Annotated in this window: 49 protein-coding genes, 2 tRNA genes and 1 pseudogene; 19 read left to right on the top strand and 33 right to left on the bottom strand. The window is 69.0% G+C overall.

From position 1 onward, the window contains the following. Positions 1-33: 33 nt before the first annotated feature. The gene (locus E3O42_RS17880; protein ID WP_166787869.1) at positions 34-2,265 is read left to right on the top strand and encodes an Ig-like domain-containing protein; all 2,232 of its coding nucleotides are present in this window, start codon (positions 34-36) and stop codon (positions 2,263-2,265) included. Between the two features lie 24 nt (positions 2,266-2,289). Here the strand turns inward: E3O42_RS17880 and E3O42_RS02025 are convergent. The 9 genes from E3O42_RS02025 to E3O42_RS01985 all read right to left on the bottom strand — a co-directional run bounded on the left by E3O42_RS02025 (position 2,290) and on the right by E3O42_RS01985 (position 10,601). Further along, positions 2,290-2,366, bottom strand: a tRNA-Leu gene (locus tag E3O42_RS02025). Positions 2,367-2,430: 64 nt separating this feature from the next. Then, positions 2,431-3,885: an NAD(P)/FAD-dependent oxidoreductase gene (locus tag E3O42_RS02020; RefSeq protein ID WP_134452274.1), complete on the bottom strand. Its 1,455-nt coding sequence runs from the start codon at positions 3,883-3,885 to the stop codon at positions 2,431-2,433. Between the two features lie 39 nt (positions 3,886-3,924). Continuing rightward, positions 3,925-5,244 carry a S8 family peptidase gene (locus E3O42_RS02015; RefSeq protein WP_134452273.1) on the bottom strand — a complete coding sequence of 440 codons (1,320 nt, stop codon included), beginning with the start codon at positions 5,242-5,244 and terminating at the stop codon, positions 3,925-3,927. After that, entirely contained in the window at positions 5,199-5,735 is a 537-nt protein-coding gene (locus tag E3O42_RS02010) for a DUF501 domain-containing protein (RefSeq protein ID WP_134452272.1), read from the bottom strand. Before E3O42_RS02010 ends, E3O42_RS02015 begins: the two co-directional genes overlap by 46 nt. Then, positions 5,732-6,280 (bottom strand): FtsB family cell division protein, encoded by a 549-nt coding sequence (locus E3O42_RS02005; RefSeq protein WP_134452271.1) that lies wholly within the window; start codon positions 6,278-6,280, stop codon positions 5,732-5,734. Before E3O42_RS02005 ends, E3O42_RS02010 begins: the two co-directional genes overlap by 4 nt. Positions 6,281-6,508: 228 nt before the next feature. Continuing rightward, entirely contained in the window at positions 6,509-7,789 is a 1,281-nt protein-coding gene (gene eno / locus E3O42_RS02000; RefSeq protein ID WP_134452270.1) for a phosphopyruvate hydratase, read from the bottom strand. Positions 7,790-7,949: 160 nt separating this feature from the next. Continuing rightward, positions 7,950-9,203: a histidine--tRNA ligase gene (hisS, locus tag E3O42_RS01995; RefSeq protein ID WP_134452269.1), complete on the bottom strand. Its 1,254-nt coding sequence runs from the start codon at positions 9,201-9,203 to the stop codon at positions 7,950-7,952. Positions 9,204-9,258: 55 nt separating this feature from the next. After that, on the bottom strand, positions 9,259-9,792 hold the full coding sequence (locus tag E3O42_RS01990) for a ferritin (protein WP_134452268.1): 534 nt from the start codon (positions 9,790-9,792) through the stop codon (positions 9,259-9,261). Positions 9,793-9,836: 44 nt separating this feature from the next. Beyond that, the gene (locus E3O42_RS01985; protein WP_134452267.1) at positions 9,837-10,601 is read right to left on the bottom strand and encodes a nucleoside triphosphate pyrophosphohydrolase; all 765 of its coding nucleotides are present in this window, start codon (positions 10,599-10,601) and stop codon (positions 9,837-9,839) included. Positions 10,602-10,760: 159 nt separating this feature from the next. Between E3O42_RS01985 and E3O42_RS01980 the strand changes: the two genes are divergently transcribed. Then, on the top strand, positions 10,761-11,969 hold the full coding sequence (locus E3O42_RS01980) for a Na+/H+ antiporter NhaA (RefSeq protein ID WP_134452266.1): 1,209 nt from the start codon (positions 10,761-10,763) through the stop codon (positions 11,967-11,969). Here the strand turns inward: E3O42_RS01980 and mfd are convergent. Genes mfd through E3O42_RS01965 form a run of 3 tightly spaced genes read right to left on the bottom strand, consistent with a single transcriptional unit; the run spans position 11,896 to position 16,825 of the window. Next, complete coding sequence (gene mfd / locus E3O42_RS01975; RefSeq protein ID WP_134452265.1) at positions 11,896-15,531, bottom strand: transcription-repair coupling factor; 3,636 nt, start codon at positions 15,529-15,531, stop codon at positions 11,896-11,898. The two genes, E3O42_RS01980 and mfd, sit on opposite strands and share 74 nt — an antisense overlap. Positions 15,532-15,576: 45 nt before the next feature. Beyond that, positions 15,577-16,164, bottom strand: coding sequence for an aminoacyl-tRNA hydrolase (gene pth / locus E3O42_RS01970; protein ID WP_134452264.1), 588 nt, complete (start codon positions 16,162-16,164; stop codon positions 15,577-15,579). 46 nt (positions 16,165-16,210) lie between these two features. Then, positions 16,211-16,825 (bottom strand): 50S ribosomal protein L25/general stress protein Ctc, encoded by a 615-nt coding sequence (locus E3O42_RS01965; protein WP_134452263.1) that lies wholly within the window; start codon positions 16,823-16,825, stop codon positions 16,211-16,213. A 217-nt stretch (positions 16,826-17,042) separates the two neighbouring features. Between E3O42_RS01965 and E3O42_RS01960 the strand changes: the two genes are divergently transcribed. Next, positions 17,043-17,756, top strand: coding sequence for a FadR/GntR family transcriptional regulator (locus E3O42_RS01960; protein ID WP_134452262.1), 714 nt, complete (start codon positions 17,043-17,045; stop codon positions 17,754-17,756). 120 nt (positions 17,757-17,876) lie between these two features. Then, the gene (gndA, locus tag E3O42_RS01955; RefSeq protein WP_241984574.1) at positions 17,877-19,280 is read left to right on the top strand and encodes an NADP-dependent phosphogluconate dehydrogenase; all 1,404 of its coding nucleotides are present in this window, start codon (positions 17,877-17,879) and stop codon (positions 19,278-19,280) included. Between the two features lie 114 nt (positions 19,281-19,394). On the opposite strand, the gene E3O42_RS01950 is transcribed toward gndA, so the two are convergent. Then, positions 19,395-20,351, bottom strand: coding sequence for a type IV toxin-antitoxin system AbiEi family antitoxin domain-containing protein (locus tag E3O42_RS01950; RefSeq protein WP_134452260.1), 957 nt, complete (start codon positions 20,349-20,351; stop codon positions 19,395-19,397). A gap of 180 nt (positions 20,352-20,531) precedes the next feature. Continuing rightward, the gene (locus E3O42_RS01945; protein ID WP_134452259.1) at positions 20,532-21,809 is read right to left on the bottom strand and encodes an APC family permease; all 1,278 of its coding nucleotides are present in this window, start codon (positions 21,807-21,809) and stop codon (positions 20,532-20,534) included. A gap of 89 nt (positions 21,810-21,898) precedes the next feature. On the opposite strand from E3O42_RS01945, the gene E3O42_RS01940 reads away from it, so the two are divergent. Continuing rightward, on the top strand, positions 21,899-22,261 hold the full coding sequence (locus E3O42_RS01940; protein ID WP_134452258.1) for a hypothetical protein: 363 nt from the start codon (positions 21,899-21,901) through the stop codon (positions 22,259-22,261). Positions 22,262-22,295: 34 nt separating this feature from the next. Continuing rightward, positions 22,296-22,595 carry a DUF1905 domain-containing protein gene (locus tag E3O42_RS01935; protein WP_134452257.1) on the top strand — a complete coding sequence of 100 codons (300 nt, stop codon included), beginning with the start codon at positions 22,296-22,298 and terminating at the stop codon, positions 22,593-22,595. A 57-nt stretch (positions 22,596-22,652) separates the two neighbouring features. On the opposite strand, the gene E3O42_RS01930 is transcribed toward E3O42_RS01935, so the two are convergent. The 3 genes from E3O42_RS01930 to E3O42_RS01920 all read right to left on the bottom strand — a co-directional run bounded on the left by E3O42_RS01930 (position 22,653) and on the right by E3O42_RS01920 (position 25,162). Further along, a complete protein-coding gene (locus E3O42_RS01930) occupies positions 22,653-23,630 on the bottom strand; it encodes a ribose-phosphate diphosphokinase (protein ID WP_134452256.1) in 978 nt (325 codons plus the stop codon). Further along, positions 23,631-25,058 (bottom strand): bifunctional UDP-N-acetylglucosamine diphosphorylase/glucosamine-1-phosphate N-acetyltransferase GlmU, encoded by a 1,428-nt coding sequence (glmU, locus tag E3O42_RS01925; protein ID WP_134452255.1) that lies wholly within the window; start codon positions 25,056-25,058, stop codon positions 23,631-23,633. Between the two features lie 32 nt (positions 25,059-25,090). Next, positions 25,091-25,162: transfer RNA gene (locus tag E3O42_RS01920), tRNA-Gln, on the bottom strand. Positions 25,163-25,266: 104 nt separating this feature from the next. Here E3O42_RS01920 and E3O42_RS01915 point away from each other — a divergent pair. Continuing rightward, positions 25,267-25,758, top strand: a complete 492-nt coding sequence (locus tag E3O42_RS01915; protein WP_134452254.1) for a MarR family winged helix-turn-helix transcriptional regulator — start codon at positions 25,267-25,269, stop codon at positions 25,756-25,758. A 3-nt stretch (positions 25,759-25,761) separates the two neighbouring features. On the opposite strand, the gene E3O42_RS01910 is transcribed toward E3O42_RS01915, so the two are convergent. The 9 genes from E3O42_RS01910 to rsmI all read right to left on the bottom strand — a co-directional run bounded on the left by E3O42_RS01910 (position 25,762) and on the right by rsmI (position 35,909). Then, a complete protein-coding gene (locus E3O42_RS01910) occupies positions 25,762-26,421 on the bottom strand; it encodes a methionine ABC transporter permease (RefSeq protein WP_174844206.1) in 660 nt (219 codons plus the stop codon). 2 nt (positions 26,422-26,423) lie between these two features. Next, the gene (locus E3O42_RS01905) at positions 26,424-27,464 is read right to left on the bottom strand and encodes a methionine ABC transporter ATP-binding protein (RefSeq protein ID WP_134452252.1); all 1,041 of its coding nucleotides are present in this window, start codon (positions 27,462-27,464) and stop codon (positions 26,424-26,426) included. 71 nt (positions 27,465-27,535) lie between these two features. Continuing rightward, on the bottom strand, positions 27,536-28,441 hold the full coding sequence (locus E3O42_RS01900) for a MetQ/NlpA family ABC transporter substrate-binding protein (protein ID WP_241984571.1): 906 nt from the start codon (positions 28,439-28,441) through the stop codon (positions 27,536-27,538). A gap of 297 nt (positions 28,442-28,738) precedes the next feature. Next, on the bottom strand, positions 28,739-30,544 hold the full coding sequence (locus tag E3O42_RS01895; RefSeq protein WP_134452251.1) for an ABC-F family ATP-binding cassette domain-containing protein: 1,806 nt from the start codon (positions 30,542-30,544) through the stop codon (positions 28,739-28,741). Positions 30,545-30,615: 71 nt separating this feature from the next. Beyond that, on the bottom strand, positions 30,616-31,551 hold the full coding sequence (locus E3O42_RS01890) for a 4-(cytidine 5'-diphospho)-2-C-methyl-D-erythritol kinase (RefSeq protein WP_134452250.1): 936 nt from the start codon (positions 31,549-31,551) through the stop codon (positions 30,616-30,618). Between the two features lie 9 nt (positions 31,552-31,560). After that, complete coding sequence (rsmA, locus tag E3O42_RS01885) at positions 31,561-32,433, bottom strand: 16S rRNA (adenine(1518)-N(6)/adenine(1519)-N(6))-dimethyltransferase RsmA (RefSeq protein ID WP_134452249.1); 873 nt, start codon at positions 32,431-32,433, stop codon at positions 31,561-31,563. Next, entirely contained in the window at positions 32,430-33,410 is a 981-nt protein-coding gene (locus E3O42_RS01880) for a TatD family hydrolase (RefSeq protein ID WP_134452248.1), read from the bottom strand. The genes rsmA and E3O42_RS01880 overlap by 4 nt, the downstream gene beginning before the upstream one ends. Further along, positions 33,403-34,965: a methionine--tRNA ligase gene (metG, locus tag E3O42_RS01875; protein WP_134452247.1), complete on the bottom strand. Its 1,563-nt coding sequence runs from the start codon at positions 34,963-34,965 to the stop codon at positions 33,403-33,405. Before metG ends, E3O42_RS01880 begins: the two co-directional genes overlap by 8 nt. 68 nt (positions 34,966-35,033) lie before the next feature. Next, positions 35,034-35,909 (bottom strand): 16S rRNA (cytidine(1402)-2'-O)-methyltransferase, encoded by an 876-nt coding sequence (rsmI, locus tag E3O42_RS01870; protein ID WP_134452246.1) that lies wholly within the window; start codon positions 35,907-35,909, stop codon positions 35,034-35,036. Between the two features lie 18 nt (positions 35,910-35,927). On the opposite strand from rsmI, the gene E3O42_RS01865 reads away from it, so the two are divergent. From E3O42_RS01865 to E3O42_RS01845, 5 genes are all read left to right on the top strand, one after another. Beyond that, complete coding sequence (locus E3O42_RS01865; RefSeq protein WP_241984570.1) at positions 35,928-37,490, top strand: dolichyl-phosphate-mannose--protein mannosyltransferase; 1,563 nt, start codon at positions 35,928-35,930, stop codon at positions 37,488-37,490. A gap of 190 nt (positions 37,491-37,680) precedes the next feature. Next, the gene (locus tag E3O42_RS01860; protein ID WP_134452244.1) at positions 37,681-38,781 is read left to right on the top strand and encodes a fatty acid desaturase family protein; all 1,101 of its coding nucleotides are present in this window, start codon (positions 37,681-37,683) and stop codon (positions 38,779-38,781) included. A gap of 35 nt (positions 38,782-38,816) precedes the next feature. Continuing rightward, the gene (locus tag E3O42_RS01855) at positions 38,817-39,818 is read left to right on the top strand and encodes a YeiH family protein (protein WP_241984569.1); all 1,002 of its coding nucleotides are present in this window, start codon (positions 38,817-38,819) and stop codon (positions 39,816-39,818) included. Between the two features lie 64 nt (positions 39,819-39,882). Beyond that, entirely contained in the window at positions 39,883-41,184 is a 1,302-nt protein-coding gene (locus E3O42_RS01850) for an O-acetylhomoserine aminocarboxypropyltransferase/cysteine synthase family protein (RefSeq protein WP_134452242.1), read from the top strand. Continuing rightward, positions 41,181-41,771 carry a CoA-binding protein gene (locus E3O42_RS01845; RefSeq protein ID WP_241984568.1) on the top strand — a complete coding sequence of 197 codons (591 nt, stop codon included), beginning with the start codon at positions 41,181-41,183 and terminating at the stop codon, positions 41,769-41,771. The genes E3O42_RS01850 and E3O42_RS01845 overlap by 4 nt, the downstream gene beginning before the upstream one ends. Before the next feature lie 19 nt (positions 41,772-41,790). Here the strand turns inward: E3O42_RS01845 and E3O42_RS17875 are convergent, their stop codons facing one another. After that, positions 41,791-41,958 (bottom strand): hypothetical protein, encoded by a 168-nt coding sequence (locus E3O42_RS17875; RefSeq protein WP_166787868.1) that lies wholly within the window; start codon positions 41,956-41,958, stop codon positions 41,791-41,793. Here E3O42_RS17875 and E3O42_RS18260 point away from each other — a divergent pair. From E3O42_RS18260 to E3O42_RS01830, 4 genes are all read left to right on the top strand, one after another. Continuing rightward, a complete protein-coding gene (locus E3O42_RS18260; RefSeq protein ID WP_198414038.1) occupies positions 41,936-42,202 on the top strand; it encodes a hypothetical protein in 267 nt (88 codons plus the stop codon). The genes E3O42_RS17875 and E3O42_RS18260 overlap by 23 nt on opposite strands. Beyond that, a complete protein-coding gene (locus tag E3O42_RS18255) occupies positions 42,169-42,582 on the top strand; it encodes a helix-turn-helix transcriptional regulator (RefSeq protein WP_198414037.1) in 414 nt (137 codons plus the stop codon). Before E3O42_RS18260 ends, E3O42_RS18255 begins: the two co-directional genes overlap by 34 nt. 22 nt (positions 42,583-42,604) lie before the next feature. Continuing rightward, complete coding sequence (locus E3O42_RS01835; RefSeq protein ID WP_134452241.1) at positions 42,605-43,984, top strand: L-serine ammonia-lyase; 1,380 nt, start codon at positions 42,605-42,607, stop codon at positions 43,982-43,984. Between the two features lie 384 nt (positions 43,985-44,368). Continuing rightward, positions 44,369-44,809 carry a LysM peptidoglycan-binding domain-containing protein gene (locus E3O42_RS01830; protein ID WP_134452240.1) on the top strand — a complete coding sequence of 147 codons (441 nt, stop codon included), beginning with the start codon at positions 44,369-44,371 and terminating at the stop codon, positions 44,807-44,809. A gap of 54 nt (positions 44,810-44,863) precedes the next feature. Here the strand turns inward: E3O42_RS01830 and E3O42_RS01825 are convergent, their stop codons facing one another. The 6 genes from E3O42_RS01825 to E3O42_RS01800 form a co-directional block, all read right to left on the bottom strand. Beyond that, the gene (locus tag E3O42_RS01825; RefSeq protein ID WP_134452239.1) at positions 44,864-46,048 is read right to left on the bottom strand and encodes a Gfo/Idh/MocA family protein; all 1,185 of its coding nucleotides are present in this window, start codon (positions 46,046-46,048) and stop codon (positions 44,864-44,866) included. A 147-nt stretch (positions 46,049-46,195) separates the two neighbouring features. Then, on the bottom strand, positions 46,196-46,678 hold the full coding sequence (locus tag E3O42_RS01820; RefSeq protein WP_134452238.1) for an Lrp/AsnC family transcriptional regulator: 483 nt from the start codon (positions 46,676-46,678) through the stop codon (positions 46,196-46,198). Between the two features lie 21 nt (positions 46,679-46,699). Beyond that, a complete protein-coding gene (locus E3O42_RS01815) occupies positions 46,700-49,213 on the bottom strand; it encodes a DEAD/DEAH box helicase (RefSeq protein ID WP_134452237.1) in 2,514 nt (837 codons plus the stop codon). Between the two features lie 30 nt (positions 49,214-49,243). After that, positions 49,244-51,322 carry a glycosyl hydrolase gene (locus E3O42_RS01810; protein ID WP_134452236.1) on the bottom strand — a complete coding sequence of 693 codons (2,079 nt, stop codon included), beginning with the start codon at positions 51,320-51,322 and terminating at the stop codon, positions 49,244-49,246. Then, complete coding sequence (locus E3O42_RS01805) at positions 51,319-52,050, bottom strand: efflux RND transporter periplasmic adaptor subunit (RefSeq protein WP_134452235.1); 732 nt, start codon at positions 52,048-52,050, stop codon at positions 51,319-51,321. Before E3O42_RS01805 ends, E3O42_RS01810 begins: the two co-directional genes overlap by 4 nt. Then, on the bottom strand, positions 52,050-53,762 hold the full coding sequence (locus E3O42_RS01800; protein WP_241984567.1) for a glycosyltransferase family 2 protein: 1,713 nt from the start codon (positions 53,760-53,762) through the stop codon (positions 52,050-52,052). The genes E3O42_RS01805 and E3O42_RS01800 overlap by 1 nt, the downstream gene beginning before the upstream one ends. A 485-nt stretch (positions 53,763-54,247) precedes the next feature. On the opposite strand from E3O42_RS01800, the gene E3O42_RS01795 reads away from it, so the two are divergent. The 3 genes and pseudogenes from E3O42_RS01795 to E3O42_RS01780 all read left to right on the top strand — a co-directional run. After that, positions 54,248-55,852 carry a molybdopterin-dependent oxidoreductase gene (locus tag E3O42_RS01795; RefSeq protein WP_134452234.1) on the top strand — a complete coding sequence of 535 codons (1,605 nt, stop codon included), beginning with the start codon at positions 54,248-54,250 and terminating at the stop codon, positions 55,850-55,852. A 14-nt stretch (positions 55,853-55,866) separates the two neighbouring features. Next, entirely contained in the window at positions 55,867-56,232 is a 366-nt protein-coding gene (locus tag E3O42_RS01790) for a TraR/DksA family transcriptional regulator (protein ID WP_241984566.1), read from the top strand. 588 nt (positions 56,233-56,820) lie between these two features. Then, positions 56,821-57,120, top strand: a pseudogene (locus E3O42_RS01780) (hypothetical protein); the annotation flags it as partial.

Here is a 57,120-nt window from a genome sequence, read left to right as displayed (position 1 = left end):
CGAACCGGTCGGGGCCTTCGGCGACCCACGGGGATGCGCGTAGCACCGTTGGGCATCCTCCTCGCCGCCCTCCTCGGTGCCGTGATCATCGGTCCGCTCGCCGGCGCGGCCACGCCGGCTTCGGCGGCCGGCACCGCCCCGATGGCCTCGGCGATCGTCACCGAGACGGCACCTGCTCCCCCGACCGAACCCGCGCCCACCGAAACCGGCACCCCAGACACCTCCCCGTCACCATCTGAATCGCTGGCGCCGTCGGAGGCGCCGGCACCGTCGGAATCGCCCGCGCCGGCTCCCGCCGCGCCCACCATCGACAGCCCGGGCGCCAACGCCTTCGTGGCCGGGAGCACCACCGTCACCGGCACCCGCGACCCCGGGCAGGAGATCACGTTGTTCTCCCCCACCGGCGGCGCTCCGCTCTGCGTCGTCACCATCGACGGCTCGTCTACCTGGCAGTGCCAGGGGGTGGCGTTGCCCAGCGGGCCCGCCGTCGGCTTGCAGGCCGTGGTGACCGGGAATTCCAGCCTCGCGGCTGCCCACACCGTGCGGGTGCTCCAGCCCCCAACGGTAACGGGCGGCTCGACCGGCCAGGCCTCCTCGAACGGTATCGTCCGCGGCACCGGCTACCCCGGCGCCATGGTCACCGCCACCCTCGCCGCCGGAGCGAGCTGCTCATTCACCGTCGACGCATCCGGGGCGTGGGCCTGCCAGATGCAGGGCGCCGTGCTGAGCGGGGCAGAGCAGATCACCGCCTCCCAGCAGACCCCGTTCAGCGCACCGGAGTCGTCGAGGGCGAGCGAGCCGGTCAGCCTGACCTTCGACGTCGACGCCCCGGCCGCTCCCGTCGTAGTGAATCCCGTCGCCGATGCCACCCTGGCGACCGCCGCGGGGCCGTTCTACGGGCAGGGCGAGAACGGGGCCACCGTCACGGTCTTCGCCGGTGCCTACTCGGTCTGCAGCGCCGTCGTGTCCGGCGGCACCTGGTCGTGCACAGGGTCGGGCGTCGCGAACGGCGCGTACAACCTGCGCGCTGTGCAGCAGGATGCCGCCGGCAACGTGAGCGCCGGCAGCCCCGCGGTCCGGGTGACCTTCGGTTCCGTGGCTCCGACGCCGATAGCGACACCGACAGGGGCACCGACGCCGACGGCCGCCCCGCCCGTGGTGCCTGCCCCCACGGCGACGGCACAGCCGACCCCTTCGGCGACGCCGGGCAGCGCCTCACCCACCCCGCTTCCGGCCGTCCCGGAGGACGGCGACGAACAGGCCGGAGCCGCCCCGCCAGAGCTGACCGTGCCGGGCGGCTGGAACGACCCCACCCAGTTCAGCACCGCGGTGATCCCGCCCTGGACGGTGGAGCAGTTCCCGTGGCTGCAGGCGGCGATGCTCACCCTGGGCGCCCTGCTGCTGCTCGTCGTTCCCGCCCGGCTGCTGGCCGGCACCGTCACCAGGGCCCGAAACGGTCGACCTGTCTTTCGCGGCCACCGGCTCGCCGGCCGCAACCGCGCCGGTGAGGAATTCGACGTCGCCCCGACCCTGCTGGTCAACCGGTGGGTCGTGTACGGGGGCACCGTCGCCGCTGCCGCCGTGTTGGTGCTACTGTCCGGCCCCGTATCCGCCACACCGGCGTACCTCAGGCTCCTGCTGGCCGTGACTCTCGCCCTCGTGGTGGTGAACGCCGTGGCCACCCTGGTGCCGCAGTGGTGGGGGTCCAGGGCACTGCACGTCGACGTGACCACGACGATCCTGCCGCGTTATCTCGCGTTCGTCGCCGTCACCGCGCTCGCCTCCAGGCTGTTCGAGTTGCAGCCGGCCCTGCTCTTCGGCCTGCTGGGCAGCGTCGTCGTGGGCTCAGGGCCCGGCGCGGCCCAACGCGGCCAGCTGGCCGCCATCCGGGCCGGCAGCCTGTTCGGCCTGGGACTGGCCGCCTTGCTCGTCGTCGGCACCCTGCCGGTGGCCGACGGGTTCCTCAGCGCCCTGGCCGCGGAGGTCGCGAACACCGTCGTGCTGGCGTCGATCGGCTCTGCCGTGCTCGTGCTCATCCCGATCGGCAACACCAGCGGACGCAGCATCCTCGCCTGGTCACCGCCGATCTGGGCCGCCCTCACGGTGCCGGCCTTCCTGACCCTGTTCACCCTGCTCTCGCCCATGCTCCCGCGCTGGACGGGCAACGGCACGGCGATGCTGCTGTGGTTCGTGGCGGTCGGCTTCGCTGTCCTCAGCGTGACCGCCTGGGCCTGGCAGCGCTTCGTGCTCCCCACCCGGCGCTAAGAGCGCATCGCGCCGGTTGTTCTCTGGTGCCCCCGCTGGGATTCGAACCCAGACTGTGACGATTTTAAGTCGCCTGCCTCTGCCGGTTGGGCTACGGGGGCACGCCCGGACTAGCCGGGCATCACGAGCGGATGCCGCACCGGGGTGCGGCATCCACCGGTGACTTTACGGTGCTGCGACGGTCTCCGTGCCGGCGTCGGCAGCGGCGACCTCGACGACAGGCTTCTTCACCGAGGGCTTGCGCGGTGCACGCGGGGCCTTGACCGCGGCCGGGGCGACGACGGCGGGTGCGGCTGCCGGCGGCTTCGGACGGGACGCGAACTCCTCGAACACGGCGCGGGGCGTCTGCACGGCCTCGAGCGACACGATGTCGCGACCGAGGAAGAAGTTCAGGACCCAGCCGCCGACGACGCGGATCTTGCGCTCCCAGCTCGGCATCGCCATGCCGTGGTAGCCACGGTGGGCGATCCAGGCCGGGAAACCCTTGAGGGCGAAGTTGCCGGACTGGAATGCGCCGACACCGACTCCGAGGCCGGCGACGGCTCCGAGGTTCTTGTGGTTGTACTCGACCGGGCCCTCGCCGCGGAGGACCGCGACGATGTTCTTTGCCATGAGCTTGCCCTGGCGAACGGCGTGCTGGGCGTTCGGCACGCAGAAACCGCCGACGCCGCCTCCGGAGAGGTCGGGAACCGCAGTGACGTCACCAGCGGCCCAGGCGTCGAGGACGATCTCGTCCTCGGTGCCGACGCGCAGGTCGGCGCGCACGCGCAGACGGCCGCGCTCTTCGACCGGGAGGTCGGTGTTGCGCACGATGCCGGGGTTCGCCATGACGCCGGCGGTCCAGACGATCAGGTCGGTCTCGAAGGTCTCCCCTGTGGAGAGTTCGATCTTGCCGTCGACGGCGGAAGTGAGCTGGGTGTTCAGGTGTACCTCTGCGCCACGCTCGGCGAGGTTCTTGATGACCCACAGCGCGGTGGTCTCGGACACCTCGGGCATGATGCGGCCCATCGCCTCGATGAGGTGGAAGTGGGTGTCTTCGAAGGCGATCTGCGGGTACTTGGTGAGCAGCGAGGTGGCGAAGGAACGCAGTTCGGCGAACACCTCGATGCCGGCGAAGCCGCCTCCGATGACCACGAAGGTCAGCAAGCGGTCGCGCTCGGGACCGGCGGGCAGCTGCGCCGCCTTGTCGAAGTTGGTGAGGACAGTGTCGCGGATCGCGACGGCTTCCTCGATGGTCTTCAAGCCGATGGCCTGGTCAGCGACCCCCGGGATCGGGAAGGTGCGCGACACGGCGCCGGCGGTGACCACGACGATGTCGTAGTCGAAGACCCACGGCTCGCCGACCGGCGGCGTGATGGTGGCCTTCTTCTCCGCGTGGTTCACATTCGTGACCTTCGCGGTGAGCACATTGGTCTTCTTGAGGTGGCGACGGTGGGCCACGACCGAGTGACGCGGATCGATGGATCCTGCGGCCACTTCAGGGAGGAACGGCTGGTAGGTCATGTACGGCAGCGGATCGACCATGGTGACCTCGGCCTCGCCGGGTCGCAGCCACTTCTCAAGCTTCCAGGCGGTATAGAAACCCGCGTAGCCGCCACCGACGATGAGAATTTTGGGCACGATTAGAAGGCCTCCTACAGGGATTGGATGCGCGAAATTTTAGAGCTTGGAACGAATTCGCTTGAAATGCCGCGTGGCCCCAATGCCGAACAGCGTTACTAGGATAGCAAAACCAACCAGCACGGCGAGCGGCACGCTCACATAGGTGAGCGTGAGCGGGCTCGGCAGCCAGCCCGCGGCGCTGTTCTGTTCAGGCAGGGGCGGGTCGGCGTCCGGAACGACGGGTACCGGAGTGTTCGATGTAGTGGGGGTGATCGGCTCGGCATCGGCACGGCGGTGCAGCGTGATCCACTCCTGCAGCAGCTCGGCGGGGGTGGCGGCGGTGGACTTCGGCACGAACGCCGAAACCGCCGCGGCGGCGTCGATCAGACCGTTGCCGTAGATCGGGCTCGGCACGGTGTGCCCGTTGGGGTTCGCGGTCTCGATGACCCGGTTGATCACCTCGGCGGCATCCAGTTTCGGGTAGGCCGACCGCACCAGGGCGACCAGTCCCGAGACGATCGGCGCCGCCGCGCTGGTGCCGTACCACTCCATATAGCCGCCGCCGGGCGCGACGCCGACGAGCTTTTCGCTCGGTGCGGCCACGGCGATGGTGATGCCCTGCGAGGAGGCGTCGAAGCTGGCCTCCTTGGACTGGTCGACACCGGCGACGGTGAGCACGCCGGGAATCGTGGCGGGAGCACCGACTTCGGCGGTTCCGCTGCCCCGGTTGCCGGCGGCAGCGACGACCACGACGTCGTTCTCGAACGCGTACATGAAAGAGTCGTCCCAGCTGGTCGGCCAGTCGAGGGTGTTGCGGGTGAGGGACATATTGATCACGTCGGCGCCGTTGTCCACGGCCCACCGGATGCCCTCGGCGATCTGGTCGTCATTGCTGAGCACGGCATCACTGGTGCCGAAGGCCACCGAGACGGCGAGGATGGACGCCTCTGGCGCCACACCGATCAGGCCGCCGCCGGTGGGCGTGCCGCGGCCGGCGAGGAGCGACGCCACCAGGGTGCCGTGTTCGTTCTCGGCACCGACCGGGGTCTGGCCGTTCGACGAGCCGACGCCGGAGACGTCGGTGCCGCCGACGACGGCGCCGCTGAGCTCGGTGATGCTGCCGTCGACGCCGGTGTCGATGACGGCGACGGTGACGCCGGCTCCCTTGGTGGTGTTCCAGGCCTGGCTGAAGCCGTAGTCGTTCAGCCAGTATTCGAGGTCGCGCACCTGGTCGGCGCGGGCGGCGCGGGCGTCACCGACAACGCCCACGACTGCGACGGCGGCCGAGAGGGTGATCGCAACCCCGGTGAGGATGCGGCGCGCGGCGCCACTCACGCGTCGGCCGGCGGGACCGCCGGCGGAGCGTAATCCAGGCATTCGCACACCTGGGGCGACCAAGCGGCCCGCAGCAGGGCCAGGTCGCCGATGGGGTTGACGCCGGGACCCGCGGCCAGGGCGTGCGCGGCCAGGGCGTGCAGGCACTTCACCCGCACCGGCATGCCGCCGGATGACACTCCGGCCAGCTCGGGGACCACACCGATCATCTCGCGATCGGCCAGGAAGCTCTCGTGCGCGGCCCGGTAGTGCGAGCGCAGGTCTTCGTCGTCGGCGAGCATCTGGTTGTACTCATTCATCACCTGGGTGGCTTCCAGGAACGACAGCGCGGCCGTGGCGGCGGGGTGCGACAGGTAGTACAGGGTGGGAAACGGGGTGCCGTCCTCCAGCCGCGGGGCCGTGGCCACGACGGTGGGCGCGCCGCAGATGCAGCGGGCGGCGATGCCGATCACGTTGCGCGCGGGGCGGCCGAGCTGCGCGGAGACTGCCCTGATGTCGGCCTCGGACGCGGGGTCGAACGGCGGTCGGGTCATTGTGCTGCCTCCTGGGGGGCCAGTGCGGATGTCATCACCGATCGGAAGACCGAGTCGACCCAGTCGACGTCGGTGTCCTGGATGGCGGTGCTGATCGGTGCGGTGTCGGCGGCGCCGTCGACGCTGGCTCCGGTGTCGTTGATCACGAGGAAGCTGATGTCACCGGGCATCACGTAGGAGAGCCGGTCTCGCGCCTGGGTGGTCACGAAGGTGCGGTCGTTCCACCGCTCGCGCTCCGCCTTGAGGTCGTCAACCGAGTCCTGCTGCGCCGCGACGGTATTGCTCAGCTGGTCGATCTGTTTGCGCTGTTCTGCGTAGGTGCGCACGCTGGGCGCGAGCACGACCACAGCGAGCACCAGGAGGCCCATCATCACGAAGGAGAATCCCGACAACCGCAGGCCGCGGAGCCAGCTGCGCACCGCGGTCTCGTCGATGGCGAGCTTGACGGCCCGCTGCTCCGTCGGGCGGGGCTCAACGCCGCGCGCCTGGGAACGGTGCGGCTTGGGTAGCCGGGGCGGGGTCATGCCAGAGCCGGTGAAGGTCACGGTGACTCCCGTCTGGCTCGGCTGCTCGGCTGCTCGGTTGATGCTCGCCGGGGCGCACAAAATGCCCCGGTTCTAGAGTGCCAGATCTTTCGGCCCGCACGGTTCGCCACGGCCCGCCAACACAAATCCTGAGCAAACCCGCAGCCAAGCACCCCAGGGGCCGACAAAAAAGGGCTCCCCGCCCCGGACGATGTCCGGAGGCGGGGAGCCCGTGCTGCTCAGAGGCTATTAGCCCTTGAAACGCGGGAACGCTGCGCGGCCGGCGTAGACCGCGGCCTCGCCGAGCTCTTCTTCGATGCGCAGGAGCTGGTTGTACTTGGCAACGCGCTCGCTGCGGGCCGGGGCACCGGTCTTGATCTGGCCGGCATCCGTGGCGACGGCGAGGTCGGCGATGAAGGTGTCTTCGGTCTCACCGGAGCGGTGGGAGATGACGGTCGTGTAGCCGGCGCGCTGGGCGAGGGACACGGCGTCCATCGTCTCGGTCAGGGTGCCGATCTGGTTGACCTTGATAAGGATGGAGTTCGCGGCACCGATCTCGAGGCCCTTGGCGAGGCGGATCGGGTTGGTGACGAACAGGTCGTCTCCGACGATCTGCACCTTGTCGCCAAGCTGCGCGGTGAGGTGGACGTAGCCGTCCCAGTCCTCTTCCTCGAGCGGGTCTTCGATGGAGACGAGCGGGTAGGCCTCGAGGAGCTCGGCGTAATACGCGACGATCTCGGTGGAGGTGAGTTCCTTGCCCTCGAAGTGGTAGACGCCGTCCTTGAAGAACTCGGTGGCTGCGCAGTCGAGCGCCAGGCCGATGTCAGTGCCGGGCGTGTAGCCGGCCAGCTTGATGGCTTCGACGATGAGGTCGAGCGCCGCACGGTTGCTGGGCAGGTTGGGGGCGAAGCCACCCTCGTCGCCGAGGCCGGTCGCGAGTCCCTTGGACTTCAGCAGGCCCTTGAGGGCGTGGTAGGTCTCAACGCCCCAGCGCAGGCCCTCGCTGAACGAGGAGGCGCCGATCGGGACAACCATGAATTCCTGGATGTCGACGTCGTTGTCGGCGTGCGAGCCACCGTTGATGATGTTCATCATGGGAACGGGCAGGGTGTGCGCGTTCGGGCCGCCGAGGTAGCGGAAGAGGGGCAGGTCGGCCGAGCTGGCGGCGGCCTTGGCGACGGCCAGGCTCACGCCGAGGATGGCGTTCGCGCCGACGCGCTCCTTGTTGACGGTGCCGTCGGTCTCGTTGAGGACCATGTCGATGATGCGCTGGTCGGTGGCGTCGAGGTCTTCGACGGCCGGGCCGAGCTCGTCGGTGACGGAGCCAACGGCCTTGAGCACGCCCTTGCCGAGGTAACGCTTCTTGTCACCGTCGTGCAGCTCGTAGGCCTCGAAGGCGCCGGTCGAGGCGCCTGAGGGAACGGCGGCACGGCTCAGCGTGCCGTCCTCGAGCAAAACCTCGACCTCGACGGTCGGGTTGCCCCGAGAGTCGAGGATTTCGCGTGCAACAACTGCGTCAATAAGAGCCACAACTATCTCCTGTGTCTGTCTGTCTATCGATTTTTGGATTCTAAGTCCGTGTGGATTTTGAGGAAGACGCCGCTGTGTTCCAGTCCGTGGAACAGTCTAGTGATCGGCACGCCGCCGCGCTCAGGACTGAAGTCCCGTTCATCGCGGGATCACCCCGTGTTCAGTCGAAGAGCGATTTGAAGACCAGTCCGGCGGGATCACCAGAGTCGTTGGTCACGAAGGCGAACCGGCCGTAGCCCGCGGCACCGGCCCGTTCGAGCAGCGCCTTGAGGTTTTTCGTGCGCTTTTCCAGCCGCACCCGGAGGCCGGCGGCCACGAGGGCGGTCTTGAGGGCGACGAGGGCGGCCGGGTCGGCATCCTTCTCGTGCACGAGCACGACGGCGGCGGCGGTGTCGTCGTCGGAGCCGGCGAGCAGGTCGACGATGCGTTCGAAACCAATCGAGAAGCCGCAGGCGGGCACGTCGGTGCCGAGGAACCGGCCGATCATGCCGTCGTAGCGGCCGCCGCCGCCCAGCGAGTAGCCCAGGTCGGGGTGCTTGATCTCGAAGATGGTGCCGGTGTAGTAGCCCATCCCACGCACCAGGGTGGGATCGAACTCGAGCGCCACCCCGGGCAGCGCGGCCCGCAGCAGAGAGAGGTCGGCGTAGGCGGCGGCGTCCAGCCAGGCCGGCGTATCCGTGGGGTCTGGCCAGCCGGCGTCGCTGAAGCCCGCGAGGGTGTCGGCCAGGCCGGTGGTGTCGACGCCGAGGCCGCCGAGCTCGGTGACGACGCCGTCGACGCCGATCTTGTCGAGCTTGTCCAGGGTGATCAGCGCGCGTTCGGTGAGGGTGTCGGCCACGCCCCAGGTGGCGAGCATCGCGGTGAGGATGCGGCGGTCGTTGATGCGGATCGAGCAGCCGGACAGGCCCAGGTTGTCCAGGGCGGCGACGGTGGCGGTGATCAGTTCGATCTCGGCGAGCGGGCCCGCCTCGCCGATGATGTCGATGTCGCACTGCACGAACTGGCGGTAGCGGCCCTTCTGCGGGCGTTCGGCGCGCCAGACCGGGGCGATCTGGATGGAGCGGAACACGGTGGGCAGCTCGGCGCGGTGGCTGGCGTAGAACCGGGCCAGCGGCACCGTGAGGTCGAAGCGCAGGCCCAGGTCGGTGAGCGAGAGCAGGTCGTCGGCCTCGGCGGCCGTCACGAGGTCGGCCGGGCCGATTCCGCGCTTGAGTACGGCGAAGCCGAGCTTCTCGTTGTCGCCGCCGAGGCCGGAGTGCAGCCTGGCAGTGTCCTCCATGACGGGCGTCTCGATCTCGTCGAAGCCGTGCACGGCGAAGCTGGAGCGGATGATGCCCAGCGCCCGTTCGCGGGTGGCCTTGTCGGCCGGGAGGAAGTCGCGCATGCCGCGGGGAGGGGTCACTGCTGTTGCCATGCCCCCAATTCTGTCAGGTCGCGCGGCGCCGCCCGGCCGCCCCAGAGTTGGTGCGTCAGAGGGCGCCGCCGGCAGCGCCTGGGGCGTCCGCTTCGACGCCGGCGTCGCCGACCTGCTCGCGGGCGATGAAGTTCTCGATGGCGAAGAGGTCGTCCTTGGCCCGTTTGGCGATGGTCAGCAGGGTCGACATCGAGGCGACCTCCTCGACCTGTTCCTTGAGGAACCAGAGCATGGCCTGCTCACCGAGGGCGTCGCCGTCCTGGCGGGCGGCCTTGAAGAGCGCTTCGATCTGACTGGTGACCTGCTGCTCCTGCGCGAGTGCCAGGGCAATCGGCTCGACGATGTTCGCGAAGCCGTTGATCACGGCGGGGATGCCGGGGATCACGACCTCCAGGCCCCGGTCGAGGCGGTACTGGACGAGCATCATCGCGTGGTTTCGCTCTTCGACCGACTGGCGGTAGAAGTGTGCGGCCAGCTGGGGCAGGTCCTGACTGTCGAACCAGGTGGCGATGGCGATGTACTGCTGCGACGCCCCGAACTCGTTGCCGATTTGCTGGGTCAGAAGCGCGTTGAAAGAAGTTTCGGTCATGCTCAGACGTTACCGGTCGGGGCAGGCGGTGCGCCAGCTTCCGCCTAGGTGCTGGGCAGGCCGATGATACCGGCGTCGGAGGGGTCGTCAGTCTGGTCTTCGTCCTGTTCGGTGAACGAGTCGTCCGGCCCGTCCTGTTCCGCCGCCCGGATCTCGTCCTGCAGGTCGCGGAGCGCCGTGCGCAGGGCCCGCTCGGAGTCGAGCCCCTGGGCCTTGGCCGCCGACACGATCGCCAGCAGGATCGGGCCGAGCTCTGCCTCACTGTCGATGGGCAGCAGGGCCGGCGCATCCGTCTCGAGCAGGCCGATCTTCTGGGCCCGGCCGAGCACCTTGTCGGCCAGTGCCAGCGCCGGCATCCCCTGCGGGATCCCGTCGAGCACACTGGTGCGGTGCGGTTTCTCGGCCGCTTTCACGTCGTCCCAGCTGGCCACGACCTCGTCGAGGCTGCGCTGCCCCACGTCACCGAACACGTGCGGATGCCGGCCGACCATTTTCTGGGTCATCCGCGCCGCCACATCCTGGATGCCGAAGCCCTCTCCGGGCGTCTCGGCGGCGATGCTCGCGTGGAAGACCACCTGGTAGAGCACATCGCCGAGCTCCTCGAGCAGGTCGTCCCGACTGCCGCTCTCGATGGCCTCGATCAGCTCGTGGGTCTCCTCGGTGAGATACTGCACGAGCGACGCGTGGGTCTGCTCGGCGTCCCACGGGCAGCCGCCAGGGGCTCGCAGCCTGGCGACGGTCTCAACGAGCCCCTCAAGGTTGCTGGTCGGTTCGGCGACGGGCGGGGCTGGCTGGGCAGAATCGGTCACACTCCATCGTAGGCCGCCCAGCTAAATCGTAGGCGGCCCGGCTAAGCTGTCAACAGGTGTGCCGGGAAGTCTGGTCGGCGGGCGGCGTGTGCTGCTCTTGACCCACAACCGACCCCGCAGCTCAGCAGTTCAGTAGTTCAGGGGTGGACAGGACACCGAATGACCTTCATCCGATCCGAGCGCTACGCCGCCGGGTTTCTGCTCATCGCCGGAGTCCTCGGCCTGGTGATGGCGAACCTGTCGTTCGGGCCCGCGCTCATCGAGGCCGCGGACACGCACCTCAACACCGGGCTCTTCGGCCTCGACCTGTCCGCCAAGCACTGGATCAGTGACGGCCTGCTCGCGGTGTTCTTCTTCCTCATCGCCATCGAGCTCAAGCGCGAACTGGTGATCGGCGACCTGAACAGCTTCGGCAAGGCCGCGCTGCCGGCCCTCGCCGCGCTTGGCGGAGTGGTCGTTCCGGCGGGCATCTACCTGCTGATCACCCGGGGATCGGGGCTCGCGGCGGGCTGGCCGGTGCCGACGGCCACCGACATCGCCTTCGCCCTGGGAGTGCTGGCGGTGTTCGGACGGGGCATCCCTACTCGGGTGCGGGTGTTCCTGCTGGCGCTGGCGGTGCTCGACGACCTCGTGGCGATCCTGATCATCGCGTTCTTCTTCACCCAGGATCCACAGCTGCAGTACATCGGCTTCGCCGCCATGGCCGCCACCCTGTTCGGCCTCACCAGCCGGCTGCTCAAGCCCCGCGCCGCGTGGGTGCTTGGCCGGAAACCCACCTGGCCGATCGTTCTTATCCTGACGGTGCTGGGCGTGGCCACGTGGTACTTCACCTACCTGTCCGGAGTGCACGCCACCATCGCCGGTGTGATCCTCGGCCTGGTGATGGCCCGGGTGCCCGGCGGTCGCACCCGCCACGTGCTCGAGCCGTACTCCAACGCGGTGATCCTGCCGTTGTTCGCGTTCTCGGCGGCGCTGGTCGCGATCCCGCAGGTGGGCTTGGCCGAACTGAGCCCGGCGTTCTGGGGAATCCTCGTTGCCCTGCCCGTGGGCAAGCTGATCGGGATAACCCTGGCCGGGGCGCTCGGGAGCCTGATATCACGCCGGCCCAGCGGGTCTAAGGCCGGACTGAAGCTCGCCGACATCGTCATGGTGGCGTGCCTGGGCGGCATCGGCTTCACGGTGTCGCTGCTGATGGGTGCGCTCGCCTTCGCGGGCAACATCGAGGTTGTCGACGAGGCCACACTCGCCGTGCTGTTGGGCTCGGGCGTCGCGATCCTGGCCTCGGCCGTCGTGGTCAGTGTGCGGGCACGGCAGTATCGACGGGCCGCGGAAACACTGCATCCAGCAGCGAGCCCGTCCACGCGATAAGCGCGGCATCGGTCGGCGGCTCACCGTTCGGGCGGGGCAGCGGCACGATCATCGACCCGGCCGCGGCCGAGTACTTGGCGCCCGGGTACATCCGTTGCACCCGCACCTGCATCGAATCGGCCAGGTCGACCGGGGCGACGCGCAGGTTGGAGCCCATCGCCACGACCTCGCCGAGGCCGGCCTGCTGGGCGTGCCGGCGCAGCCTGGAAACGGCGATGAGGTTCGTCACGGCCTCGGGCGGTTCGCCGTACCGGTCGGTGAGTTCCTCGAGCACCAGGCCGATCTGGTCGGCGGCGGCCGCGAGCCCGCTGGCGCCGGAGAGCTTCTGGTATGCCTCTAGCCGCAACCGTTCGCTGTCGACGTACTCCTCGGGGATGTGCGCGTCCACGGGCAGCTCGAGCCGCAGTTCGGTCTGGCCCTCCGCGACGTCGCCGCGGAAGGTCGACACGGCCTCGCCTATCATGCGCAGGTACAGGTCGAAACCGACCCCCGCGATGTGGCCGGCCTGCTCGCCGCCGAGCAGGTTGCCGGCACCGCGGATCTCGAGGTCCTTCAGCGCCACCTGCATGCCCGCGCCGAGTTCGTTGTTGGCCGCGATCGTGGCGAGCCTGTCGTGCGCGATCTCGGACAGCGGCTTGTTCTCGTCGTAGAGGAAGTAGGCGTAGGCCCGTTCACGGCCGCGTCCCACCCGGCCGCGCAGCTGGTGCAGCTGGCTGAGGCCGTACTTGTCGGCCCGGTCGATGATGATGGTGTTCGCGTTGGCGATGTCCAGGCCGGTCTCGATGATGGTCGTGGAGACCAGGATGTCGAACTTGTTCTCCCAGAAGTCCACCACCACCTGCTCCAGCTGGGCCTCGGGCAGCTGGCCGTGCGCGACGGCGATGCGTGCTTCGGGTACCAGTTCGGCCAGCTGCGCGGCCACCCGGTTGATACTGGAGACCCGGTTGTGCACGAAGAAGATCTGGCCCTCGCGCAGCAGCTCGCGGCGGATGGCGGCGGCCACCTGGCGGTCGGAGTACGGGCCGACGAAGGTGAGGATCGGGTGCCGGTCCTCTGGCGGGGTGGCCAGGGTCGACATCTCGCGGATGCCGGTGACGGCCATCTCCAGGGTGCGCGGGATGGGCGTGGCGCTCATCGCGAGGATGTCGACGTTGGTCTTGAGCTTCTTGAGCGCGTCCTTGTGCTCAACGCCGAAACGCTGCTCCTCGTCGATGATGACCAGGCCGAGGTCCTTGAAGACGGTGCTCTCCGAGAGCAGCCGGTGGGTGCCGATGACCATGTCGACGGTGCCGCCCTGCATGCCGGCCACGGTTTCGCGGGACTCCTTGTCGGTCTGGAACCGGCTCAGGGCCCGCAGGTGGATCGGGAACCCGGCGAAGCGTTCCTGGAAGGTCTCCATGTGCTGGCGTACGAGCAGGGTGGTGGGTACGAGCATGGCCACCTGCTTGCCGTCCTGGATGGCCTTGAACGCGGCGCGCACGGCGACCTCGGTCTTGCCGAAGCCCACATCGCCGGAGAGCAGCCGGTCCATCGGGATGGGCCGTTCCATGTCGGCCTTGACCTCGTCGATGGTAGTGAGCTGGTCGGGTGTCTCGGCGAACGGGAACGCTTCCTCGAGCTCGCGCTGCCAGGGGGTGTCAGGGCCGAATGCGTGGCCCTTGCTGGCCATCCGCGCGGAGTACAGCTTGACGAGCTCGACGGCGATGTCACGTACCGCCCGGCGGGCCTTGGTCTTGGCGGCCGACCAGTCGCTGCCACCCATCTTCGACAGCGTTGGCGCCTCGCCGCCGACGTAGCGGGAGACCAGGTCGAGCTGGTCGGTGGGCACGTAGAGCTTGTCGCCGCCGTGGCCGCGCTTGGACGGCGCGTACTCGAGGACCAGGTATTCGCGGGTGGTCTTTACCGGGTTGCGGCCGCCGCTGGAGACCTCACGCTGGGTCAGCTCGAGGAACCGGCCGATGCCGTGGGTCTGGTGCACGACGTGGTCGCCGGTCTTCAGTTGCAGCGGATCGACGACGTTCTTGCGCCGGCTGGCCAGCTTCTTGATCTGCCGGGCGTCGTAGCCGACGGTGCGGCCGTAGAACTCGCTCTCGCTGACCAGGGTGAGCCTGGTCTCGGGGATCTCGAAGCCGTGCGCGATGGAGGCCTTGAGCAGGTAGGCGATGCCGGGTTCCGGGTTCGCCGGGAACTCCTCGACGATGCGGGCGGGCAGTTCGGCGCCGGCAAGCACGTCGGCGGCGCGTTCGACCAGGCCGGCGCCCTGCGCGACGACGGCGACGGTCCAGCCCTCCTTGAGCCGGCCGCCCAGGTGCCCGACGGCCCCCTCGACGCTGCCGGCGAAGCTGGGCACGGCGTCGCCCTCGATGCGGATGGTGAGCAATTCGTCGATCTCGCGGTGCTCCGGAAGCACCTCGATGTCGGTGGGGGCGGCCTGGAAGGAGCTCATCGTCCACCAGACCCGTTCGGTGGCGGGGGCGCCGGGCGCGGAGTACCGCACGGCGTCGCGGAGGGTGCCGAGGGTGAGGAAGTCGCCGGAGGCCAGGTCGATGGGGGCCTCGGCGCCGGCAGTGGCGGCGTTCCAGGCGGCGGAGAGAAACTCCCGGTTGGTCTCGGCGAGGCTGATGGCTCGGGAGGCGACCCGCTCCGGGGAGATCACGGCCACGGCGGCCTGGCGGGGCAGGTAGTGGGTGACGGGCACGAGCCGGTCGACGAGGGCGGGCGCGAGGCTCTCCATGCCCTCGACGGGGATGCCCTCTGCCACCTTGGCGAGCAGGCCCGCCAGGCTCGGGAACTCGTGCTGCATCTCCCGGGCGCGCTGGCGCACGGCGGGGCTGAGCAGCAGCTCACGGCTGGGCGGGAGGGTCACCGACTCGACGGGTTCGGGCATCGAACGCTGGTCGGCGACCGCGAAGGCGCGGATCTGCTCGACCTCGTCGCCGAAGAACTCGATGCGGTACGGGTGCGCGGCCATCGGCGGGAACACGTCGAGGATGCCGCCGCGGACGGCGAACTCACCGCGCCGGGTGACCATGTCCACGCGGGCGTATGCCACGCTGACGAGGTCGACGGCGATGGCGGCGAGGTCGTGGCCGCGGCCGCCCGCGGTGAGCTCGAGCGGGTCGTAGTCGGTGAGGTTGTCGGCCACGGGCTGCAGGGCAGCGCGCACCGAGGCCACCACGATGAGGGGACGCCGGGTGGCCGCGTCCTGGGCCTCCCAGTCACGCATCCGCCGCAGGGCGTACAGCCGGCGGCCCACGATCTCGGCGCTGGGGCTGAGCCGCTCGTGCGGCAGGGTCTCCCAGGCGGGGAACTCGACGATCTCAGCGTCGTCGCAGAAGCAGCCCAGGTTCTCCCTCAGCGCCTCGGACTCGCGGCCGGTGGCGGTGATGACCAGCAGCGCCCGGCCCTTGTCCAACCTGTCGCGCTGCTCGAGCAACGCGGCCAACAGGGGGGCGCGGAGGCCCTCGGTGAGCGAGAAGTCGGCGTCACGGGCCGCGCAGGCGAGGGCGGCATCGAACGTGGAGGCACGCGAAAGCGCCGGAATCAAGCCCTGAAGAATCACCGCACAAGTCTACGGGTAGTTTTCCAGGCCCGATCTTCTCGTGCGCTAAGCGGGGGGGGCGTGGAACTTCTGCTGGGCGGCGGTGACACCCTCGGCGGCGATCATCTCTATCGCATCCGCCGCGTCCTCGAGCATGATCCCCAGGGTGGTGCGCTCGGCGCTGGAGAAGTCGTGCAGCACGAAGTCGGCGGCGTTCTGGCGGCCGGGCGGGCGGCCGATGCCCATCCGGATGCGGGTGAACTCTTTGCTGCCGGTGGCGGCGATGATGTCGCGCAGCCCGTTGTGGCCGCCGTGGCCGCCGCCCACCTTGATCTTCAGGGTGTCGAACGGCAGGTCCAGCTCGTCGTGGACGACGATGAGGCGGGAGACGTCGAGGGAGTAGAACCGTAGCAGGGCCGCGACGGGGCCGCCGGAGAGGTTCATGAAGCTGTTCGGCTTGGCCAGGATCAGCTTGGGGCCGCCGGGGAAGCTGCGTCCCTCGGCGACGGCGGAATTCGCCTTGTGGGTCTTGAAATTCGCGCGCAGCCTGTCGGCGAGCACGGCCGTGACCATGTGGCCGACATTGTGGCGGTTACCGGCGTAGCCGGGCCCGGGGTTACCGAGCCCGACTACGAGCCAGAGATTCTCGTCCAGGGGGTTCCTTTACAAAAAGTTTCTGTCCGGTGCTGGAGGGGGGAGACTACTCGGCGGCAGCGTCCTCGGCGGGAGCCTCCTCGGCGGTGGTCTCCTCTTCCTCTTCTTCCTCGGCGGGCAGGTGCACGCCGATGACGACCATCTCGGGGTCGGAGATGAGCGACGCGCCGTCGGGCAGCGTGATCTCGCTGGCGTGGATGAGGGTGCCGTCTTCGAGGCCCTCGACGTCGACGCTCACGCTCTGCGGGATGTTCGTGGCCTCAACCTCGAGCAGCAGGGTCTTGGCGTCGAGGTCGGCGGTGGTGCCGGGGGCGGTCTCACCGGTGACGTGCACGGCGACCTCAACCTGGACCTTCTCACCCTTGCGGATGACGATGAGGTCGAGGTGCTCGATGATCTGGCGGACGGGGTCCTTCTGCACGTCCTTGACCAGGGTCAAGTGGGTGGTTCCTTCGACGTCGAGCTCGAGCACGGCGTTCGCGCGACGCAGCAACAGGCCGATCTCGTGGGCCGGCAGGGCGACGTGCACGGGGTCGGTGCCGTGGCCGTAGATGACGGCGGGGATCTTGCCCAGCACGCGAAGCTTGCGCGCCGCGCCCTTGCCGAAGCTGTTGCGTGCGTCAGCAGAAATCTTGTTGTTGTTGTTCTTGGCCTCGGCCATGGTGTCTCCTTGCGGGCCTCGTGTGCCCGTATTGGTGGTACGGGCACTGGGCCCGCAGTACGGATGCTGGTTCAACTCGAACGCATGTCAGCGTGAGGAAAGGCCTGAGAGGACTTTTCGCCGCGTCGATTACGGATTTCGCTGGTGCCGGTTTCCCGGTAGGCGCGAATCCCTCGCCGAAGTTCAACTCAACAGTCTAGGCGATAAAGTGACGACCATGCCGCCCAGCCTGCACACCCGAGTGACCGAAGACGTCGGCCGGTCCATCGTCGACGGCACGGTTCCGGCGGGAACGGTCCTGCTCTCCGACGAGATCGAGCGCCGGCAGGGCGTGAGTCGGTCGGTCATCAGGGAGGCCATCCGGGTGCTGGGGTCGATGGGGCTCGTCGAGTCGGTCAAACGGGTTGGCATCAGGGTGCTGCCGCCGGCCAGCTGGAACGCCTACGACCCGACCATCATCCGGTGGCGCCTGCTCGGCCCCGGCAAGGGCGAACAGCTGCGCTCACTGACCGAACTGCGCTCCGCCGTGGAACCGATGGCTGCGGAACTGGCCGCTCGGCACGCAGCCGCCTCGGTCTCGGCCGACCTGCTGGACGTGGCCGAGCTGATGCGCACCGCGGGCGACACTGGCGACCTGACCCAGTTCCTGGAGCTGGACATCCGGTTTCACCGCCTGGTGCTGCGGGGTTCCGGCAATGAGATGTTCGCCAAGCTCGACGGAGCCGTCGCTGCGGTCTTGTCCGGTCGCACCGACCTGGGCCTGATGCCGGACCACCCGCACGAGAACACCCTGCAGCTGCACGCCGAGGTCGCCGAGGCGATTTCGGGCGCGCAACCGCAGAAGGCCCGGGAGGCGATGGAGCTGATCATGCGCCGCACCTACGCCGAGGTGCAGCCGACCTGGGCCGGTGGTTCGGCCTCCGCGCTATAAATATGATTACATGGCTTACGCAAGCCACTAATCTTGAACATGATCACAACTCACAGATCTAAGGGAGAACACGTGTCAGAAACCGGTTCAGCAAACATCGGCGTTGTCGGACTGGCGGTGATGGGCTCCAACCTCGCCCGCAACCTCGCCAGCCGCGAAGGCAACACCGTGGCCGTCTACAACCGTTCACCCGAACGCACCCGGCTGCTCACCGATGAGCACCCCGAGGCCGGCTTCGTCGCCTCCGAGACCATCGAGGAGTTCGTCGCCTCACTCAAGGCCCCCCGCACCGCCATCATCATGGTGCAGGCCGGCACGGGCACCGACGCCGTGATCAGCCAGCTCACCGAGCTTTTCGAGCCCGGCGACATCATCGTCGACGGCGGCAACGCCCTGTTCACCGACACCCTGCGCCGCGAGAAGGCTGTCCGCGAGACCGGCATCAACTTCGTCGGCGCCGGCATCTCCGGTGGCGAAGAAGGCGCCCTCAAGGGCCCGAGCATCATGCCCGGCGGCAGCGCCTCGGCGTACGTCACCCTCGGCCCGATCCTCGAGTCCATCGCCGCGGTCGTCGACGGCGTGCCCTGCGTCACCCACGTGGGCACCGACGGCGCCGGCCACTTCGTCAAGATGATCCACAACGGCATCGAGTACGCCGACATGCAGCTCATCGGCGAGGCGTACGACCTGATCCGTCGCGGAACCGGCAAGACCCCGGCCGAGATCTCCGAGATCTTCACCGAGTGGAACAAGGGCGACCTCGAAAGCTACCTCATCGAGATCACAGCGGAGGTCCTCAAGCAGGTCGACGCGGAGACCGGGAAGCCGCTCGTCGACGTCATCCTCGACCAGGCCGGCAGCAAGGGCACCGGCGTGTGGACCGTGCAGACAGCGCTCGACCTCGGCATCCCCGTCTCCGGCATCGCCGAGGCCGTGTTCGCCCGCTCCGTCTCCTCCAAGCCCGCACAGCGCGCCGCCGCCGCCGCTCTCCCCGGCCCTACCGCCAACCCCGTCGAAGACGTCGATGGCTTCATCGAGGGTGTCCGCCAGGCGCTTTACGCGTCCAAGGTCATCGCCTACTCGCAGGGCTTCGACGCCATCGTCGCCGGCGCCGAGCAGTACAACTGGGACATCAAGAAGGGCGAGATCGCGAAGATCTGGCGCGGTGGCTGCATCATCCGCGCCCGCTTCCTCAACCGCATCACCGAGGCGTACACCGAGAACCCGGGACTTGTCTCGCTCGTCACCGCCCCGTTCTTCACCGATGTTGTCGCCACGGCGCAGGACTCCTGGCGCAACGTTGTCGCCGACGCTGCCCACGCCGGCATCCCCGCGCCGGTTTTCGCCTCGTCGCTGGCGTACTACGACAGCCTGCGTGCTGACCGCCTTCCCGCTGCCCTCACCCAGGGCCAGCGCGACTTCTTCGGAGCGCACACCTACAAGCGCACCGACAAGGACGGCACCTTCCACACCCTCTGGTCCGGCGACCGCACCGAGATCGTCACAGAGGGTTCCTCGCACTAGAGGCTCGTCCCCCGCACCACCCGCACACCCGCCCGGCAACTGTTGCCCGTGCGGACATTTGCGCCCCGCACGCCGGCCGCAAAAGTCCGCATGGGCAACAGTTGTTGGGGTGGGTCAGCGGATGACCGGCAGCCCGGCGCCCCGTAGAATGCGCCGCAGCGTCGCCCGATCGGTCAGCTCGGCCCATCCCCAGCGCACCACGGTGAAGCCCTCGGCGCGCAGGTGGTCCTCGCGAATCTTCTCCTCATAGACGACCTCTCCGGGACTCCGACCGCGCAGGTATTCTTCCTTCAGGTACTTGCCCTTTCCATCGAATTCCCCGATCAGCAGCGACGCACGCCACTCGTGATCAGTGAAGTACCAGCCGCCACGAGGGTTCCGATGCGGTACCTGCAGTTCAGGGTCGGGAAAGCCCAGCTCGAAGATCGCGACCCGGCTCAGCGACTCCCCCGGGTTGGCCGCGTTCGGTCGGGCAAAGTCGATGGCTCGCTGCGCCCTGACCTGCCCGCGCGCCGAGCCGACCCTGGCCAGTGTCTCGGACAGCTCCTCGGCGTACACGAGCACCCGCGGATCCGCGCGATCCGGATTGAGAGCGTGATCGAGCGCCACGACGGCATCCGCGAAGCTCACGGTTCTGGCGAGGTCGAGCAATGTGCGCGCCGGGCTGGTGACGAGCATTCCATCGATCTCGACGATCTCCTCCCAGTCGAACTCGGTGCGGTGCACGAGCACACCGTTTTTGCTGCGCGCATGCGACTCCGGCCGCACCAGAACGTGCACGGCCCGCGGCCAGGCGCCGCCGAGCGGGATTCCCCAGAGCGCGGCCGCAGACTGATGACTGACCACGGGGTCGAGCCTCCTGGTTTCGACAACGGCCCGGATGCGGTCCAGGTACTTGTGGCCGGGGCCGAGGGCCGCCCAACGCTCCGCCGTCGTCAGCACGCCGCGACGAAGCCGGATGGCTTGGCCGAGGTCGACCTCCCGGCGGGCCTGACGGGCGTCGGTGTCGCTCACACCGATCTTCTTCACGAGAAACAGGCCCGTCTGTGGGTCCAACCGGTCAACAGTCATGGCTGGAGCGTCACATCCGGCGCACTGAAGCCACGGAAACCTACTGCCGCCTGTGCACAATCACGCAGCCGGCAGCCTGTGGAGGCCGAGCCGCCGACCCACGCCGAGGACCCGCCGAACGGCCGGTCCGCCCACTTCTGTTAGCCCGAGGCGAAGGGCAGGGCGGCGGCGGCGGGCGGGTCAGGGGCGGCGGGCGGCCAGGGCCAGGCGCAGGGCCCGGCCGAGCAGGCCCACGGCCAGCCACGCAGACGCGGCGACGACGCCGGGCCAGGGCAGCGTTGCCGCCAGGAGCAGGCAGCCGGCCACGCCCGCGTATTGCACCCAGCGGGCAAGCCAGCGCTGCTCGCTGGGCTGCCTCAGGGCGGCCAGGTGCGCGATCGCGTAGTAGACCAGCACCGCGCAGGCCGAGAAACCCACCAGCTGGGCGGGGTCCAGCACCAGCACGCCGAGCACCGCGACGAGGCCGATGGCCACCTCCGCCGTCACCGGGGAGTGCCGGCCGGGAGAGATGCGGCTGAGCGCGCCCGGCAGGTCGCCTTCCCTCGCCATCGCCAGCCCGGTGCGGCTGAGGCCGGCCAGGATGCCCGAGAGGGAGCCCAGGCAGGCGATGGTCGCCAGCACCCGCACGATGCCGGTCCACGGTTCGGCGCCGCCGACGAGGTCGGCCAGCGGCGAGACAGAGGCCGCCAGGCCGGCCGGCCCGAGCACGACCACGCAGAGCAGGCCGATCACCCCGTACACCGCCAGGGTGAGGCCCAGGGCCGTCAGGATCGCGCGGGGCAGGGTGCGGCGGGGGGCGCGCACCTCCTCCCCCAGCGTGGCCATGCGGGCATAGCCGGCGAACGCGAAGAAGATCAACCCGGCCGACTGCAGGATGCCCGCCCCGCCGCCCTCCAGCAGCGACCCGGTGTCGAACGAGGCGTTGAGCGACCCGCGGGCCAGACCGGCAGCCACCACGATCACCAGCACGAGCAGACCTCCGAGCACCAGGAACACCACCACGGCGCTGAGCCTGGCGGTGCTGCGGATGCCGGCCAGGTTGACGGCGCCAAGCACGAGGATCGCCAGCACGGCCACCGGCCGAGCCTGCTCAGGCCAGAGGTAGCCGCCCAGGATCGAGGCGATGGCGCCGGCAGAGGCGGTCTTGCCGGCCAGGAACAACCAGCCGGCGGAAAACCCCCACCACGCACCGAGGGTCGCCCGCCCGAACGCGTAGGCTCCCCCGGACACCGGATGGCTCATCGACAGTTGCGCTGAGCTCAGGGCGTTGAGCGAGGCGACCAGCCCTGCCAGGACGAGCCCGACGAGCAGGCCGGAGCCGGCCGCCGCCGCCGCCGGCACCCACACGAAGAACACTCCGGCACCGATCATGGCGGCCAGGCCCAGCATGGTCGCACCGCCGGTGCCGAGGTGCCGCTGGAGGGTGCCGTGTCCCTCCCGCCGATCCGCTGCGCTCATGCGGCCAGCGTACGGCCACGAGGTGAACTGCAGGCATCCGCAATCGGGCACCCTCAATCCGGCGCAGTCTGATTTACTGGAGGGCACCCATGAGCGATTTTCACCCCGAACTCTCCGGCTACGAACCGACGGATTCCTCCCGGCCCCTCCGCGGCCGGCGGATGGTGCTGCTCATGCGCATCACCGTGATCCTCGGCCTGGTCGCCCTGCTCGTGCCAGGGGTGCTGACCACCCTGAGCATCGCCTCGGCCACGGCGGCCCGGGCCTGCGCCGCGGCTGTGTCGCGCTACTACCCGCTCTCCGAGGGCATCGACGCCCGGTTCGAGCTGGTCGGGTCGGGCGGCTTCGGCTGGCAGTGTTACGCGATCGACCAGAACGAACGCCAGACCTTCGTCCTCCCGCTGGGCATCATCCCGGGCCCGTTCCGCCCTCCGGCCACCAGCGTCTCCTAGCCCGCGCAGTCCAACTGCCGACGACAGGCATCCGATGGGACCCACCTTCACCTTCACGACGGCGCTGTGGAACACCGAGAGCATGAACGCGTGGGTGTTCGTCTCGATGCCCGGTGACCAGTCAGAGGAGATCCGGGAACTCACCGACGGACTGCGCGTCGGGTTCGGCTCACAACGTGTGCGGGTGACCCTCAACGACTCCACGTGGGCCACCTCGATCTTCCCCGAGAGCGTAACGGGCAGGTTCGTGCTGCCGGTGAAGAAGGCCATCCGCCAGGCCGAGGGAATCGACGTGGGCGACACGGCGACGGTCACCGTCGAACTCGTGCTCTGAAACACAGAAGGCCGGCCCGAGAACGGGACCGGCCAGCTGCCTACTGAGAGCGGATGCTTACGCAGCGCCCTCGAACATCGACGTGACGGATCCCTCGTCGAAGACCTCGTGGATGGCGCGCGCCAGCAGCGGCGCGATCGGCAGCACGGTCAGCGTGGGGAAGCGCTTGTCCTCGGGGATCGGCAGGGTGTCGGTGACGACGACTTCCTGGATGGCCTCGTTCTGCAGCAGCTCGAGCGCGGGCGGGCTGAACACGGCGTGCGTCGCGGCGACAACGACACCGATGGCGCCGGCGGCCCGCAGGGCCTCGGCGGCCTGGACGATGGTGCGACCGGTGTCGATCAGGTCGTCGACGATCAGGCAGACCCGGCCCTTGACCTCTCCGACGATCTCGTGCACGGTGATCTGGTTGGGCACCAGCGGGTCGCGGCGCTTGTGGATGATGGCCAGCGGGGCGCCGAGCTTGTCGCTCCAGATGTCGGCGACACGCACGCGACCCATGTCCGGCGACACGATGGTGAGGGTCGACGGGTCGAGCTTGGCCCGGAAGTGCTCGAGGAGCACCGGCATGGCGAAGAGGTGGTCGACGGGTCCGTCGAAGAAGCCTTGGATCTGTGCGGCGTGCAGGTCGACCGACATGATGCGGTCGGCGCCGGCAACCTTGAACAGGTCGGCGACGAGGCGAGCGGAGATCGGCTCGCGGCCGCGGCCCTTCTTGTCCTGACGGGCGTACGGGTAGAACGGGGCGACCACGGTGATGCGCTTGGCCGAGGCGCGCTTGAGCGCGTCAACCATGATGAGCTGTTCCATCAGCCACTCGTTGATCGGGTTGGTGTGCGACTGGATGACGAAGGCGTCGGCGCCGCGCACGCTCTCGTCGAAGCGGGCGTAGATCTCGCCGTTCGCGAAGGTGCGTGCGTCGGTGGGGATCAGCTCCGAACCAAGTTCTGCGGCGATGTCGATCGCGAGTTGTGGGTGTGCTCGCCCCGAGATGAGCACCAATTTCTTCTCGCCGCTGCTCTTGATTCCAGGCACCTAGTCTCCGCTCTGTGACGCGGCTGTCGCCGCGTCTGTTCCCGGCCTGTTGGTCTCTACCCAACCGACCATATTGCGTTGCGGAGCCACGTTGATCGCGAGCGCCCCGGCCTGCACGTCCTTACGGACCACGGTGCCGGCGCCCGTGTAGGCTCCGTCACCAATTCTAATCGGCGCGACGAACACGTTGTGCGACCCGGTGCGCACATGCGACCCGATCACCGATGGGTTCTTGGTCACTCCGTCGTAATTCGCGAAGATCGTACCCGCGCCGATGTTGGAGTGCACCCCGACCGTGGCGTCGCCGACGTAGCTAAGGTGCGGCACCTTGCTGCCCTCGCCGATGACGGCGTTCTTGGTCTCCACGAAGGTGCCGATCTTGCCGTCTGCGCCCAGCCAGGTGCCCGGACGCAGGTAGGCGAACGGGCCGACGGTGGCGCCGACGCCGATGACCGCGAGTGTGCCGTCGGTGCGCTTGACCGTGGCCCCCTCGCCGATCTCGCAGTCCAGCAGGGTGGTGTCCGGGCCGATGATCGCGCCGGTGGCCACCGTGGTGGAGCCGAGGATCTGGGTGCCGGGCAGCAGCGTCACGTCGTTCGCGAGCGTGGCCTTGAGGTCGATCCAGGTGGTGGCCGGGTCCTGCACGGTCACGCCGGCCAGCTGCCAGCCCCGCACGATGACGGCGTTGAGCTTGGCGGCGGTGTCGCTGAGCTGGGCCCGGTCGTTGATGCCGGCGACGAGCCAGGCATCCGCCACCGGCACGGCCCGCACCTCTGACCCGGCGGCGCGGAGCAGCCCGATCACGTCGGTGAGGTACTTCTCGCCCTGCACGTTGTCGGTCGTGAGGCTGGCCAGCTGGTCGCGCAGTGCGCTCAGACCGAAGACGTAGACGCCGGCGTTGATCTCGTCAACGGCGCGTTCGTCGTCGCTGGCGTCCTTGTGCTCCACGATCCGGTCGAAGCTGCCGTCGTCCCCACGGATGATGCGGCCGTAGCCGGTGACGTCGGTCGGGAACGCCGAGAGCACGGTGGCGGCCACCTCGGCGCGTTCGCGGTGCGCCTCGATGAAGTTGGCCAGGGTGGCGGCGTTCAGCAGCGGCACGTCACCGCTGATCACGAGCACATCACCGTCGAAGTCGGCCGGCAGAGAGTCGACGGCCTGCTGCACGGCACGGCCGGTGCCGGGAACCTCGTCCTGGTCGACGAGCAGGCTCTCCGGCAGGTCGAAGGCGACGAGCTCGGCGAGGCGCTCCCGCTCGTGCCGGAGCACCGTGATCACGTGCGCGGCATCCAGTGCCCTGGCCGTGGCGAGAACGTGGCTGATGATCGGCAGTCCGGCCAGCGGATGCATGAGCTTGGGCAGGCTGGACTTCATGCGGGTGCCCTGGCCGGCGGCCAGCACGATGATGGCGAGGCGGGAATCGGTCACGGGGGTCCTCTCAACGGGTTCTCACACAAGAGCTCCGCCGCCAGGACTCGAACCTAGACCTAACAGCTCCAAAGGCTGTCGTGCTGCCATTACACCACGGCGGATTGCTTCGACCTGGGCCGGGCAACGGAGTCAAGTCTGCCAGATGCGCGGGCACCCGTGCGTCATCTGCGGTTTCCGGCGTCTTCGAAAACCGGATAATGGACGGATGCCTGCCAATGACGAAGTCGACCGGATCGTTGATGCGTGGTTGCGGGAGCGCCCTGACCTGGATTTTGCTCCCCTTCAGGTTTTCTCCCGCGTCGCCCGGCTGAGCAAGCACCTGGACCGCGCCCGCCGCACCGCCTTCTCCCGCTCGGAGCTGGACTCCTGGGAATTCGACGTGCTGTCGGCGCTCCGCCGGGCCGGCGCCCCGTTCGAGCTGAGCCCGAAGCTGCTGCTGCAGCAGACCCTGGTCTCCAGCGGCACCATGACCAACCGAATCGACAGGCTGGTCGAGCGCGGCCTGGTCACCCGGCGCACCGACCCCAACGACGGCCGCGGCATCTTCGTGGGCATGACCGCGGGCGGCCTGACCCGGGTGGATGCCGCCATCACCCGCTTGGTCGACGCCGAGGCCGCCCTGCTGGCCAGCCTGCCGGCCGCCGACCAGGAGCGGCTGGCCGCGCTCCTCCGCCGCCTCAGCCTGGACTTCGACTAGCGCTCAGCGGCGCAGGGCCTTGCGGGCCAGCCGGTTGCCGAGGAACTGCACAACCTGCACGAAGATGATGATCAGCAGCACGGCGGCCCAGGTGACGACGGGGTCGAACTGGCGCCAACCGTAGAGCAGCGCGAACGCGCCCAGGCCGCCGCCGCCGACGTAGCCGGCAACCGCTGACATGTCCACCAGCGCCACGAAGATGAACGTGTAGCCCAGGATCAGCGGGCCCAACGCCTCGGGCAGCAGCACAGTGAAGATGATGCGCACGGGCCCGGCGCCGACGCTGCGGGCCGCTTCGATCACGCCGGGCGTCACGGTGAGCAGGTTCTGCTCCACGATGCGCGCCATCGCGAACATCGCCGCGAGGGCGATCGTGAAGATCATGGCGTTGTTGCCGATACCGGTGCCCACCACGGCGCGGGTGAGCGGTTGCACGGCGGCCAGGAAGATGATGAACGGGATGGGCCTAATGGTGTTCACGAGAACGTTGAGCACGCCGAACACGGGCCGGTTGGCCAGGATGCTGCCCGCCCGGGTGAGGTAGAGGCCAAGGCCAGCGATCAGGCCGCCGAACCCGCCGAGGAGCAGGGTGAGGCCCACGATGTACAGGGTCTCCCATGCGGCTACCCACAGTTGGGGCAGAAGAGTGATGAGTCCGTCCATGGTCAGCGCACCTCGGTGACTGTCGTGAGCGCGCGCACCCGGTCGAGTGCGGCGTCGATGGTCACGTCGTCGCCGGTCAGCGCGAGGGTGAGGTGCCCGAACGGGCGCCCCTGGATTTCGTTGATGCCGCCGTAGACGACCTGGAAGGCGATCCCGTCGCGGGACAGTTCGCCGAACACCTGGGTTTGGTCTACCGTGTCGCTGCGGAACGCGAGGGTCACGATGCGGCCGCTGTGCCGGCCGCGGAGCACCTCCAGCTCGGGCCTGGACGGCAGCCCCTTCACCACGGTCGAGACGAAGCGCGCGGATGCGGCCTGCTGCGGGTTCGAGAACACGTCGAACACATCGCCGCGCTCGATGATGCGGCCCTGGTCCATCACGGCGACCTTGGTGGCCAGCGTCTGGATGACATCCATTTCGTGGGTGATGACGATGATGGTGACGCCGAACTCGCGGTTGACCCGCTTGAGGAGTTCGAGCACTTCGTTGGTGGTCTCGGGGTCGAGGGCGCTGGTGGCCTCATCGGCCAGCAGCAGCGCCGGCGACGAGGCCAGGGCGCGGGCGATGCCCACCCGCTGCTTCTGCCCGCCGGAGAGCTGGTCTGGGTAGGCGCCGGCCTTGTCGGCCAGTCCCACGAAGTCGAGCATCTCGGCGACACGCTTCGTGCGTTCGGCCTTGTCGCGGCCGGCCACCTCGAGCGGGTACGCCACGTTGCGGGCGACGGTGCGGGAGTTCAGCAGGTTGAACTGCTGGAAGATCATGCCGATGCCCAGTCGCACCGGCCTCAGGTCGCGTTCGGGCAGCTGGGCGACGTCCCGGCCGTCGATGAAGATCTGGCCGGCGGTTGACCGCTCGAGCACGTTCACCAGACGCACCAGGGTGCTCTTGCCCGCACCGGAGTAGCCGATGATGCCGTAGACGTCGCCGGCGTCGATGCTGATGCTCACGTCGTCGATCGCCGTCACATCCGGGGCGCCCTTGACGGTGGCCGGGTACACCTTGCTGACGTTGCGGAGTTCCACGAGTGGGGTTTGAGCGGTCATGCAGATCCTTCGGTTGGAACGGGGAAAGGCCGGCCGCGCCTCACGGGGAGGGGCGGCCGGCCGGGAAATGCTTACTTCTGGGCTGCGGTGTCCTTCTCGACCGTGGCCAGCGCGGACTGGAGGTCGGCGGGCGGCGTGGTGGCCAGGACCGCGGAGTTGCCGGAGACCTCGAGCAGGCCGTCGGTGACGGCCGTCGTGGTCTGGAAGATGTCGACGAGCTTGGCGTAGGTCTCGTTGTCCTTGTCTTCGGCGCGCACGGCGAACACGTTCACGTACGGCAGTGCGGACTCGTCGGAGGGGTCGTCCTTGATGAGGGCGTCCTCGAACTTGAGGCCGGCCTTCTCCACGAAGTCGTTGTTGATGATCGCGGCATCCACGTCGGGCAGCGACGTCGCGGTGAGGGAGGGCTCGAGCGCGGTGACGGTGACGAGGGACTTCTCGGTGTCGACGTCGTCGAGGGTGGAGAAGATCGTGCCGCCGTCCTTGAGGGTCAGCAGGTCAGCGCTCTGCAGCACGAGCAGCGCGCGGGCCAGGTTGCTGGCGTCGTTGGGCACGGCCACCGTGTCGCCCTTGCCCAGGTCCGCCACGTCGGTGACCTTGGTGGAGTACAGGCCGAGCGGGTAGATGGCCGTCGCGCCGACGGGCGTGAGGTCTTCGCCGCTGGAGACGTTGTAGTCGGCCAGGTAGACCAGATGCTGGAACTGGTTGATGTCGATGTCGCCGTTGGTCAGGGCCGGGTTGGGCTGGTTGTAGTCGGCGAAGTCGACGACCTCGACGGTGATGCCCTCTTCGGCGGCAGCCTCGGTGTAGTCGGCCCAGTAGGGGTCGCTGGCCCCGACGACACCGATCTTCACGGTCTCGTCGTCGCCGCCGGCGCCACCGGCGCAGCCGGCGAGCAGGGTCACGCTGGCGCCGAGCGCCAGGGCGGCCAGGAGGCTCTTCTTCAGGCTGCTGTTCTTGAGGCTGCTGTTCTTCACGCTGCTGATCTCCACGTTTCGTGTCGTTGTCGCTCTGGTCTGGCATCCGCCCGGTGCAGGCGGTGGCGTCGCACACGACACAGTCGTTTCAGGCACAGGCAACCACGGGTCAACGCGTGGGGATTCTGTGCCGCAGCGTCGCGTGGCACTCTTCTACGGTAGTCGCAGCTCGGTCACGCCGTGCGCCGCTCGGACACGGAACGTCACAGATACTTCGACGAAAGCCGCCCAGTCACAGAATCTGCGAGCTCGGCGGCGGGTCGAGCAACCGGGGGTGCCGGTGGTGAAACTGTTGACTCACTTTTCGAGCAGCACCGAGAGTTCCACCCAGCGGGTTTCGAAGCCGGCGACGGCGTCCTCGGCCGCGGCGACCTCGGCGGTGAGCGTGCCCAGGCCCGCGTAGTCACTCTGGTCGTGCGCGGCGAGGGTGTTGTGCAGTTCCTTGATTTTGGCCTGCTGCTTGGCGACCTTGCGGTCGATGGAGGCGAGCTCTTTCTGCGCATTGCGCAGCTCGGCGCCGCCGAGGGCCGGCTTGCCGGAGCCCTTGACCGTGGCGGACGTCGGCGACGCCGCATCCGCCGTGAAGGCGCCGCCGGCGACCTGGCGCTTACGCAGCTCGAGGTACTGGTCGACACCGCCGGGCAGGTGGTGGAAGCCGCCGTCGGAGACCGCGTACTGGTTGTCGGTGACACGCTCGATCAGGTAGCGGTCGTGCGAGACCACGAGCAGCGTGCCGGGGAAGGAGTCCAGCAGGTCTTCCATGGCCGCGAGCATGTCGGTGTCCAGGTCATTGGTGGGCTCGTCGAGGATGAGCACGTTCGGCTCGTCCAGCACTATCAGCAGCAGCTGCAGGCGGCGCTTCTGCCCACCGGAGAGGTCCTTGACCTGAGTGGAGAGCTGGGCGCTCATGAAGCCCATGCGCTCGAGCATCTGGCCGGGCGTGATCTCCTTGCCGCCGGCCATGTACGAGGTGCGCTGGCGGGCGATGACGTCGCTGACCCTGTCGTTGCGGATGTCGTCGAGCTCGAACAGCTGCTGGGTGAGAACGGCGACCTTGATGGTCTTGCCGCGCTTGACCTTGCCGCTGTCGGGCGCGAGGGTGCCGGCCACGAGGTTGAGCAGGGTCGACTTGCCGGCGCCGTTGACGCCGAGGATGCCGGTGCGCTCGCCCGGCGCGATCAGCCAGGTCACCTTGTTGAGCACGGTCTTCTCGCCGAAGGCGACGGAGACGTCGACGAGGTCGACGACGTCCTTGCCGAGGCGCTGCATGGCCATCGACTGCATCGACACGGTGTCGCGGGGCGGCGGCTCGTTCTCGATCAGTTCGTTGGCGGCGTCGATGCGGAACTTGGGCTTGGCGGTGCGGGCGGGCGCGCCGCGGCGGAGCCAGGCCAGTTCCTTCTTCATCAGGTTCTGGCGCTTGCCCTCCATCACGCTGCTCATCCGGTCGCGCTCGACACGCTGCAGGATGTAGGCGGCGTAACCACCCTCGAACGGTTCGATCAGGCGGTCATGCACCTCCCAGGTCATGTTGCAGACCTCGTCGAGGAACCACCTGTCGTGGGTGACGACCACGAGGCCGCCGGAGTTCTGGGCCCACCGGTTCTTGAGGTGGCCGGCCAACCAGGAGATGCCCTCAACGTCGAGGTGGTTGGTGGGCTCATCGAGGAAGACCACGTCGTGGTCGCCGATGAGAACCTGGGCGAGGGCCACCCGGCGGCGCTGGCCACCGGAGAGGTCGTCGACGAGGGTGTCCCAGGGGATGTCGCGCACGAGGCCGGCGATGACGTCGCGCACCTTCGAGTCGCCCGCCCAGACGTGCTCGTCGATGCCGCCGACGATGGTGTGACCCACGGTCTGGCCGTTGACGAGGTCGTCGGACTGGTCGAGCACGCCGATGGTGACGCCGCGTCGGCGGGTCACCCGGCCGGAATCGGGCTCCATGCGGCCGGCGAGCAGGCGCAGGAGGGTGGACTTGCCGTCGCCGTTGCGGCCGACGATGCCAATGCGGTCACCCTCGTTCAGTCCGGCGGTGACGCTGTCGAAGATGACGCGGGTGGGAAATTCGAGGTGCAGGGACTCGGCCCCGAGCAAATGTGCCATAGGGTTCGAGCCTATCCCCCGCAGCTGAGAGCCCTGACCGCCTCGTCGGCGACGGTGCCCGCTGCGTACGGCTAGGAGGTGAGGATTCGGGCGCCGTGCACGGGGCCGGTCGCGCGCACCACATTCAGCCGGGCGGCGCTGAGCGCCACCGTCAGTTCGAGGCCGGCATCCAGGTCGGGCACCAGGAACGCCACGGTGGGACCGGAACCCGAGAGGATGCCGGCCAGCGCTCCGTTGGCCTCGCCGAGTTCGAGCACCCGGCCCAGGCCGGGCGCCAGCTGCAGCGCGGGGGCCTGCAGGTCGTTGTGCATCGTGTCGGCGAGCATGGCCGGGTCCCCCGCGCGCAGGGCCTGCAGCACGTCCGAGTCCACGGTGGGCTGCTGCTGGGCGGGGAAGATGTCCTGGGCGTGCCGGGTGCGGTGCCGGTCCAGCTCGCTGTACACCGAGGGTGTCGACATGCCGAACTCGGCAAGGGCGAGCACCCAGTGGAAGGTGCCCTTGGCCAGCGCGGGGCTCAGCTGGTCGCCGCGACCGGTGCCGATGGCGGTGCCGCCGGTGAACGCGAACGGCACGTCGGCGCCGAGGGTTGCCGCGATCTTCAGCAGCTCCTCCTTGCTGAGCTCGGTCCCCCAGAGCGCGTCGCAGGCGAGCAGAGTGGCCGCGGCATCCGCCGAGCCGCCGCCCATGCCGCCGGCGATGGGCACGTTCTTGTCGATCTCGAGGTGCACCCCGCCGGCGAATCCGGTGGCCCTGGCCAACGCCCGGGCCGCCTTGATCGCGAGGTTGCTGCCGTCGACGGCCAGGGCCGACGAATCGACAGACCCGGTGAATTCGACGCTGAAGTCGTCGGAGGCGCGGGCTCGAACGTCTTCGTAGAGGGAGACGGCCTGGAACGCCGTGGCGAGATCGTGGTAACCGTCGTCCATCACGGCACCCACTTTGAGGAAGACGTTGATTTTGCCCGGGGCCCGCGCATGCACAACCGGTGAGGTCGCCGTGGTGGTCATGTTCCTAACCTAGGCCAGCCAGGATCGGGCGATGGCCAGGAAATCGTGGACGGTGAGCTGCTCGCCGCGCTCGGTAGGGTCGATTCCGGCCGCGGTGAGCACCGCCGTCGCCTGGGCCGAGTCGCCGAGCACGCCCGACAGGGACTGGCGCAGCATCTTGCGGCGTTGCTGGAAGGCCCCGTCCACCAGGGCGAACGTCGCCAGGCGCAATTGCTCGGATTCGAGCGCCTCGGTGCGCCGTTCGAATGCGATGAGGATGGAGTCGACGTTGGGGACCGGCCAGAACACCTGCCGGCTGACCTTTCCGGCGGTGCGGAACTGCCCGTACCAGGCGGCCTTGACGCTGGGGCTGCCGTAGATTTTCGAGCCCGGCGTCGCGGCGAGGCGCTCGCCCACCTCGGCCTGCACCATCACCACACCGGCGTGGATGGACGCGAAGTGCTCGAGCAGGTGCAGCAACACCGGCACCGACACGTTGTAGGGCAGGTTCGCCACGAGGCGAGTGGGGTCACCGGGCAGTTCGGCGATTTTCAGCGCGTCGGCACGGATGACGGTGAGCGCGGCGCCGGGCTGCATCAGCTGCACCGTGAGCGGCAGCTGCTCGGCGAGGCGGTCGTCGATCTCGACGGCCACGACGGCGGCGCCCGCCTCGAGGATCCCCAGGGTGAGCGAACCCAGCCCCGGGCCCACCTCCACCACGGTTTCATCGGGCTGCACGGCGGCGACCTTGACGATGCGCCGCACGGTGTTGGGGTCGATGACGAAGTTCTGGCCGAGCTTCTTGGTCGGGTTCACCCCGAGCATCTCGGCGAGGTCGCGGATCTCGGCCGGCCCGAGCAGGGCGGCGGGCTCTTTGGCAGAGTGGTGGGCAGAGTCGGTCATGCGAGGCCTCCGGCCGGGCTGATGCGGGGGTCTCGGGGGGTGTCGGTCAACACCACGGGTTCCGCGTCCCAGCGGCCGTAGACGAGTTCAGTGTTCGAGGTGATCTGGGCGGCGAGCACGGAGACATCGGTCTGCAAGTGCTCGGCCATGGCGCGCAGGGTGTGCGGCAGCAGATACGGTGCGTTGGGGCGACCGCGATGCGGGGTGGGCGTGAGGTACGGCGCGTCGGTCTCCACCAGCAGCAGTGCGCGCGGGGCCACGTCGAGAGCTTCACGCAGCGTGACGGCGTTCTTGAAGCTCACCGGGCCGGCGAAGGACATATACCAGCCCTGGTCGGCGCAGAGCCGGGCCAGCTCGGCACCGCCGGAGAAGCAGTGGAAGACTGTGCGCTCCGGGGCGCCGACCCGCAACAGGGTCCGAGCGACCTCGTCGTGGGCGTCCCGGTCGTGGATCTGCAGGGCGAGGCCGTGCCGTTTGGCGATCTCGATGTGCGCCTCGAACGACCGGAACTGGGCCGCCCGGCCGTCGGGGGCGGTGCGGTAGAAGTCCAGGCCGGTTTCGCCGATGGCGACCACCCGGGGCCGGCCGGCGAGTTCGTCGATCACCGCGAGGCCCTCGTCGAGGGTGCCGGCGATCTCCAGCTCCGGCGCGTCGTTGGGGTGGATGGCGACGGCGGCGAGCATCCGCGGCTCACGGGCCGCCATCTCGGCCGACCAGCGGGAGGTGGCCACGTCGGTGCCCACTTGGATGACGCCGCGCACGCCCACGCTGGAGGCCAGGTCGAGCTGCTCGGCGACCGAAAGCGGAGACGCACCATCGGACAACCGCCGCCCTGAGCTTGTCGAAGGGTCGAGGTGCGTGTGGTTGTCGTAGACGCCGACGACCAGCGGCACCGGTGCCGGCGGGTAAACGAGGTCGCGGCCGGCGGTGGCCTCGCGCGAGCGGATGTGGGTGGAGTCGGCTGAATCGTTAGCCAACAGTGGCCTCGATGCGCGGGAACAAGGCGGCCAGCGGCGAGACGTGGGTGCCGCCGGTCCATTCCCAGGCCCGGTCGATCGGCTGATCCTGCACGAGCCCGGTGCCACCGAGGGCGGCCCAGAGCGTCGCGGTGGCCTGCGGGGTCACCGGGGAGAGCAGCACGGCGAGGGTGCCGAGCCCGCGCACCACGGTGTGCAGCACCGTTTCGAGGCGTTCGCGGTCGTCGGGGTTCTTGGCCAACGCCCACGGTTCCTGCGTGGTGATGTAGCCGTTGAGCTCATCAACGAGCTCCCACACAGCGGCGAGGGCCTCGTGCAGGGCGAGCCTGTCGATGGCCGCGTCGGCGACCTGGGTGACCCGGATCTCGGTTTCGCGGATGGCGGCATCCGCTTCGGTGGGTGTGCCGACGCCCGGGATCTCGCCGTCGCAGTAGCGCACGACCATGGCGATGACGCGGGAGGCGAGGTTGCCGAAGCCGTTGGCGAGCTCGGACTGGTAGCGGGCGGACAGGTCCTCCCAGGAAAAGGAGCCGTCCTGGCCGAAGCTGATCGCGCGCATGAAGTAGTACCGGAACGTGTCGGAACCGAAGGTGTCGGTGATCTGGTTCGGTGCGATGCCGGTGAGCTTGGACTTGCTCATCTTCTCGCCGCCGACGAGCAGCCAGCCGTGGCCGAACACCTGGGTGGGCACGGGCAGTCCGGCGGCCAGCAGCATCGCGGGCCAGATGACGGCGTGGAAGCGCAGGATGTCCTTGCCGACGATGTGCGTGGCGGGCCAGAGCCGGCTGAACTTCTCGTCGTCCTGGCCGTAACCGGCGGCGGTGATGTAGTTGAGCAGCGCGTCGAACCAGACGTAGACGACGTGGCTGTCGTCCCACGGCACCTTGATGCCCCAGTCGAAGCTCGACCGCGAGATCGACAGGTCGCTCAGGCCCTGCTTGACGAAGGAGATGACCTCGTTGCGGGCGGATTCGGGCTGGATGAAGGTGGGGTTGGCCTCGTACATGGCCAGCAGCCGGTCGGTGAAGGTGCTCATGCGGAAGAAGTAGTTCTTCTCGTGCAGCAGCTCGACGGGGATGGAGTGGATGGCGCAGACCTGCTGGCCGGTGTATTCGCCGGCGCCGTCGACGAGGTCACCGGGCTGCTTGTACTCCTCACAGCCCACACAGTAGAAGCCCTCGTACTCGCCCGTGTAGATGTGGCCGGCGTCGAAGAGGTGCTGCAGGAACTTCTGCGCGTTCACCTCGTGGCGCACGTCAGTGGTGCGGATGAAGTCGTCGTTGGTGATGTCGACGGTCTTCAGCAGCGGCTTCCACGCGGTCTCGACCAGACGGTCGGCCCACTCCTTGGGAGTGACTCCGTTGGCCGTGGCGGTGCGCAGGATCTTCTGGCCGTGCTCGTCGGTGCCGGTGAGCAGCCAGGTGTCCTCCCCGCGCTGGCGGTGCCAGCGGGCAAGCACATCCGCGGCCACCTCCGTGTAGGCGTGCCCGATGTGCGGGACATCATTCACATAGAAAATAGGCGTGGTGATGTAAAAAGATGAGCCGTCGGACATGCTCACATCTTATGGGGACCTGCGGAGGCGCCAGACCCTGTTACGCCGCGCTGCTGCCCGGCACCGGCTCAGTCCAGCGGCAACTCGGGCTGCGGGGCGGCCTTCTGGCGGGGCGACCCGGCACCGGCGGCCTTGCCGGTGAGCGCGGCCTCGTAGAGGTCGCGCTTGCCGAGCCCTGATGCGGCGGACACGTCGGCCGCGGCGTCCTTCAGGCGTGCACCGGCCGCGACCAGGGCCAGAACCTCTTCGACCCCGGTGGCCAGGTCAAGCACCCGGGGGGTTGCCCCGGCGACCACGATGCAGATCTCGCCGCGGACGCCCTCCGCGGCCCATTCGGCCAGTTCCGCGGCGGTGCCCCGCTTGACCTCTTCGTAGAACTTGGTCAGTTCCCGGCAGACCACCACGCGGCGGTCGGCGCCCAGCGCGGCGGCGAGGTCGGTGAGCGAGGCGGCGAGCCGGTTGGGCGATTCGAAGAAGACCATGGTGCGGCGTTCGGTGGCCACCTCGCGCAGCGCCTGCATCCGCTCGCCGTGCTTGCGAGGCAGGAAGCCCTCGAAGGTGAACCTGTCGGTGGGCAGGCCGGAGACGGCCAGCGCGGTGAGCACGGCCGACGGGCCGGGCAGCGCCGTGACGGTCACGCCGGCGGCGACAGCGGCATCCACCAGGTGGAAGCCGGGGTCGGAGACCGTGGGCATGCCGGCATCGCTGAGCACGAGCAGGTCGGTGTCGCGGGCGAGTTCGACGAGTTCGGCGGCCTTGCCGCGCTCGTTGTGGTCGTGCAGGGCGATCAGCCGGGGCCGGTTCTCCACTCCGAGGGCCTTGAGCAGGTGCACGGTCACCCGGGTGTCCTCGGCGGCGATGACGGTGCTGGTGCGCAGCGCCTCGATCAGGCGGGTCGAGGCGTCCCCGAGGTTTCCGATGGGAGTGGCAGCCAGAATGATCATGGTCTCAGTCTCGCAGCAGTGGCTCACTACGATGGTCAGGTGCTCCTCACCCACCCTGCGAACGATCGTGTGACCGACCGTTGGAGCGCCCTGTGGGCCCACCGGTGGGTTCGCCTGGCCGGTCCGGTGCTGGTGGTGCTGCTAGCGGGCGTCCTGCGGTTCTGGAACCTCGGCCACCCCGGCACGCTGGTGTTCGACGAGACGTTCTATGTGAAGGACGCCTGGAGCCTGTTCAACAACGGCTACGAGTCCACCTGGCCGGATGGAGCCGACGCCCTGTTCGCCGCCGGGCAGAGCAATATCTTCGGCACCGCACCGTCGTTCGTGGTGCATCCGCCGCTCGGCAAATGGCTGATCGCCCTGGGGCTGGCGGCATTCGGCGCCGACAACCCTTTCGCCTGGCGGGTCGTGACGGCGCTGGTCGGGCTGCTCGCCGTCGTGCTGCTCATGCTGATCGCCCAGAAGCTCTTCGGCTCGGTGCTGCTGAGCACGATCGCCGGTTTCCTCCTCGCCATCGACGGCAACGCCATCGTGATGAGCCGGGTGGCGCTGCTCGACAACTACGTGATGTTCTTCTCCCTGCTCGGCTTCGGCGCGGTGCTGATGGACCGGGATCACCACCGGGCCCGCCTCGGGGAGTGGCTGAACGAGAAGCGGGACAACGAGATCGAGCCCACCTGGGGCCCCGCGCTCTGGTGGCGGCCGTGGGTGCTGGCCGCGGGCCTGGCCTTCGGTCTGGCCTGTTCGGTGAAGTGGTCGGGGGCCTACTTCCTGGCCGCCTTCGGCATCTATCTCGTGGTGGTCGACGCGCTCGCCCGCCGTCGGGCGGGGCTGCCGTTCTGGGCCAGCGGCGCGATCCTCAAGCAGGGGCCGGTGACCTTCCTGCTCCTGGTGCCCGTGGCCGTGCTGACCTTCCTGGTCTCGTGGACCGGCTGGTTCCTCACCCGCGGCGGCTACTACCGGGACTGGGCAGATCAGGCCGGGCAGGCCTGGACCGGTGCTCTCGCCTGGGTGCCGCACAGCCTGCAGAGCTTCTGGCACTACCAGTCGGCCGCCTACGGCTACCACGTCGGCCTGGTCACCCCGCATCCGTACCAGGCCAACCCCCTCACCTGGCTGCTGATGAGCCGGCCCACGAGCATGTACTACCAGGGCTCGTCCCTGGGTGAGAACGGCTGCGGGTACGCCACCTGCTCAGAGGCCATCACCGGCATCGCCAACCCTCTGATCTGGTGGGCGGCCACCGCCGCCATCCTGTACCTGACCTACCGGCTCGTGCGTTACCGGGAATGGCGGGTCGGCCTGATCCTGATGGGTGTGGTCGCGGGCTACCTGCCCTGGCTGATGTACCTGAACCGCACGGTGTTCCAGTTCTATACGATCGCGTTCGAGCCGTACCTGATCCTCGGCCTCACCCTGGTGATCGGCCTGCTCCTCAAGAGCGGCTCCGGCCGGGCGATCGTGGCGGTGTTCCTGGCCCTGGCCACGATCGTCAGCGCCTACTACTTCCCGCTCTGGACCGGTGCCCAGGTCCCGTTCGCGTTCTGGCAGGCGCACATCTGGCTGCCGAGCTGGCGCTGACCAGCATCAACGCTCCTATTGCAGCGCGTGCATGTCTCGCGACATATGCCGAAATTGGAATACATCCCCTGTTAAAGGCGTGTGAATTCGAGGGGTTTTTGAGCCCTGAACCCGTAGGATGGCCGGTATCTGCTTGACGAGTGTTTGCTCTATAACCGACTGAGAAGTCCAGATACAAACCAAAGGCCTCATGTCGGAAGCATCTGCCGCACCCACGGTACGTATTGTCCGCACTCGCAAGGGTGGCGACTCCAAGAACCCCACCACCGAGTACTCCTCCCTGCTGCACACCGTGCGCAATCTCGGTCTGCTCGGCCGCCGTACGGGCTTCTACTGGGGCGTCTTCGCCGCCTTGGTGCTGATCACCGCGGGCCTCGGCGTCGGCTTCGTGCTGCTCGGCGACTCCTGGTACCAGCTGATCATCGCCGGCGTGCTCGGCATCATCCTCACCCAGTTCGCGTTCCTCGCCCACGAGGCGTCGCACCGCCAGGTCTTCCAGTCCGGCCCCGCCAACGACCGGGCCGGCCGCATCCTCGCGAACCTCTTCGTCGGCATCAGCTACGCCTGGTGGATGACCAAGCACAGCCGCCACCACGCCAACCCCAACGTGGTGGGCAAGGACCCCGACATCGACCCCGACGTGATCCGCTTCAATGAGAAGGATGCCTCAGAGGTCAACTGGCTCACCTCCTTCATCACCCGCAAGCAGGGCTACCTGTTCTTCCCGCTGCTCACGCTTGAGGGCATCAACCTGCACATCCACGGCTTCAAGACCGTCTTTGGCAAGGGCAAGGTCGACAAGCGCTGGCTCGAGATCACCATGCTCACCAGCCGTATCGTCATCTACCTGGGCGTCATCTTCTACTTCTTGCCGCTGGGCATGGCGTTCGCCTTCGTCGGCGTGCAGATGGCCGTCTTCGGTGTCTACATGGGCGCCTCCTTCGCCCCCAACCACAAGGGCATGCCGCAGCTGCCGCACGAGAGCAAGGTCGATTTCCTGCGTCGCCAGGTGCTCACGTCGCGCAACATCCGCGGCGGCACCTTCATGGACACCTTCATGGGCGGCCTGAACTACCAGGTCGAGCACCACCTGTTCCCGAACATGGCCCGCCCTCACCTGCGCAAGGCGCAGGAGATCACCAAGGAATACTGCGAGTCGAACAAGATCCTCTACACCGAGACCGGCCTGTTCGAGTCTTACGGCATCGTCGTCGCCTATCTCAACAAGGTGGGCCTGGCCGCCCGCGACCCGTTCGACTGCCCGATGGTGCAGCGCTTCCACCACCGCTGACACCCTCGCCGATGGGTAAAGTTGACCCAATGTGGATGCGAGGAGTTGCGCTGGCCGCGGGCGCCGCGCTCGTGGCGTGGGGCGTGCACGCCGTTGTCCCCGCGGTGCCGCTGCTAACCGCGGCCGTGCTGCTGGGCATCGTGGTGGGGCAGCTGCCCGTGCTGCGCCCGGCGCTCACCGGGGTGCTCTCCCCCGGGCTGACGCTGGCAGCCAATCGGCTGATGCGCCTGGGGGTGGTGCTGCTCGGCCTCAAGCTCAGTCTCGTGGACATCATCGGTCTGGGCTGGATCACGATCACCAGCACCGTGCTCATCGTGGTGCTGACCTTCTTCGGCACCCTGTGGCTCGGCCGCCGGGTCGGCCTGCTCGGCCACCAGCCGCTGCTCATCGCCACGGGCTTCGCCGTCTGCGGCGCCTCTGCGATCGGCGCGATGAGCGGCGTGGTCAAGGCCAGGGACCGGGAGACCGCCACCCCGGTGGCGCTGGTCACCCTGTGCGGCACCCTCGCGATCGGCGTGCTGCCGCTGCTCTGGCATCCGCTGGGCCTGACCGACCTGCAGTTCGGCCACTGGGTCGGCGCCGGCGTGCACGATGTGGGCCAGGTCGTCGCCACGGCGCAGATCGCCGGGTCGGCGGCCCTCGCCGTGGCCGTGGTCGTCAAGCTCACCCGGGTGCTGATGCTGGCGCCGCTCGTGGCGGGCGTTGCGGTGTACGAGCGCCGGCGGGTGGCCGTGGCGGCCGGTGCGGCGCCGGGAGGCCAAATCGATCGCACCGTCCGGCGTCCCCCGGTGGTGCCCCTCTTCGTCGCGGGCTTCCTGGTCATGGTGCTCGTGCGCACCTTCGTTCCGGTGCCCCCGACGGTGCTTGACGCCGCCGACCTGGTGCAGACCGTGTTGCTGGCGATGGCACTGTTCGGTCTGGGCACCGCCGTGCGCCTGACCGACCTCGTGCGCACCGGCGGCCGGGCGCTGGGTGTCGGCCTGGCCTCGTGGCTGCTCATCGCGGCCCTGGCCCTGGCCGCCGTGCGCCTCAGCTGAGCCGTGTGGCGCTCTGTTACGCCGCCCGGCCGGGGCGCCCATTCCGGACGGGTAGCGTAACTGCATGGCAGATCGCGAGTACGGCTTCACGACCAGGGCAATCCACGCCGGGAACATCCCCGACGCTGTGACTGGAGCACGGGCCCTGCCCATCTACCAGACCAGCGCGTTCGTGTTCGACGACACCGCGGATGCCGCGGCCCGCTTCGCCCTGCAGAAGTACGGCAACGTCTACTCACGGCTGTCGAACCCCACCGTGGCCGCGTTCGAGGAGCGCATCGCCAGCCTCGAGGGCGGCCTGGGCGCCGTCGCCACGGCATCGGGCCTTGCCGCCCAGTACATCACCTTCGCCAGCCTCGCTGGCGCTGGCGACCACATCGTCTCCAGCGCCAACCTCTACGGCGGCTCGATCACCCAGCTCGACGTCACCCTGCGCCGGTTCGGCGTGGAGACCACCTTCGTGCAGTCCGCCGACCCTGCCGACTACGCTGCCGCGATCACGGACAAGACCAAGCTGATCTTCGCCGAGACCGTGGCCAACCCGTCCGGTGAGGTCGCCGACATCGAGGGCCTCGCCGCCGTGGCGCACGCCGCCGGCATCCCGCTGATCATCGACTCGACCATTGCCACGCCGTACCTCTGCCGGCCCATCGAGTGGGGTGCCGACATCGTCATCCACTCCGCCACCAAGTTCCTCGGCGGCCACGGCACCACCCTCGGTGGTGTGGTCGTCGAGAGCGGCCGGTTCAACTGGCACAGCGCCAAGTTCCCGCTCTTCACCGAGCCGGTGTCCAGCTACGGCGGCCTGGAGTGGTCGGGCAACTTCGGCGAGTACGCCTTCCTCACCCGGCTCCGCGCCGAGCAGCTGCGTGACATCGGCCCCGTCCTCGCCCCGCACTCTGCCTTCCTGCTCGCCCAGGGTGTCGAGACGCTGCCCTACCGGCTGCAGGCGCACGTGGACAACGCCCGCATCGTGGCCGAGTGGCTGGACGCAGACCCGCGCGTCGACTTCGTCAACTGGGCCGGCCTGCCCAGCCACCCGCACTACGAGCGCGGCCTCAAGTACCTGCCCAAGGGCCCGGGCTCGGTGTTCAGCTTCGGTGTCAAGGGCGGCCGCGACGCCGGCCGCACCTTCATCGAATCCGTCGACCTGGCCAGCCACCTGGCCAATATCGGCGACGCCAAGACCCTCGTCATCCACCCGGCCTCCACCACCCACGCCCAGCTCAGCGAGCAGCAGCTCGCCGACGCCGGCGTGCTGGCCGGCCTGGTGCGCATCAGCGTGGGCATTGAGGATGTCGACGACATCATCTACGATCTCGACCAGGCACTCAGCCAGGCCGCCGCCACGGGAGGAACCCAGTGAGCGCAGTGACCACGGACACCGCCACCGCCACCGAACAGGTGCAGCTGACCAATGGGCTCAGCTGCAACGTTCCCGCCGACTCCCCGTTGGCCAGGCTGCTGCGCACCCAGCGCACCTGGGAGGGCCCGGACGCCAAGGCGCGCCTGGGCATCCTGCGCCGCGCGAAGTCGATCGCGATCGTGGGTGCCTCCCCGAACCCGGCCAGGTCCAGCTACTTCGTGGGTACCTACATGCAGCAGTCAAGCGACTACCGGGTCTACTTCGTCAACCCCCGCGCCGACACCATCCTGGGCCAGAAGGCCTACCCCGACCTGGCGTCGCTCCCCGAGGTGCCCGACATCGTCGACGTCTTCCGCAAGGCGTCCGACATCCCGCAGGTCATCGACGACGCCATCGCGATGGGCGCGCCGACTGTGTGGGTGCAGCTGGGCATCTGGAACCAGGAGGCCGCCGAGTACGGCGAGTCGAAGGGTCTCACCATCGTGATGGACCGCTGCATCAAGATCGAGCACGCCCGCTTCCACGGCGGCCTGCACCTGCTCGGCTTCGACACCGGGCAGATCACGGCGCGCAAGACCATTCGCTGACCGTCCCGCCGGCTCCGGCTTACGACCGCCGCATCGCCCGGATGCCGACCCACAGCCCGATCACGGCCGTCGCGGTGGCGGCGACGAACCCGCCCACCACCGCGGGCGTGGCCAGCTGGCCGGCGAACAGGTCACGTTCGGCCTGCACCACATAACTGAGCGGGTTGACCGCTGCGGCCGTCTTCATCCAGCCTCACCGGCACTGGTCCAGCCGCAAACTCGCCGACAGGCTGGGCGTGACCGACCTGCTGCTCACCGACGACGAGGGCGTCGCCATCGCCGTGGGCCTGCGCTCCCAGGCCGCCGCAGGCCTGCGCGGCTCCGAACACACCACTCTGAGAGCCCTGGCCAAGCTCGAGCAGGTGCTGCCGCCGGCGCTCCGGGGCAGGGGCCCACGGTGGATGCCGACCTTCTGGCCCAGCTGGCTCTGAGCTGCCGGGACAGCGAACGGATCCGATTCGGCTACACGGCCGCGTCCGGCCGGCAATCCTCCCGTAGCGCCGAGCCGCACATACTGGTGCCCCAAGGGCGCCGGTGGTACCTGGTGGCCTGGGACCTCGCCCGCACCTACTGGCGCACCTTCAGGCTCGACCGCATCCAGGCATTGCAGCAGACCCGGGTGATGTTCCCACCCCGCGACCTGACGCCCGCGGCCCAGACAGCGTGGCCGATCACGAGCGACCACCTGGCCGGCCTCGCCACGGACCTGCTCTGGATTCCCGATACTGTGCCGTACACCGTGGAGGCCTCGGCGGAGGTTCTCGGGTTCCTGCGCGACCAGGCGGACCGGGTTCGCGCCGCCCTGGGCTGACCGCCAGCGTACGATGGAGCGTGTGACTGCGTACGTATCGGCTCTCGACCTCTTCTCCATCGGAATCGGTCCATCCAGTTCCCACACGGTCGGCCCGATGCGGGCCGCCCTGGCCTTCGCGCGACACCTCGCCGACACCGGGCGGCTGCCCGAGGTGCGCCGAATCCGCTGCTCGTTGTTCGGCTCGCTCGGGTCCACCGGTCTCGGCCACGGCACCCCCGACGCGATCCTGGCGGGACTGGCCGGCTTCACTCCCGAGGCCTGTGACCCCGCCGAGGTGCGCAACCGCTGGGTCGACCTCGCCGACGAGGCCACCCTGCTGCTGAACGGCAGCCACTCGGTGGCCGTGCAGAAGAGCGATGTGGTCTTCGAACCGCGCACCCGGCTGCCCGGGCACCCCAACGCGATGACGCTCTCGGCCTGGAGCGACGACCCGGGCGCCCCTGCCCTGCTCGAGGAGACCTACTACTCCATCGGCGGCGGCTTCATCCGCCGCGACGGCGACCCGATCCGGCCCGCAGCCACGGTGGCCCAGCCGATGCCGTACGCCTCCAGCGCCGCCCTGCTGGCGCTCTGCGACAGCAACGGCATCGGCATCAGCGACGTCGCCCGCGCCAACGAGGAGGCCATCCACGGCACCGACAGGCTGGACGCCGGGCTGGACGCGATCTGGGCGACCATGCACGCCTGCGTCGAGGCCGGCCTGGACGCGTCCGGCACCCTGCCCGGCGGCCTCGGCGTCAAACGCCGCGCCTCCGCGATCCGTATGCAGCTCGAGGAATACGACGGTATGCACCAGCGCGAGCGGGACACCTCGACCGAGTGGCTGCACGCATTCGCCCTCGCGGTGAACGAGGAGAACGCCTCCGGCGGCCGCGTCGTCACGGCCCCCACCAACGGCGCCGCGGGCATCATCCCCGCCGTCGCGCACTACTACCTGCGCTTCGTCCCCGGCGCGAACACGGCCGGCATCCGCCGGTTCCTGCTCACCGCGGTGGCGATCGGCTCCCTGGTCAAGGCGAACGCCTCGATCTCCGGCGCCGAAGGCGGCTGCCAGGCCGAGGTCGGCTCGGCCTGCGCCATGGCCGCTGGGGCGCTCTGCGCGGTGCTCGGCGGAACCCCGCGCCAGGTGGAGAACGCCGCGGAGATTGCGATGGAGCACCACCTCGGCCTCACCTGCGACCCCGTCGGCGGGCTCGTTCAGGTGCCCTGCATCGAACGCAACGCCATCGCCGCGTCGACGGCCGTGTCGGCGGCGCGCCTGGCGCTGCACGGCGACGGCACCCACCTGGTGTCGCTCGACACCGTCATCGAGACGATGCGGCAGACCGGCCTGGACATGATGACCAAGTACAAGGAGACCAGCGAAGGCGGCCTCGCGGTCAACGTCATCGAGTGCTGAGCGCGCTCCTGCTCGTCGGGTCAGCGGCCTCCTCCGCCACCGCCGCCTGGGGATCCCCCCCGACGAGCTGCTGCCGCCGGCCCCCGACCACGATGACCCCGAACCCGAACTCCGGGGTCGGGGTTGTGGCCAAGTTTCCCGTGCCGACCCGAAGCCGTCCCAGCGGCGGCCTGGGGCCACGGCGTGCTGCCCCCCGTTTTAGGCACAGCACGTCGGCAGTGCCGGGAGAATCCCTGACCTAAACTATCTTCTCGGGGGTACACCATCAACGTTCTCAACCATTCACCGCAGTCGGCCGCTTCGCTCACACGTGCTCAGCGCCCACCTGCTCCGCACCGCGCCGCCCGCGCCCGGCCGACCCCGCGGGGCGTCATGCTGTCGGCAATGCTGGTCGGTGGCCTGGCGCTGGCCGGCTGTGCTGCCGCGCCGGCGCCGACGGTGACGGCGACGGTTGTGGTCACCCAGACGCCGACACCGACACCCACGCCGACCCCCACACCGACACCGACCCCCACACCGCCGCCGGTGGCCGAGGCGCCCGCCCCAGACCCCATTGCGAACCCCGAGGTGCCGGCCGAGCCCATTCCGGAGGGCCCCGCCGTCGACCTCGGCGCGATTCCGGGCGCCCAGGCAGCGCCGGTTTACGACGGCGCCGGCAGCCCGATCAGCTACACCGTGATCGAGGGCGACTCGTTCTTCGACATCGCCCAGCGCTTCGACCTGCCGATGCAGCAACTCCTGCGCATGAACCCGAAGGTCTCGGGGCTCGGCGAGGACATCTACCTCCGACAGGTTATCAACCTTGACTGGACCAAGACGGGCTGATCACCCGGCCCGGCCCGGTCCGGCCCGGTCCGGCGCGGCGCGGTCCGGCGCGGGTCAGCTCACGGAGGCGTGGATGCGTTCGATCAGCTCGATGGTGTGCGCCGATTCGACCGCGTTCACCGGCAACGGGGCTCCGCGCAGCAACGCGTTCGCCAGGCCCTCGTAGAAGGCCGTGTAACGGCCGCGCTGGGTCGGAACGACCTGGCTGGCGCCGTCAGCGCCGAGCCGGCCCCAGGTGGCTTCGGGTTCGAGTCCGAAGTCCGCGTCGCTGGGCAGGTTGCCGGCCTGGATGGCGGCCTCCTGGCCGTCCACTCCCCACTTGGTGTAGCCGGCGGCCGAGCCGAGCACCCTGAACCGCGGGCCGGCCTGTGCGGCGAACGAGCTCACCCACAGGTGCGAGCGCACCCCGGAGCCGTGGTGCAGCGACACGAACGAGTCGTCGTCGGCGGCGCCGCCGGGGCGGCGGGTGGACAGTTCGGCGGTGAAGTCATCGACGGGGCCGAACAGCAGCACGGCCTGGTCGATCAGGTGCGCGCCGAGATCGTAGAGCACGCCGCCGCCCGCGGCAGGGGTCGCCCCGGCCTTCCAACTGCGCGGGGTTCCGGGCTTGAAGAACTCGAACCTCGACTCGAACCTGTAGACGTCGCCGAGGGCGCCATCGGCCAGGAGGGCCTGCAGGGTGAGGAAGTCGCCGTCCCAGCGGCGGTTCTGGAACACCGTGAGCGGCAGCCCCAGGCTCTCGGCCCGGTTCAGCAGCGCCCAGCCCTGCTCGGAATCCACCGCGAACGGCTTGTCGATGACGACGGCAAGGCCCGCATCGAGGGCGGCGTTGGCCAGTGCAACGTGGGTGTCCGGCGGGGTGCCGATCACGACAAGGTCGAGGTCGGCCGCCCGGGCGAACAGAGCCTCGGCGGTGGGCACGATCCGCACGCCGGGGTAGCTCTCGGTCGCCCTGGCGCCGCGCTCCGGGTCGCCGGTCACGATCGCCTCGAGCGAGAAGTCGGGGTTGGCCGCGAGGAACGGCGCGTGGAAGACGCGGCCGGAGAGCCCGAAGCCGATGACGGCGGCGCGGATGGGCCCGGTCAGCGCGGCCACAGCCGGCCGCCCAGCCGGCTGTGCATCCCGCTGCGGGTCCGGCTGTGCGCCGTGCTGCGGGCCGGGGCCGGGCCGCGGGCCCGGCCTGGGTGCCGGCTTCGGCGTGTTGATCGGGGATTCCGGCTGAGTGTTTGAAGATGCCATGGCCCGAGGTTACGCCGGTTCGCTGTGCCCGCCGCCCACAACTGTTCCCCGTCCGGACAATTGTGCCCCGCACACCGGCCGTAAAAGTCCGATTCGGGAACAGTTGGGTCCGGCGACGCGCGCGGGATGGGAGGCGGGCGGTGGCGGCTAGAGCGGCGGCGTCACGTGGTCGAAGATGACGCTGGTGCGGGTGGCCGCCACGACAGGGTCGGCCGAGAGGTTGTCGACCACGAAACGGCGCAGCCCGGCGGTGTCCCGCACGGCCACGTGCACGAGGAAGTCCTCGTTGCCGCCCACGAAGAAGAACTGCACCACCTCGGGCAGGTCACGGATGCGGGTGGCGAACGGGGTGATCTGCGACCGGGCGCCCGAGTGGATGTTGATGCTGATCATGGCCTGCACGCCAAGCCCCAGCGCGGCCGGGTCGACGTCCACCGTGAACCGGCGGATAACCCCGCGGTTCACCAGCGAACGCACCCGTTCGAGGCAGGTGGATGCGGCGATACCCACCGATGCCGCCAGGGCGGCGTTGGACAGGCGTGCGTTGGAGCGCAGCAGCCCGAGCAGGCCCCAGTCCACGGTGTCGAGGGAATCCGTGGGGACGGCCAGTCGCTTCTTCGGTGCATCCATGCGAATTCCTCGTCTCGGCGGCTAGAGCCGGTTGATCCCGGTCACCTGCAGCACGGCGAAGCCGGCCTCGTCGCTCTCGGCGAGGTCGATAGTGGCGCTGATACCCCAGTCGTGGTCGCCGGCCGGGTCGTCGAAAATCTGCCTGGCGGTCCAGACCGTGGCGCCCTCGTCGAGGATGAGCAACCCGGCGCCGCGGGCGTTCGCCCCGGCCAGCAACTCGTCGTGTTCGGCGTAGTAGCCGTCCATGGCGTCGGCCCAGGCATCCGCCCCGAAGCCGCTGTCGCGGTCGAGGTCGCCGAGGGCGTCGTAATTCTCCAGCGCGGCCAGCTGCACCCGTCGGAACAGCTCGTTGCGCACCAGGATCCGGAACGCCCGGGTGTTGGTGGTGAGCCGGTGCGGCGCGGGTGGCACCACGGCGTTCGCGGTGCTTTCGTGCGCGGCCAGGTCGGGGTGGATGAGTTCCTCCCACTCGTCGAGCAGGCTGGAGTCCACCTGCCGCACGAGCTCGCCGAGCCACTCGATCAGGTCGAGCAGGTCTTCGGTCTTGGCCTCGTCAGGGATGGTCTGCCGGGCGGCCCGGTAGGCATCCGAGAGGTAGCGCAGCACCACTCCCTCGCTGCGGGCGAGCTTGTAGTAGGCCACGAACTCGCCGAACGACATGGCCCGTTCGTACATGTCGCGCACCACGGTCTTGGGTCGCAGCGGGAAGTCGGCGATCCAGGGCTGGGACTGCTTGTAGGTCTCGAACGCGTAGCTGAGCAGCTCGTCGAGCGGCTTGGGCCAGGTGATCTCCTCGAGCAGCTCCATCCGCTGGTCGTATTCGATGCCCTCGCTCTTCATGGCGTTCACGGCCTCGCCGCGGGCCGCGAACTGCTGGCCCATCAGCACCGGACGCGGGTCGTCGAGGGTCGATTCGAGCACCGAGATCATGTCGAGGGCGTAGGTGGGCGCCTCGATGTCTAGCAGGTCGAACGCGGCCAGCGCAAAGGGCGACAGCGGCTGGTTGAGCGCGAAGTTCGCCTGCAGATCGACGGTCAGGCGGATGTCCACCCGGTCGTTGAGCTCGTCGAAATGTTGCTCCACGATCCCGGCCGCGCGCAGGGTCTTGTAGATGCCCAGGGCCCGTCGGGCGTGGGCGAGCTGGCGTTTCCACGGTTCGTGGTTGTCGAACACCAGCGAGTACACGTTCGCGAACGCGTCACCGCCGCGGGCGATCACGTTGATCAGCATGGCGCTGGTCATCTGCATGCTCGAGGTGAGGGTCTCCGGCTCGGCGTCCACAAGGCGCCGGAACGACGGCTCGCCCCAGGAGACGAAGCCCTCGGGGGCACGCTTGCGGATGATCTTGCGCTTCTTCTTGGGGTCGTCGCCGGCCTTCTGAATGGCCTTGAGGTTCTCGGTCTCGTGGTCGGGCGCCTGGATCATCACGGTGCCGGCGGTGTCGAAACCGGCCCGGCCGGCCCGGCCGGCGATCTGGTGGAATTCACGGGCGTTGAGCTGGCGCATCTTGACGCCGTCGTACTTGGTCAGCGCGGTGAAGAGCACGCTGCGAATGGGCACGTTGATGCCGACGCCGAGGGTGTCGGTGCCGCAGATCACCCGGAGCAGGCCCCGCTGGGCGAGCTGCTCCACCAGGCGGCGGTACTTGGGCAGCATGCCGGCGTGGTGCACACCGATGCCCATCCGGATGAGCCTGGAGAGCGTCTTGCCGAAGCTGGTGGTGAACCTGAACTCACCGATGAGCTCGGCGATGGCCTCCTTCTGCTCCTTGGTGACGACCTTCACGCTGGAGAGCGCCTGGGCCCGTTCGAGGGCGGCGGCCTGGGCGAAGTGCACGATGTAGACGGGCGCCTGACCGGTCTTGAGCAGGTCCTCCACGGTCTCGTGCACCGGGGTGGTCTCGTAGAAGTAATGCAGCGGAACCGGACGCTCCACGCCAGTGACGACGGCGGTGTCGCGGTTGGTGCGGCGGGACAGGTCGGCGGCGATGTCGGTGACGTCGCCGAGGGTGGCCGACATCAGGATGAACTGCACCCGCGGCAGCAGCAACAACGGCACCTGCCAGGCCCAGCCGCGGTCGGGGTCGGAGTAGAAGTGGAACTCGTCCATCACGACCTGGTCGACCGGGGTGTCCTCGCCGTTGCGCAGGGCCAGGTTGGCGAGGATCTCGGCGGTGCAGCAGATGATCGGGGCGTCGGAGTTGACCGACGAGTCGCCGGTCATCATGCCCACGTTCTCGGCGCCGAAGATCTCGACCAGGGCGAAGAACTTCTCGCTCACAAGCGCCTTGATCGGGGCGGTGTAGAAGCTGCGCTTGCCGGCCGAGAGGGCGGCGAAGTGCGCACCGACGGCCACCAGGGACTTGCCAGTGCCGGTGGGGGTGGAGAGGATCAGGTGCGCCCCCGACACGATCTCGATGACCGCTTCCTCCTGCGCCGGGTACAGCCGCAGGCCCGCATCCGACGCCCAGGATTCGAATGCCTCGAAAAGCTGGTCGGGGTCGGTGACGTGCGGGAGGGCGGTGAGGGTTGCCATGATCCCCCAATCCTCCCCTATCCGACTCCGCTATCCGACCGTCGGCGTCCTCCACCGCATCAGCCAGGCCAGCAGGTAGCTGCGGCTGTTGCCGTCGTCGATCCGTTCCTCCGGCAGCTTCTCGGCCACAGTCAGGGCGGCGGATGCGGCCTCCGGGCCGCGCAGACCGGCGTACATCAGCAGGTAGTCGCCGAACATCACGTCGTAGTTGTCATTCGACAGGGCGTCGGCGAGGTTCGCCGTCACCCGGTCGGGGTCGCCGCCGAGGTACCCGGCGACGGGGCTCATCGGCAGCACCAGGATGCCCAGCATGGCGCTGGGCTCGGCGCTGAACCAGGTGGCGTAGTCGCGTTTGCCGCCCCAGACCAGCGAGGTGACGGTGTGGTCGAATCCCCGGTAGACCGGCTCGTCCAGGTCGAAGTCTGTCCAGTAGGCGCGGGAGGACGCCGCCTCGCTGGAGAGCATCCACTCGGCCGCGGCGGTGAGGTTCGCCTGGTCGCTGACGGCGGCCCAGAGGGCCAACCCGTTCCAGGCGGTCACGGCCTCCGAACTGGACTCCTGGTTGTTGCCGTCGCCGAACGGCGAGGTGCCGCTGGCCCAGGAGTGGCCGGCGTAGGCGTCGAACACCCGCCGGGCGGGAAAGAGGTCGCTGCCTCCGCTGGAGGCGAGATCGGCGGCGAGCAGGTTCAGCACAGGCGCCCAGCGTTGAACAGCCTCGGGGTTGTCGGCGGCGACCACCGCCGCGGCATAGAAGAAGTAGCCGTAGTGGAAGTGGTGGTCGTTGAACTCCTCAGAGCCGAACGAGGTGGCCAGGCCCACGATCCCCTTCGCGTCCGGGTCGTAGACGAAGCACCGTTCGGTACGCAGGGCACAGCCGTCGGGGTCCGTCCAGTCGTCGAGGGCGGTGCTGAGCCGTTCGGTGAGCGTGGCCACCGAATCGTCGGCGCCCACCTGCCTGGCCACCTCGAGCAGGTTGGCGGCCCGGTAGAGGGACTTGCCGCCGAAGTAGGTGTCGGCCGCGAAGGTCTTGGTGGCCGCCACATCCGCGCGCACCTGGTCGGCCAGACGTGCGCGGTCCTCGTCGCCGAGGGACGAAAGGTCCAGGGCACCGCTGGGTGCGACTGCGGGCACCGACCAGCTCAGCTTCGAGCCCCGGCACACTGCCAGCACACCGTAGATGCTCGGGTATTCGCCTGCGTCGCAGTCAGATTCAGCGGCACGTCCCGCGGTTTGGTGGGGCATTGCGGCGATCAGGGTGTCGCCGCCATCGCTGGTGACGTAGTGGATGGTCGTGGTGGCGGTATCGGTGCCCGCCTGGTACTCGACGCGGGTGCCGGTGACCGGGTGGCCCGCTGCCGCCACGAAGGTATCGAGCGCGCCGTCGGGTGGCAGGGCGAACCAGGTCGCGGACTCGCCCGCCGCGAGGGTCAGGTCGGTACCGGCCGAGAGCGTGCCGCCGCTGACCAGGCCGTAGGTGTCACCTGCCACGTCGACGGTCCAGGCGCCGCCGTCGGCCCCGGTGGCCTCGGTGAAGGCCGTCGGCATGGCCAGGTCGACGTCCTCCGTGGCCGTGAACGAGACGAACGGCGACCCTTCGGCGATCACCGTCCGGCCGACCTGAGCGCCATCGAGAAACTGCCCGATGGTGACGGATGCCTCGTCGTAGGCCGTCACCTTCTGCTCCATGGCAGTGTCGTCGGGGCCGACCTGCACGCCGATCTGCCCGGCGAAACCGCCCCGGATCACGGCGGGGTCGGTCGACACCTCCGGCAGTCCGAAGGAGAAGCCGGTGTCGGTGAGTTGGAAGGTCAGCGGCAGCGGGAACACCGGCATCGATTCCTCGCCGAAGACCAGGCCGGAGAACCACCGGCTGGTCGGCGGGATCAGCCCGTCGGCGAGGCGCGCCGCCGGGAGTGGCTTCACGCTCCGCTGGGGAACGGCGTCGACGAGCGGCGTCACCTCCGCGCTGGGGAAGATGTCCGCGCCGGGGCTCGCCGCCGCGGTGCCGGCGGCGCGCGGGGCATCCGCCGGGGTGCACGCTGCGAGAGCGGCGACGATCACGAGCGCGGCGGCCACGGCGACGGTGCTTCTCGTTCTCCGCACGCTCACAGGCCGATCGTTCGCAGAAAGCCGAACAGGCCGTCGCTGGCGCCGGCGAGGAGGCCGTCGTCGCGCAACGCGATCGTCGCCGTCACCGGAGTGCCGGGAGCGATGAGCCCGTTGGCGGCGCCGTCGACGAGGTCCGGGCTCACGACCTTCGCCGTGGTCTCGGCCTGGCCGTCGGCCGTCTGCACGTCCAGGGTGTCCATGGTGCCGGCCACCCGGGTCTGGTTGGGCAGCACGATGTCGACGGCGGCGCCGGGTTCGATCCGCGCGTAATCGCCGCTGGTGAGCACGAAGTCGGCCGACACGAACAGGGATCCGGTCTGGTCGATGACGGCGAGCACCTGGCCGGCCTGCACGAAGGACCCGCGCTCGGTGGTGATGTCGGTGAGGGTGCCATCGACGGAGGCGGTCAGGGTCAGCACGCCGTCGTCGCCGACCGAGTAGGCCACACTGTCGACCGTGACCAGCCCTTCGGCAAGGTCGGCTTGCAGGGTGGGGCTTTGCAGGGTGAACAGCGGCTGGCCGGCGCGCACGAGGTCGCCGTCGTCGACGAGCCGATCCAGCACGGTTCCGCCATAGTCGGAGCCCACCGGATACTCCGCCGCCTGGATCGAGGCGGAGGCGCTCATCACCTGGGCCTGTCGCTGGTTGAACACGAGCGTGAGGACCGCGACGATGCCGACGACGGCGACGAGGCCGAAGAAGAGCTTGAACCGATTGGCCCAGGTCATCAGGACACCATCTTCCGGGTCAGGGCGCGGGCGCGACGTGCGCCGTGCGCCTCAAGCAGCGCCGTGCCGACGAAAGTGCCGAGGATCACCGTATTGGTCACATTCCATGCCGTGGCCAGGGTGAGGGTGCCGATCGATTGGTCACGCCACACCGCCACCACCGACGTGAGCAGGAGGAACACGAAGAACAGTACCTGCGGAATCATGAAGTTGAACGGCGATCTCACCCGGGATCGATCGCCCGTGGCGCTCCAGTGCTGTTCCTTGCCAACCAGGACGTTGATCAGCGCTGCCACGTAGATGGGGAACGATGCCGTGGCCAGCATCAGGGTCTCCCAGCGGAATGATCCCATCGTGTAGAACGCCAGGAGCACCTGCATCAGGTAGAAGCCCGCGTAGTACAGCAGCCAGGTCACCACCGTCGTGGAGAGGTTCATCGGTTGCAGGTCGAGGTAGATCTCCAGCGGCGGCACCAACAACAGCAACAGCGGCGCGATCCCGGTGAGGTAGAAGGATGCCGTCACCAGGTACTGCAGACGCTGGTCGAAGGTGAGGCGGCGGCGAGGGCTGAGCGGGTTGCTGTGCAGAAGGATCTCGAAGCCTCCCGTGGCCCAGCGGAGCTGCTGCTTGGTGTACGCCTCCACGGTGTCCGGCGCGTGCCCGGTTGCCAGCACGGTGGGGATGTAGATGGTCTTCCAGCCCCGCTCGTGCAGCTTGAGCGACGTCCAGACGTCTTCGGACTTGGAGTCGGTGTACATGCCGCCGATGTCGTTGATGGCATCTCGACGGAAGATCACGTTGGTGCCCACGCAGAACGCAGCGTTGAACCGGTTGCGGCCGGGCTGGATGAACCTGTAGAAGACGGCCTGCATGTAGCCGGCGCCGCGGGAGATGACATTGTGCAGGTTGCTGTAGGCCTGTGGGGTTTGCACGAAGGCGACCTTGTCATCGATGAAGAACGGCACGGTCTCGATGAGGAACTCCGGCTTGGGCACGAAGTCCGCGTCGAAGATCACGAAGTACTCCGCGGTGCTCACTGTGAGCGCGTGATTGACGTTGCCCGCTTTGGCGCCGTTCGAACTCAGCCGGCGCAGGTAGCGCACGCCCAGCTCGGCGGCCACATCACGGACCTCATCCGAGCGGCCGTCGTCCAGCACCCAGGTGAGGTGCTCGCCGTGCATCGCGCGCACCGCAGTCACGGTCGTTCGGATCACGTCGAGGTCCTCGCCATACGTCGTGACGAACACGTCGATGGTGGCCGGGTGCTCACCCAGACGCAGGGGCCACCGTTCGGGCGCGTCCCCCAGACCATCCCTGGCGACGGATCGACTGTGGACCAGGGTCGCCTGGGCCTGGTGCACGTTGAACTCCCGCGGGTCGCTCGACCCGGACAAGATCGTCCACATCGACAGTAGCGCCTGGAAGATCAAGATCGACTCGGCCACGATGACCAGCGAATACGGCAACCAGTCGCCGCGGCTGGCCGGATCGAGCAGGAAGTGGGCGTAGGCCAGGATGCCGACTGTGGCGATCAGCACCAGCATCACGAGCGACGGCGAGTGGGCGTGACCCGTTGGCGCGGGCCGGCCCCGTCCGGCGTCGATCGGCATTTTGTGGGCGGGAATTCGATGCATGGCCTCGGGCGGCACCACAGAATCCACACTGGACTCGGCGGTGCTGGGAACGCCAGGGCTGGGATGAAGGGTGGTCATCCGTCTCTCTTTCCGTGCCGGATTCGGGTCCGGGGTTCGCGAACGGGATCTCGGGCGAGGTTCGCGGAGAAGCTGATTCGAACTGCTGGGCGATAGAGCCGGAGCGCACACGACAAACCGACCGCCAGTGGGTGCTGGCGGGAGGGAAGTGGGCTTCGGCGTCCGTGGTGTCGCGGGATCCATCGGGATCGGGGTCCTGCGAAGATCTTGGAGCGGATGGAGCGTCGAGGTGCCAAGGGACGGCGTAGACGGCGAACGGGGAGGTCGGGTTCGACCGTTCGTCGTGGCGGGTAGGTCTCACCGTAGAACGCACAGCCATGATCCACCTAGCGGTTCCCGCAACGTTCTCGTGTTCGTAACACCGCCGTAACCCTGACTCCCGCCCGACTCACGGAGGCGCCCGACTCACTCACGTAAGGCTTTCGTAAGGCCGGTCCAGTACTTTTGCCCGCACATCTCCCAGCGCGCGAACCTATGCTGAGGCCATGTCTAGCCCGTTGCCTCCCTCGTCGGCCGGTGTTTCCGCGGCAGCGCTCGGCCGGGGAACGACCTGGCTGGCTGCGCTCGCCGGCCTGGCGGCCGTGCTCGCCGGTTTCGGCCTCGCCGAACTTGCCGCCGGGCTCATCGCGCCAGGTGCCAGCCCGGTGCTGGTGGTCGGTGCGCTCCTGATCGACCTGGCACCGGCCTGGGTCAAGGAGCTGGTGATCTCGCTGTTCGGCACCGGCGACAAGGTCGCGCTGCTCGTCTTCATTGCCCTGGTCGCGGCGGTCCTGGCGGCGCTGGCCGGCATCCTCGAATACCGTCGGCCGCCATTCGGCCGGTTCGTGATCGTGGCCGCAGGCCTGGTCGCGCTCGCCGCCGCGCTCACCCGCGCCGGGGCGTCCCCGTTCGACGCCGTGCCGCCGGTGCTGGCGATGGTGGTGGCGGCCCTGGTACTCACGATGCTCACCAACAGGCTGCGCGCCGGCAGGGCACCCGCGGCAGCGGCATCCGTCACGCCGGCAGCAGCAGCGCGGGCCGCGTTGGACCGGCGCCGGTTTCTCGCCTACACGGGCGTCAGCGCCGGTGTCGGCGTACTCGCGGCGATCGGCGGCCAGCTGCTCACTGCAGGCAGCCGGGCAGCGGATGCCGCCAGGGCGCTGTTCACCCTGCCACCCGCGGCCGTGCCGGGCGCGCCCGTCCCCGCCGGGGCATCGTTCGAGATCGACGGCCTCACGCCGATCATCACCCCCAACGCCGAGTTCTACCGCATCGACACCGCCCTCTCGGTGCCGCGCATCGACCCGTCGGCCTGGACCCTGAAGATCACCGGACTGGTCGAGAACGAGGTGGAGATCGATTTCGCCGAGCTGCTGGCCCTGCCGCTTGAGGAGAGCACCACCACGCTGGCCTGCGTGTCGAACTACGTGGGCGGCGACCTGATCGGCAACGCCGTCTGGCTGGGCTACCCGATCCGCGAACTGCTCGCACGCGCCAGGCCGCTCGCCGAGGCCGACATGGTGCTGTCCCGCAGCCAGGACGGTTGGACCGCCAGCACCCCGCTCGAGGCCCTCACCGACGACCGCAACTCGATCCTCGCGGTGGGCATGAACGGCGACCCGCTGCCGCTCGAGCACGGCTACCCGGTGCGGATGGTGGTGCCGGGCCTGTACGGATACGTGTCGGCGACGAAATGGGTCACCGAACTGGTGGTCACCAGGTTCGGCCAGGAGACGGCCTATTGGTCCACTCGCGGCTGGTCGGAGAAGGGACCGGTGAAGTTGTCCTCCCGCGTGGACGTGCCCCGCGAGAACGCGACCGTCGCCGCCGGAACCGTGACGGTGGCCGGCGTCGCGTGGAGCCAGCACGTGGGTATCTCGGCCGTCGACGTGCAGGTGGACGGCGGCAACTGGAACGCCGCGACCCTGGCCGACGCGATCTCCGTCGACACCTGGCGGCAGTGGCGCTGGGACTGGCCGGCCACCGGCGGCTCACACACCCTTCGGGTGCGGGCCACGGACGCCAACGGCCTGGTGCAGACCAGCAAGCTCGCCGATGTGGCACCTGATGGCGCCACCGGCTTGCACGAGATCAGCGTGTCGGTCTCCTGAGAGTGGCTGAGCCGGTGCCTGCGCTGAGCACGAGGGCCATCGCCCACTTCGGCGGGCTGCTGCGTCGGCAGCGCCGCGACCTCGAGCTGGAGCTGGGCCGGCAGGGTGACACCCTGAACGCCGTGCGCGCGGCACGCAGCGGCGGCGATGCCGACGACGAGCACGACCCGGAGGGCCCGACCCTCTCCGACGAGTGGTCGCTCCGGGCGGGGGTGCACGCCGAACTGGCCGCGTCCCTGGCCGCCATCGACGCCGCCCTGCTGCGCATCGACGACGGCAGCTACGGCCGGTGCCTGCGCCGGGGCGAACCGATCGGCCGCGAGCGGCTCGAGGCCCGCCCGGCGGCGAAACTCTGCATCCACTGCGCCCGCGAAGGGTAGATGGATAAAGCGGTTCCCGCTGTCTCTGAGGGACCCAGAATTTGCTGTCCACACTCCACGACTGGCACGGTGCCCCTCCTCCACAGGCCGGTCTTTTACGACCTTTCCACAGCTGGTTTGTGGGGCCTTTGAGTGTCGGTGGTGGGTGGTTCACTGTCCCTATGGCCACCTCAGCTGCCACACCCGGAGACACCCCCGATGACGCCGCGGACCCCGCGGCTGCCGAGATATCGAATGCCGCCGCCGAACCAGCCTCCGACCCGGCGGTTGACCCGATAGCGGCCGCGATCAGCGCCGTCATCAACCCGCTGATCGAGAACGAGAAGACCATCGCGGCTGGTTACGCCGAGCGCACCCGCCTGCTCGCGCAGCTGGACCGGCTCGGCCATGAGCCGCGCATTATCGCGGCCCTGGGCGGTGACCCTGTCGAGTCCGGCCGGAACGATCCCGACACCGGCGCGCACGGCCCGGCCTGGGACGACGAAGAACTCTCCCGCCGGTGCATGGCCGCCGAAGCCGCCGGTGCACTGCGTCTGACAGCCACCACGGCGGGCNGCACTGCGTCTGACAGCCACCACGGCGGGCATCATGATCTTCAACGCCGCCCGGTTCACCCGCCAGCTCCCCGCCTTCCACGCGGCGCTCAGCCGCGGCAGCATCACCTGGGGCCACGCGTTGAAGATGCTTGATCTCACCGAGGGCGTTCCCGAGGTAATCCTGCCCGCGTTCGAAGCGAAGGTGCTGCCCGCCGCGGAGAAGCTCACCTCCACCCAGTTCGTCCGAGTCGCCGGCCGGATCCTCGAGCGGATGCACCCGGTTCCGCTGCAGGAGCGCGCCGACGCCGGCTTCGCCAAGCGCCGACTGGTGGTGCGGCCCGACGTCGACGGC

Origin of the sequence: Cryobacterium adonitolivorans (assembly GCF_004402695.1) — a bacterium.
GTDB classification, from domain to species: domain Bacteria; phylum Actinomycetota; class Actinomycetes; order Actinomycetales; family Microbacteriaceae; genus Cryobacterium; species Cryobacterium adonitolivorans.
This window is presented reverse-complemented; position numbering and strand designations above follow the sequence as displayed.

Excerpts from the sequence above, each read along its gene's own strand:
- E3O42_RS01860 (WP_134452244.1), top strand. The coding sequence starts at position 37,681 with ATGTCGGAAGCATCTGCCGCACCCACGGTACGTATTGTCCGCACTCGC.
- E3O42_RS01945 (WP_134452259.1), bottom strand. The coding sequence starts at position 21,809 with ATGAGCGCAGCGGATCGGCGGGAGGGACACGGCACCCTCCAGCGGCAC.
- E3O42_RS01795 (WP_134452234.1), top strand. The coding sequence starts at position 54,248 with ATGTCTAGCCCGTTGCCTCCCTCGTCGGCCGGTGTTTCCGCGGCAGCG.
- E3O42_RS01935 (WP_134452257.1), top strand. The coding sequence starts at position 22,296 with ATGGGACCCACCTTCACCTTCACGACGGCGCTGTGGAACACCGAGAGC.
- E3O42_RS01895 (WP_134452251.1), bottom strand. The coding sequence starts at position 30,544 with ATGGCACATTTGCTCGGGGCCGAGTCCCTGCACCTCGAATTTCCCACC.
- E3O42_RS01855 (WP_241984569.1), top strand. The coding sequence starts at position 38,817 with ATGCGAGGAGTTGCGCTGGCCGCGGGCGCCGCGCTCGTGGCGTGGGGC.
- E3O42_RS02010 (WP_134452272.1), bottom strand. The coding sequence starts at position 5,735 with ATGACCCGACCGCCGTTCGACCCCGCGTCCGAGGCCGACATCAGGGCA.
- E3O42_RS01940 (WP_134452258.1), top strand. The coding sequence starts at position 21,899 with ATGAGCGATTTTCACCCCGAACTCTCCGGCTACGAACCGACGGATTCC.
- E3O42_RS01815 (WP_134452237.1), bottom strand. The coding sequence starts at position 49,213 with ATGGCAACCCTCACCGCCCTCCCGCACGTCACCGACCCCGACCAGCTT.
- E3O42_RS01950 (WP_134452260.1), bottom strand. The coding sequence starts at position 20,351 with ATGACTGTTGACCGGTTGGACCCACAGACGGGCCTGTTTCTCGTGAAG.
- E3O42_RS02015 (WP_134452273.1), bottom strand. The coding sequence starts at position 5,244 with ATGCCTGGATTACGCTCCGCCGGCGGTCCCGCCGGCCGACGCGTGAGT.
- E3O42_RS01960 (WP_134452262.1), top strand. The coding sequence starts at position 17,043 with ATGCCGCCCAGCCTGCACACCCGAGTGACCGAAGACGTCGGCCGGTCC.
- gndA (WP_241984574.1), top strand. The coding sequence starts at position 17,877 with ATGGGCTCCAACCTCGCCCGCAACCTCGCCAGCCGCGAAGGCAACACC.
- E3O42_RS17880 (WP_166787869.1), top strand. The coding sequence starts at position 34 with ATGCGCGTAGCACCGTTGGGCATCCTCCTCGCCGCCCTCCTCGGTGCC.
- E3O42_RS01990 (WP_134452268.1), bottom strand. The coding sequence starts at position 9,792 with ATGACCGAAACTTCTTTCAACGCGCTTCTGACCCAGCAAATCGGCAAC.
- metG (WP_134452247.1), bottom strand. The coding sequence starts at position 34,965 with ATGTCCGACGGCTCATCTTTTTACATCACCACGCCTATTTTCTATGTG.
- E3O42_RS01965 (WP_134452263.1), bottom strand. The coding sequence starts at position 16,825 with ATGGCCGAGGCCAAGAACAACAACAACAAGATTTCTGCTGACGCACGC.
- E3O42_RS01980 (WP_134452266.1), top strand. The coding sequence starts at position 10,761 with ATGACCTTCATCCGATCCGAGCGCTACGCCGCCGGGTTTCTGCTCATC.
- E3O42_RS01915 (WP_134452254.1), top strand. The coding sequence starts at position 25,267 with ATGCCTGCCAATGACGAAGTCGACCGGATCGTTGATGCGTGGTTGCGG.
- E3O42_RS01825 (WP_134452239.1), bottom strand. The coding sequence starts at position 46,048 with ATGGCATCTTCAAACACTCAGCCGGAATCCCCGATCAACACGCCGAAG.
- E3O42_RS01910 (WP_174844206.1), bottom strand. The coding sequence starts at position 26,421 with ATGGACGGACTCATCACTCTTCTGCCCCAACTGTGGGTAGCCGCATGG.
- E3O42_RS01800 (WP_241984567.1), bottom strand. The coding sequence starts at position 53,762 with ATGACCACCCTTCATCCCAGCCCTGGCGTTCCCAGCACCGCCGAGTCC.
- rsmI (WP_134452246.1), bottom strand. The coding sequence starts at position 35,909 with ATGATCATTCTGGCTGCCACTCCCATCGGAAACCTCGGGGACGCCTCG.
- E3O42_RS01805 (WP_134452235.1), bottom strand. The coding sequence starts at position 52,050 with ATGACCTGGGCCAATCGGTTCAAGCTCTTCTTCGGCCTCGTCGCCGTC.
- rsmA (WP_134452249.1), bottom strand. The coding sequence starts at position 32,433 with ATGACCGACTCTGCCCACCACTCTGCCAAAGAGCCCGCCGCCCTGCTC.
- E3O42_RS01820 (WP_134452238.1), bottom strand. The coding sequence starts at position 46,678 with ATGGATGCACCGAAGAAGCGACTGGCCGTCCCCACGGATTCCCTCGAC.
- E3O42_RS01905 (WP_134452252.1), bottom strand. The coding sequence starts at position 27,464 with ATGACCGCTCAAACCCCACTCGTGGAACTCCGCAACGTCAGCAAGGTG.
- E3O42_RS01830 (WP_134452240.1), top strand. The coding sequence starts at position 44,369 with ATGCTGGTCGGTGGCCTGGCGCTGGCCGGCTGTGCTGCCGCGCCGGCG.
- E3O42_RS01890 (WP_134452250.1), bottom strand. The coding sequence starts at position 31,551 with ATGACCACCACGGCGACCTCACCGGTTGTGCATGCGCGGGCCCCGGGC.
- E3O42_RS17875 (WP_166787868.1), bottom strand. The coding sequence starts at position 41,958 with ATGAAGACGGCCGCAGCGGTCAACCCGCTCAGTTATGTGGTGCAGGCC.
- E3O42_RS01850 (WP_134452242.1), top strand. The coding sequence starts at position 39,883 with ATGGCAGATCGCGAGTACGGCTTCACGACCAGGGCAATCCACGCCGGG.
- hisS (WP_134452269.1), bottom strand. The coding sequence starts at position 9,203 with ATGGCAACAGCAGTGACCCCTCCCCGCGGCATGCGCGACTTCCTCCCG.